The 55,806-nt window shown below is 70.6% G+C and carries 53 protein-coding genes, 1 tRNA gene and 1 pseudogene (1 of these 55 only partly in view); 23 read left to right on the forward strand and 32 right to left on the reverse strand.

Features of this window, described 5'->3' with window-relative positions:
- Window positions 1-456: 456 nt before the first annotated feature.
- From ACWEGE_RS11080 to ACWEGE_RS11090, 3 genes are all read right to left on the reverse strand, one after another.
- Complete coding sequence (locus tag ACWEGE_RS11080; protein WP_449660277.1) at window positions 457-2,223, reverse strand: gamma-glutamyltransferase family protein; 1,767 nt, start codon at window positions 2,221-2,223, stop codon at window positions 457-459.
- Window positions 2,224-2,250: 27 nt separating this feature from the next.
- Window positions 2,251-2,664 carry a VOC family protein gene (locus tag ACWEGE_RS11085; protein ID WP_449660278.1) on the reverse strand — a complete coding sequence of 138 codons (414 nt, stop codon included), beginning with the start codon at window positions 2,662-2,664 and terminating at the stop codon, window positions 2,251-2,253.
- A 100-nt stretch (window positions 2,665-2,764) separates the two neighbouring features.
- The gene (locus tag ACWEGE_RS11090) at window positions 2,765-4,069 is read right to left on the reverse strand and encodes a UDP-glucose dehydrogenase family protein (protein ID WP_449660279.1); all 1,305 of its coding nucleotides are present in this window, start codon (window positions 4,067-4,069) and stop codon (window positions 2,765-2,767) included.
- 144 nt (window positions 4,070-4,213) lie between these two features.
- Between ACWEGE_RS11090 and ACWEGE_RS11095 the strand changes: the two genes are divergently transcribed.
- Entirely contained in the window at window positions 4,214-4,972 is a 759-nt protein-coding gene (locus tag ACWEGE_RS11095; RefSeq protein WP_449660280.1) for an SDR family NAD(P)-dependent oxidoreductase, read from the forward strand.
- 42 nt (window positions 4,973-5,014) lie between these two features.
- On the opposite strand, the gene ACWEGE_RS11100 is transcribed toward ACWEGE_RS11095, so the two are convergent.
- The 3 genes from ACWEGE_RS11100 to ACWEGE_RS11110 all read right to left on the reverse strand — a co-directional run bounded on the left by ACWEGE_RS11100 (window position 5,015) and on the right by ACWEGE_RS11110 (window position 8,025).
- Window positions 5,015-5,668, reverse strand: a complete 654-nt coding sequence (locus ACWEGE_RS11100) for a class I SAM-dependent methyltransferase (protein WP_449660281.1) — start codon at window positions 5,666-5,668, stop codon at window positions 5,015-5,017.
- Between the two features lie 6 nt (window positions 5,669-5,674).
- Complete coding sequence (locus tag ACWEGE_RS11105) at window positions 5,675-6,304, reverse strand: PadR family transcriptional regulator (RefSeq protein WP_449660282.1); 630 nt, start codon at window positions 6,302-6,304, stop codon at window positions 5,675-5,677.
- An 80-nt stretch (window positions 6,305-6,384) separates the two neighbouring features.
- Window positions 6,385-8,025, reverse strand: coding sequence for a TM0106 family RecB-like putative nuclease (locus ACWEGE_RS11110; RefSeq protein ID WP_449660283.1), 1,641 nt, complete (start codon window positions 8,023-8,025; stop codon window positions 6,385-6,387).
- Window positions 8,026-8,115: 90 nt separating this feature from the next.
- Here ACWEGE_RS11110 and ACWEGE_RS11115 point away from each other — a divergent pair, with 90 nt between their 5' ends.
- A complete protein-coding gene (locus ACWEGE_RS11115) occupies window positions 8,116-8,577 on the forward strand; it encodes a DUF6474 family protein (RefSeq protein ID WP_449660284.1) in 462 nt (153 codons plus the stop codon).
- Window positions 8,578-9,051: 474 nt separating this feature from the next.
- Here the strand turns inward: ACWEGE_RS11115 and ACWEGE_RS11120 are convergent, their stop codons facing one another.
- From ACWEGE_RS11120 to ACWEGE_RS11135, 4 genes are read right to left on the reverse strand one after another with little or no spacing between them, the layout of a single operon-like run.
- Window positions 9,052-10,011, reverse strand: a complete 960-nt coding sequence (locus ACWEGE_RS11120; RefSeq protein ID WP_449660285.1) for a glycine betaine ABC transporter substrate-binding protein — start codon at window positions 10,009-10,011, stop codon at window positions 9,052-9,054.
- A complete protein-coding gene (locus ACWEGE_RS11125) occupies window positions 10,008-10,790 on the reverse strand; it encodes an ABC transporter permease (RefSeq protein WP_449660286.1) in 783 nt (260 codons plus the stop codon). The genes ACWEGE_RS11120 and ACWEGE_RS11125 overlap by 4 nt, the downstream gene beginning before the upstream one ends.
- Window positions 10,787-11,956, reverse strand: coding sequence for an ATP-binding cassette domain-containing protein (locus ACWEGE_RS11130; RefSeq protein ID WP_449660287.1), 1,170 nt, complete (start codon window positions 11,954-11,956; stop codon window positions 10,787-10,789). The genes ACWEGE_RS11125 and ACWEGE_RS11130 overlap by 4 nt, the downstream gene beginning before the upstream one ends.
- Entirely contained in the window at window positions 11,949-12,596 is a 648-nt protein-coding gene (locus ACWEGE_RS11135) for an ABC transporter permease (RefSeq protein WP_449660288.1), read from the reverse strand. The genes ACWEGE_RS11130 and ACWEGE_RS11135 overlap by 8 nt, the downstream gene beginning before the upstream one ends.
- A 292-nt stretch (window positions 12,597-12,888) precedes the next feature.
- Here ACWEGE_RS11135 and ACWEGE_RS11140 point away from each other — a divergent pair, with 292 nt between their 5' ends.
- The 4 genes from ACWEGE_RS11140 to ACWEGE_RS11155 all read left to right on the forward strand — a co-directional run bounded on the left by ACWEGE_RS11140 (window position 12,889) and on the right by ACWEGE_RS11155 (window position 15,802).
- Window positions 12,889-13,389: a hypothetical protein gene (locus ACWEGE_RS11140; protein ID WP_449660597.1), complete on the forward strand. Its 501-nt coding sequence runs from the start codon at window positions 12,889-12,891 to the stop codon at window positions 13,387-13,389.
- A gap of 77 nt (window positions 13,390-13,466) precedes the next feature.
- Window positions 13,467-14,225, forward strand: a complete 759-nt coding sequence (locus ACWEGE_RS11145) for a YcnI family copper-binding membrane protein (RefSeq protein WP_449660289.1) — start codon at window positions 13,467-13,469, stop codon at window positions 14,223-14,225.
- Window positions 14,226-14,774, forward strand: a complete 549-nt coding sequence (locus ACWEGE_RS11150; RefSeq protein WP_449660290.1) for a copper resistance CopC family protein — start codon at window positions 14,226-14,228, stop codon at window positions 14,772-14,774.
- The gene (locus ACWEGE_RS11155) at window positions 14,774-15,802 is read left to right on the forward strand and encodes a copper resistance D family protein (protein WP_449660291.1); all 1,029 of its coding nucleotides are present in this window, start codon (window positions 14,774-14,776) and stop codon (window positions 15,800-15,802) included. The genes ACWEGE_RS11150 and ACWEGE_RS11155 overlap by 1 nt, the downstream gene beginning before the upstream one ends.
- 210 nt (window positions 15,803-16,012) lie before the next feature.
- On the opposite strand, the gene ACWEGE_RS11160 is transcribed toward ACWEGE_RS11155, so the two are convergent.
- Entirely contained in the window at window positions 16,013-16,900 is an 888-nt protein-coding gene (locus ACWEGE_RS11160; RefSeq protein WP_449660598.1) for a phosphotransferase family protein, read from the reverse strand.
- Window positions 16,901-16,922: 22 nt separating this feature from the next.
- Entirely contained in the window at window positions 16,923-18,308 is a 1,386-nt protein-coding gene (locus ACWEGE_RS11165; RefSeq protein WP_033261021.1) for a helix-turn-helix transcriptional regulator, read from the reverse strand.
- Window positions 18,309-18,627: 319 nt separating this feature from the next.
- Between ACWEGE_RS11165 and ACWEGE_RS11170 the strand changes: the two genes are divergently transcribed.
- Window positions 18,628-18,966 (forward strand): hypothetical protein, encoded by a 339-nt coding sequence (locus ACWEGE_RS11170; protein WP_103342174.1) that lies wholly within the window; start codon window positions 18,628-18,630, stop codon window positions 18,964-18,966.
- Window positions 18,967-18,978: 12 nt separating this feature from the next.
- Window positions 18,979-19,395 (forward strand): hypothetical protein, encoded by a 417-nt coding sequence (locus tag ACWEGE_RS11175; protein ID WP_449660292.1) that lies wholly within the window; start codon window positions 18,979-18,981, stop codon window positions 19,393-19,395.
- A 381-nt stretch (window positions 19,396-19,776) separates the two neighbouring features.
- On the opposite strand, the gene ACWEGE_RS11180 is transcribed toward ACWEGE_RS11175, so the two are convergent.
- Together ACWEGE_RS11180 and ACWEGE_RS11185 are read right to left on the reverse strand one after the other, a co-directional pair.
- The gene (locus ACWEGE_RS11180; protein WP_449660293.1) at window positions 19,777-21,036 is read right to left on the reverse strand and encodes an MFS transporter; all 1,260 of its coding nucleotides are present in this window, start codon (window positions 21,034-21,036) and stop codon (window positions 19,777-19,779) included.
- 25 nt (window positions 21,037-21,061) lie between these two features.
- A complete protein-coding gene (locus tag ACWEGE_RS11185) occupies window positions 21,062-22,378 on the reverse strand; it encodes a GH1 family beta-glucosidase (RefSeq protein WP_449660294.1) in 1,317 nt (438 codons plus the stop codon).
- A gap of 130 nt (window positions 22,379-22,508) precedes the next feature.
- Here ACWEGE_RS11185 and ACWEGE_RS11190 point away from each other — a divergent pair, with 130 nt between their 5' ends.
- Together ACWEGE_RS11190 and ACWEGE_RS11195 are read left to right on the forward strand one after the other, a co-directional pair.
- Window positions 22,509-23,156, forward strand: coding sequence for a TetR family transcriptional regulator (locus tag ACWEGE_RS11190; RefSeq protein ID WP_449660295.1), 648 nt, complete (start codon window positions 22,509-22,511; stop codon window positions 23,154-23,156).
- Between the two features lie 515 nt (window positions 23,157-23,671).
- A pseudogene (locus ACWEGE_RS11195) lies at window positions 23,672-23,844 on the forward strand (IS30 family transposase); the annotation flags it as partial.
- A 378-nt stretch (window positions 23,845-24,222) separates the two neighbouring features.
- Here ACWEGE_RS11195 and ACWEGE_RS11200 read toward each other — a convergent pair.
- Window positions 24,223-25,407: an amino acid deaminase/aldolase gene (locus ACWEGE_RS11200; RefSeq protein ID WP_449660296.1), complete on the reverse strand. Its 1,185-nt coding sequence runs from the start codon at window positions 25,405-25,407 to the stop codon at window positions 24,223-24,225.
- Window positions 25,408-25,493: 86 nt separating this feature from the next.
- On the opposite strand from ACWEGE_RS11200, the gene ACWEGE_RS11205 reads away from it, so the two are divergent.
- Window positions 25,494-26,789, forward strand: coding sequence for a D-arabinono-1,4-lactone oxidase (locus ACWEGE_RS11205; protein WP_449660297.1), 1,296 nt, complete (start codon window positions 25,494-25,496; stop codon window positions 26,787-26,789).
- Here the strand turns inward: ACWEGE_RS11205 and ACWEGE_RS11210 are convergent.
- The 3 genes from ACWEGE_RS11210 to ACWEGE_RS11220 are packed head-to-tail and all read right to left on the reverse strand — an operon-like array spanning window position 26,786 to window position 29,044.
- Window positions 26,786-27,736, reverse strand: coding sequence for a ribose-phosphate diphosphokinase (locus tag ACWEGE_RS11210; protein WP_003069034.1), 951 nt, complete (start codon window positions 27,734-27,736; stop codon window positions 26,786-26,788). The two genes, ACWEGE_RS11205 and ACWEGE_RS11210, sit on opposite strands and share 4 nt — an antisense overlap.
- Entirely contained in the window at window positions 27,733-28,383 is a 651-nt protein-coding gene (locus ACWEGE_RS11215) for an SDR family oxidoreductase (protein ID WP_449660298.1), read from the reverse strand. Before ACWEGE_RS11215 ends, ACWEGE_RS11210 begins: the two co-directional genes overlap by 4 nt.
- A gap of 10 nt (window positions 28,384-28,393) precedes the next feature.
- Window positions 28,394-29,044: a hypothetical protein gene (locus tag ACWEGE_RS11220; RefSeq protein WP_072475270.1), complete on the reverse strand. Its 651-nt coding sequence runs from the start codon at window positions 29,042-29,044 to the stop codon at window positions 28,394-28,396.
- Window positions 29,045-29,467: 423 nt separating this feature from the next.
- On the opposite strand from ACWEGE_RS11220, the gene ACWEGE_RS11225 reads away from it, so the two are divergent.
- Window positions 29,468-30,538, forward strand: coding sequence for an HpcH/HpaI aldolase/citrate lyase family protein (locus tag ACWEGE_RS11225; RefSeq protein ID WP_449660299.1), 1,071 nt, complete (start codon window positions 29,468-29,470; stop codon window positions 30,536-30,538).
- On the forward strand, window positions 30,535-31,386 hold the full coding sequence (locus ACWEGE_RS11230) for an HpcH/HpaI aldolase/citrate lyase family protein (protein ID WP_449660300.1): 852 nt from the start codon (window positions 30,535-30,537) through the stop codon (window positions 31,384-31,386). Before ACWEGE_RS11225 ends, ACWEGE_RS11230 begins: the two co-directional genes overlap by 4 nt.
- A 40-nt stretch (window positions 31,387-31,426) precedes the next feature.
- Here the strand turns inward: ACWEGE_RS11230 and ACWEGE_RS11235 are convergent, their stop codons facing one another.
- From ACWEGE_RS11235 to ACWEGE_RS11275, 9 genes are all read right to left on the reverse strand, one after another.
- Entirely contained in the window at window positions 31,427-32,296 is an 870-nt protein-coding gene (locus ACWEGE_RS11235) for a CU044_5270 family protein (RefSeq protein WP_449660301.1), read from the reverse strand.
- On the reverse strand, window positions 32,289-32,810 hold the full coding sequence (locus ACWEGE_RS11240) for an RNA polymerase sigma factor (protein ID WP_449660302.1): 522 nt from the start codon (window positions 32,808-32,810) through the stop codon (window positions 32,289-32,291). Before ACWEGE_RS11240 ends, ACWEGE_RS11235 begins: the two co-directional genes overlap by 8 nt.
- Before the next feature lie 79 nt (window positions 32,811-32,889).
- Window positions 32,890-34,275, reverse strand: coding sequence for an amidase (locus ACWEGE_RS11245; RefSeq protein ID WP_449660303.1), 1,386 nt, complete (start codon window positions 34,273-34,275; stop codon window positions 32,890-32,892).
- A gap of 9 nt (window positions 34,276-34,284) precedes the next feature.
- Window positions 34,285-35,046, reverse strand: coding sequence for an SDR family NAD(P)-dependent oxidoreductase (locus tag ACWEGE_RS11250; RefSeq protein WP_449660304.1), 762 nt, complete (start codon window positions 35,044-35,046; stop codon window positions 34,285-34,287).
- Window positions 35,039-35,809, reverse strand: coding sequence for an ABC transporter ATP-binding protein (locus tag ACWEGE_RS11255; protein ID WP_449660305.1), 771 nt, complete (start codon window positions 35,807-35,809; stop codon window positions 35,039-35,041). Before ACWEGE_RS11255 ends, ACWEGE_RS11250 begins: the two co-directional genes overlap by 8 nt.
- Entirely contained in the window at window positions 35,806-36,537 is a 732-nt protein-coding gene (locus ACWEGE_RS11260) for an ABC transporter ATP-binding protein (RefSeq protein WP_449660306.1), read from the reverse strand. Before ACWEGE_RS11260 ends, ACWEGE_RS11255 begins: the two co-directional genes overlap by 4 nt.
- Entirely contained in the window at window positions 36,534-37,340 is an 807-nt protein-coding gene (locus ACWEGE_RS11265; protein ID WP_449660307.1) for an ABC transporter permease, read from the reverse strand. The genes ACWEGE_RS11260 and ACWEGE_RS11265 overlap by 4 nt, the downstream gene beginning before the upstream one ends.
- On the reverse strand, window positions 37,340-38,284 hold the full coding sequence (locus tag ACWEGE_RS11270) for an ABC transporter permease (protein ID WP_449660308.1): 945 nt from the start codon (window positions 38,282-38,284) through the stop codon (window positions 37,340-37,342). Before ACWEGE_RS11270 ends, ACWEGE_RS11265 begins: the two co-directional genes overlap by 1 nt.
- Window positions 38,281-39,771: an ABC transporter substrate-binding protein gene (locus ACWEGE_RS11275; protein ID WP_449660309.1), complete on the reverse strand. Its 1,491-nt coding sequence runs from the start codon at window positions 39,769-39,771 to the stop codon at window positions 38,281-38,283. Before ACWEGE_RS11275 ends, ACWEGE_RS11270 begins: the two co-directional genes overlap by 4 nt.
- A gap of 67 nt (window positions 39,772-39,838) precedes the next feature.
- Here ACWEGE_RS11275 and ACWEGE_RS11280 point away from each other — a divergent pair, with 67 nt between their 5' ends.
- Both ACWEGE_RS11280 and ACWEGE_RS11285 read left to right on the forward strand, forming a co-directional pair.
- Window positions 39,839-40,585, forward strand: a complete 747-nt coding sequence (locus tag ACWEGE_RS11280) for a FadR/GntR family transcriptional regulator (protein ID WP_449660310.1) — start codon at window positions 39,839-39,841, stop codon at window positions 40,583-40,585.
- Between the two features lie 10 nt (window positions 40,586-40,595).
- Window positions 40,596-41,636: a patatin-like phospholipase family protein gene (locus ACWEGE_RS11285; protein WP_449660311.1), complete on the forward strand. Its 1,041-nt coding sequence runs from the start codon at window positions 40,596-40,598 to the stop codon at window positions 41,634-41,636.
- Here the strand turns inward: ACWEGE_RS11285 and ACWEGE_RS11290 are convergent.
- The 4 genes from ACWEGE_RS11290 to ACWEGE_RS11305 form a co-directional block, all read right to left on the reverse strand.
- Complete coding sequence (locus tag ACWEGE_RS11290) at window positions 41,622-42,206, reverse strand: class F sortase (RefSeq protein WP_449660312.1); 585 nt, start codon at window positions 42,204-42,206, stop codon at window positions 41,622-41,624. The two genes, ACWEGE_RS11285 and ACWEGE_RS11290, sit on opposite strands and share 15 nt — an antisense overlap.
- Entirely contained in the window at window positions 42,203-43,000 is a 798-nt protein-coding gene (locus ACWEGE_RS11295; RefSeq protein ID WP_449660313.1) for a hypothetical protein, read from the reverse strand. The genes ACWEGE_RS11290 and ACWEGE_RS11295 overlap by 4 nt, the downstream gene beginning before the upstream one ends.
- A gap of 60 nt (window positions 43,001-43,060) precedes the next feature.
- Window positions 43,061-44,101: a trans-sulfuration enzyme family protein gene (locus ACWEGE_RS11300; RefSeq protein WP_449660314.1), complete on the reverse strand. Its 1,041-nt coding sequence runs from the start codon at window positions 44,099-44,101 to the stop codon at window positions 43,061-43,063.
- Window positions 44,102-44,163: 62 nt separating this feature from the next.
- Entirely contained in the window at window positions 44,164-47,382 is a 3,219-nt protein-coding gene (locus tag ACWEGE_RS11305) for a penicillin acylase family protein (RefSeq protein WP_449660315.1), read from the reverse strand.
- Window positions 47,383-47,523: 141 nt separating this feature from the next.
- Here ACWEGE_RS11305 and ACWEGE_RS11310 point away from each other — a divergent pair, with 141 nt between their 5' ends.
- From ACWEGE_RS11310 to ACWEGE_RS11320, 3 genes are all read left to right on the forward strand, one after another.
- Complete coding sequence (locus tag ACWEGE_RS11310) at window positions 47,524-47,898, forward strand: FKBP-type peptidyl-prolyl cis-trans isomerase (RefSeq protein WP_449660316.1); 375 nt, start codon at window positions 47,524-47,526, stop codon at window positions 47,896-47,898.
- 151 nt (window positions 47,899-48,049) lie between these two features.
- The gene (locus ACWEGE_RS11315; protein ID WP_449660317.1) at window positions 48,050-48,802 is read left to right on the forward strand and encodes a S1 family peptidase; all 753 of its coding nucleotides are present in this window, start codon (window positions 48,050-48,052) and stop codon (window positions 48,800-48,802) included.
- 116 nt (window positions 48,803-48,918) lie between these two features.
- The gene (locus tag ACWEGE_RS11320) at window positions 48,919-49,650 is read left to right on the forward strand and encodes a S1 family peptidase (protein ID WP_449660318.1); all 732 of its coding nucleotides are present in this window, start codon (window positions 48,919-48,921) and stop codon (window positions 49,648-49,650) included.
- 97 nt (window positions 49,651-49,747) lie between these two features.
- Here ACWEGE_RS11320 and ACWEGE_RS11325 read toward each other — a convergent pair.
- Window positions 49,748-49,830, reverse strand: a tRNA-Leu gene (locus ACWEGE_RS11325).
- Between the two features lie 130 nt (window positions 49,831-49,960).
- Here ACWEGE_RS11325 and ACWEGE_RS11330 point away from each other — a divergent pair.
- From ACWEGE_RS11330 to ACWEGE_RS11350, 5 genes are all read left to right on the forward strand, one after another.
- On the forward strand, window positions 49,961-51,193 hold the full coding sequence (locus ACWEGE_RS11330) for a DUF3662 and FHA domain-containing protein (protein ID WP_449660319.1): 1,233 nt from the start codon (window positions 49,961-49,963) through the stop codon (window positions 51,191-51,193).
- Window positions 51,194-51,293: 100 nt separating this feature from the next.
- A complete protein-coding gene (locus ACWEGE_RS11335) occupies window positions 51,294-51,755 on the forward strand; it encodes an FHA domain-containing protein FhaB/FipA (protein ID WP_003079002.1) in 462 nt (153 codons plus the stop codon).
- Window positions 51,752-53,149, forward strand: coding sequence for a PP2C family protein-serine/threonine phosphatase (locus tag ACWEGE_RS11340; protein ID WP_449660320.1), 1,398 nt, complete (start codon window positions 51,752-51,754; stop codon window positions 53,147-53,149). Before ACWEGE_RS11335 ends, ACWEGE_RS11340 begins: the two co-directional genes overlap by 4 nt.
- A complete protein-coding gene (locus ACWEGE_RS11345; protein WP_449660321.1) occupies window positions 53,149-54,636 on the forward strand; it encodes an FtsW/RodA/SpoVE family cell cycle protein in 1,488 nt (495 codons plus the stop codon). Before ACWEGE_RS11340 ends, ACWEGE_RS11345 begins: the two co-directional genes overlap by 1 nt.
- Window positions 54,633-55,806: the 5' portion of a peptidoglycan D,D-transpeptidase FtsI family protein gene (locus tag ACWEGE_RS11350; RefSeq protein ID WP_449660322.1), read on the forward strand. The gene runs 296 nt beyond the window's last position; only the first 1,174 of its 1,470 coding nucleotides appear in the window; it begins with the start codon at window positions 54,633-54,635; its stop codon lies off the right edge, out of view. The genes ACWEGE_RS11345 and ACWEGE_RS11350 overlap by 4 nt, the downstream gene beginning before the upstream one ends.

The raw sequence follows: 55,806 nt of genomic DNA on the forward strand, positions 1-55,806 counted from the left end.
CAAAGCCCTACGCCACACCGCCCGCAACACCACCCGAGCCCTCACCCTGCTCGGAATACCCACCTGACCAGCACAACGACTTTGCCGGAACCCTGACCCTCTCCGGGGGGCGTCCCCAGTCCAGCGTATCGGGAGTGGGCGGCGCAAAGGGGTGATGCTGCGAATCTGTGGACAAGCGGAGTGGTTGTGGACAACTCGGCTGTTTCGGCGGTGAGGGTGTTGACAACCGATCTTCGCCGATTACCCGGCCGTCGTTGAGGCTGCCGAGGCGGGCATCGCTCGGCTCGTCCGATCCCTGTACCCGGCCGCCGGGTGGATTCGCGAGCTTTGGTCGAGTGACAGCAATCCGCTCGACGAGGAACGGCTGCTGCACGGGGATCTCGCCGGGTTCGCCGAGCACGCCCTCGGTGTGCGGACCTTGCTCGCCGAGGGCGGGGGCTGGGCCTCGCTGATGCGCTAACGGCCCGCCGCGTAGCCCTGCATGCCGCGGGCGTTGGCCGCCGCTCGGAGCAGGCCGCCGGACCGGGAGACCGCGGAGAGGCGGCCCAATGCCCAGTCCCCGGCGTCCACCAGTGCGTGGCCGCGGGCTCGTAGTGCGTCCAATGTGGACTTCCCCAGCCGGGATTCCACCACCAGCTCGCGCGGGTTCCACGAGCGCGGGTAGAACGAGCTCGGGAACGCCGTCGTGTGCCAGGCCGGCGAATCGATCGACTCCTGGAGGTTCAGCCCGCCGTAGACGTGGGCCAGCCAGAAGCACAGCTGCCACTGGTCCTGCTGGTCGCCGCCCGGGGTGCCGAAAGCCAGTGTCGGGACGCCGTCGCGCAGGGCCAGTGACGGCGACAGCGTGATGCGCGGGCGCTTGCGCGGGGCCAGGGAGTTCGGCAGGCCCTGCTCCAGCCAGAACATCTGGCCGCGGGAATCCAGGCAGAACCCCAGCGACGGGATCGTCGGGCTCGACTGCAGCCAGCCGCCCGACGGGGTCAACGAGACCAGGTTGCCCGCCGCGTCGACGACGTCGAGGTGGACCGTGTCGCCGCGGGTCTGGCCCTGGGGACCGACCGTCGGCTCGCCCGTGGCACCGCCGGCCGCCTCGATGCCCTGCAACGAGTCCAGGATCGCCGGGAGGCGGGCCGGGCCGCGCGCGGCTCCCGGGCGCAGCTCAGCCGAAGCGGATTCACCGATCAGGGCACGCCGGGCATCGGTGTAGGACGGCGAAAGCAGCACGTCCAGGGGCACATCGGTGTCGCCGTACCAGGCCTCGCGGTCCGCGAAAGCCAGCTTCGCCGCCTCGGTCGCCAGGTGCACCGTGCGCTCCGACGGCACTCCATCCACATAGGACAGTTCGTCGCGGAAGCCGTGCAGGAGCAGCGCCTGCTGCAGCAACGCCGGGCCCTGCGTCCAGCCGCCCATCTTGACCAGGCGCCAGTCGCCGACGTCCACGGACGCCGGCTCCTCGTACGACGCCGACCACGACGCCAGGTCTTCGCCGGTCAGCAGGCCCGCGTGGTCGCGGCCCGAGTCGTCGCGGAACGCCGTCCGGCAGAACGACTCGATCTCTTCCGCGAGAAAGCCCTGCGACCAGGCCCGACGTGCCGCGTCGAGCTGCGCCTCACGACCGGTGACGGACTCCGCCTCCCGCAGCAGCCGCTCCCAGGTGTCCGCCAGCGCCGGGTTCCGGTGCAGGCCGGACGCCGGCTTGCCGTCCGGCAGCCACAGCGCCGCCGACGTCGGCCAGTGCTCGGCGAACAGGCGGGACACCGCCCCGATCGTGTCGCCGACCCGCGACACCAGCGGGACGCCGCCCCGCGCGTAGCCGATCGCGTACGACAGCACCTCGCGAAGCGGCTTCGTGCCGTAGTCGCGAAGCAGCAGGAGCCACGCGTCCCACGCGCCCGGGACGGTCGCCGGGAGCAGGCCGCTGCCCGGGATCAGGTCCAGCCCCAGCGACGCGAAGTGCTCGGGCGTCGCCCCCGCGGGCGACGGGCCTTGGCCGGCCAGTGCCCGCGGGGTCGGGTCGTCCGCCGTCACGAAGAGGCCGGGCACCTGGCCCGCCGGGCCGCACAGGTGCGGCTCGGCGACCTGGAGGACGAAGCCGGCGGCGACCGCCGCGTCGAACGCGTTGCCGCCGTCTTCCAGCACCGCCATCCCGGTGGCCGAGGCCAGCCAGTGCGTCGATGCCACCATCCCGAAGGTGCCGGTCAGCTCCGGCCTCGTCGTGAACATGCCTCGATAGTACGCAACGCTAACGAATTACCAAGCCGTCGGACGACGTCGCTCCGGCTCGTACGGCTGCGTGATGATTTCCATCCCGTTGCCGCCGGGATCGAGGAAGTAGACGCCACGGCCGCCGTGGTTGTGGTTGATTTCGCCGACCTGCTTCCCCATCGGATCGGCGTGGTAGGTCACGCCGGTTTCGACGAGCCGCGCGAAGACGGCGTCGAAGTCTTCCTCCGGGATCAGGAAGCAGTAGTGCTGCAGGCGCAGGTCCTCTTCGGGGACGCTCGCGAAGTCCAGCCGGACGCCGTTGCGGGTCTCGACGGGGATGAACGGGCCCCATTCCTCCCCGACTTCGAGGCCGAGCAGGTTCGCCAGGAATTCGGCGGATTCCCGGTTGTTCCGGGACGGGACGATCAGATGGTTCAGTTCAACGGAAACGGATACCACGGTTGAAATGCCTCCAGGGCACTCCCGCCACCTCCATGTCTCACCCAGCCGGTGACCGACACGCGATGCCGTGCCGATCACCCTAGCCAAGAAGACGCGGTCAGGAAACCTTGATCCGCGCCGCCGCCCGCGGCCGCCCCACCCCCTGCCAGGACAGCCCGGCGTCCACGATCACCCGCGGGTCGAGCAGGTTGCGCGTGTCGACGACGTCGATGCCGTCCATGAGCTCGGCCATCGCGGCCCAGTCCAGGTGCTTGAACTCGGCCCACTCGGTCAGCACGACGACCACGTCCGCGTCCTTCGCGACCTGGTAGGCGTCGTCGACGACGGTCATCCCGGCGATCTCGCCGTCGATCGCCGGGTCGTAGGCGATCAGCTCGGCGCCCAATGCGCACAGCACCGACGAGACGGCGAGCGCAGGCGAGTCGCGCAGGTCGTTGGTGCCGGCCTTGAACGCCAGGCCCAGCACGCCGATCCGGGCGCCGGCCAGTGTCCCGCCGACCGCGCCGGCGATCTTCGCGACGATCCGGTCGCGCTGGGCGAGGTTCTCGTCGATGGCCGAGGTCAGCATCGTGAAGTCGTAGTTCACCGACTCGGCCACCTTGACCAGCGCGCTGGTGTCCTTCGGCAGGCAGGAGCCACCCCAGCCGGGGCCGGGCTTGAGGAACGTCCGCCCGATCCGGCGGTCGTACCCCATTCCCTCGGTGACGAGGTCGATGTCGGCGCCGAGGCGTTCGCACAGCTCGGCGATCGAGTTGACGTAGGACAGCTTCAGCGCGAGGTAGCAGTTCGCGGCGTACTTGACCAGTTCGGCGCTGGCCGCGTCGGCGACGACGACCGGCGCGTCGAGCTCGGCGTACAGCTCGCCGACCCAGCGCGCGGCGGCGAGGTCGGCCGAACCGACGACGATCCGGTCCGGGCCCAGGAAGTCCGCGACCGCGGTGCCCTCGCGGAGGAACTCGGGGTTCGACACCACCGGGACGTCGGTGCGGCCGACCAGCTCCTGGATGCGCTTCGAGGTGCCGACCGGCACGGTCGACTTGGTGACCAGCGCGCAGCCGGGCAGCAGGACGTCGCCGATCTCGGCGGTCACCGCCTCGACCGCGCGCAGGTCGGCGGAGCCACCGGCACCCATCGGCGTCGGCACGCAGAGGAACACCGCCTGGGCGTCGCGGACGGCCTCCCGCGCGCCGACGACGAACCGGAGGCGCCCGGCTGCGAGACCGCGGTTCACCAGGTGGTCGAGCCCGGGTTCGAGGATGTCGACGCGGCCGGCGGCCAGCCGGGACACCTTTGCGCGGTCGACGTCCACGCAGGTGACGAAATGCCCGAGACTGGCGAGGCAGGCCCCCGTGGTCAAGCCGACGTATCCGGTTCCTACCACCACGATGCGAGCTGGCGTCATGGTGCTGAAGGTGACAGCCGGAGTTGACCACCGCGCTAACGGAACCGGTCGGGCCCGGGAGCGGTGAGCGAAGACACGAACGCCGTCCATGCGAACGAGCGTTAACCTGTCTCCGCGAACGTGAAGACGAAGGGAACCGCAAAGATGCAGATCACCGACACCGCGGCGCTCGTCACCGGGGGCGCGTCCGGCCTCGGCGGCGCGACGGCGAAGGCCCTCGCGGCCAAGGGCGCGCGGGTGTTCGCGCTGGACCTGGCCTCGTCCATCGAGAAGGCCGAGCAGGTCGACGGGATCACCTACGTCGAGGCCGACGTCACCGACGTCGAGCAGGTCGAGGCGGCCGTCGCGACCGCGGCCGGCTCCGGCGTGCCGCTGCGGACCGTGGTGAACTGCGCCGGCATCGGGCCGTCCGCGCGGATCCTGTCCAAGAAGGGCCGCCACGACCTGGCGCTGTACGCGAAGGTCATCCAGATCAACCTCGTCGGCACCTTCAACGTGCTGACCGTCGCGTCCGAGGCGATCGCCAAGACCGAGCCGCTCGAGGACGACGCCCGCGGCGTCATCATCAACACCGCGTCGATCGCCGCGTTCGACGGCCAGATCGGGCAGGTCGCCTACTCGTCGTCCAAGGGCGGCGTCGTCGGCATGACCCTCCCCGCGGCCCGCGACCTGGCCTCGCACGGCATCCGCGTGCTGACCATCGCGCCCGGCATCGTCGACACCCCGATGCTCGCCACGGTCAGCGACGAGTTCCGCGCGTCGCTCGCCGCCGGCGTGCCGTTCCCGAAGCGCCTCGCGCGGCCGGACGAGTACGCGCAGCTCGCGCTGTCGCTGATCGACCACGACTACCTGAACGGCGAGGTCGTCCGGATGGACGGCTCGCTCCGGATGGCCCCACGCTGATGCCGTCCCGCCGGGGCACTTCCCGTGCCCCGGCGGGCTTGCTCAGCGGGTGAGGCGGATCTCCAGGCCGATGCCGTCCGTCGTCACCGAGCAGCCGCCGAACGCGCTTTCCGCGGCCAGCGCCTCGAACTGCTCGCGGGTGAACGCCCGGCGCCGCAGCCACGCGAGTGTCTGCCGGACGGTGAACCCGGCGACCGCGCCGACGTTCATCGAGTCGACTTCGCGGCTGATGTCCGCGGCGGTGGCCTCGTGGTTGAGGTCGTGGATCACCGCGAACCCGCCCGGGCGCAGCACGCGGTGCATCTCGTTCAGCGCCGTCACCGGCTGCCGGAAGTTCTTGAACGCGGCCTGGCAGACGAGGAAGTCGAACGACTCGTCCGCGAACGGCGCGTGCGTGATGTCGCCTTGGCGGAAGTCGATGTCCAGGCCCGCGCCGTTTTCCCGGGCGATTTCCACCATCGTGTGGCTGATGTCGAGCCCGGTGACGCGGTAGCCGCGCTTCGCCAGCTCCACGGCGAAGAAGCCGGGCCCGGGCGCCACCTCCAGGATTTCGGCGCCTTCGGGCAGCCCCGCCGTGATCTCGGCCGCCTGCCGGCGGTACTGCGCGAGCTGCGCTTCCGTGCCCCGGTTCTTCGCGTACCAGCGGGCCTGGAAGCCCTCCATCTCGGGCACCCGGTGCTTGCGGGTCGTCTCCATCGGTTCCTACCTCTCCACGAACTCCCCCAGGTCGTCCGGGAATTCGCCGGTTTCGTGGTATCGGCGCCACGCCTCGATGCCGGGCAGCGCGCCGGTGGTCAGTTCTTCGAGGAAGCCGCGCACCCAGCGCCCCTCGGCCTCCGTCATCGCGAGGTCGTACTCGACCTCCACCAGGAACAGCCGCGGCATCAGCGGCCGCAGCTGTTCCAGCGCCGCCCGCTGTGCTCCGGCGTGCTCCTCGAGCCGGGCGAGCCGCTCCCGCAGCCGGCCGATCGACTGGTCCGGACCCAGGACGCCGATCATCGACAGCCCGGCCTTGAACCGCGGCGGTTCCCGGTCGACCGTGCCCACGAGCTCGCGGACCCAGTCCTCGAACTCCGCCCGGCCGGCCGGGGTGATCCGGTAGACGGTCCGTTCGGGCCGCCCGCCGTCCTTGACGCTCTCGACGGCCTCCAGGAAGCCGTGTTTCTCCAGGTTCGCGACGACCGTGTAGAGCGAGCCCCACTTGATCGGCATGTCGGCGTCCTTGCCGCGTTCCTTCAGCACGGCCGCCATTTCGTACGGGTGCATCGCGCGTTCCAGCGCGACGGACAGCACGGCGAGGCCGAGCATGCTGCCGACCTTCCGCTTCTTCACGCGACTCCTCGTTCACGAGTACTCGCAGACGAGTATACGCAAGACGTGTCAGTAATCAAGTGTCTTAGTCGGTGAACTACTCAGAGATCGAACATGTACGGCACTTCGGCCTGCGCCCGGGCGTCGATCCACTCTCGCAACGCCCTGGTGGCGAGGACGTCGTCCTCGTTGTAGCGCAGGAGCCGTTCGCGCTGGTCGTCGTCCGGCTTCTCGCCGTCCATGCCGACGGCGTCGCGGTACCAGCGCATCGACGCCTCGCCGCCCGCCTCGGGGTCGCGCCACGAGAAGCCGGCCACCGGCGCGATCACCTTCAGGCCCTTGCCGTGGGAGCACAGGAACTGGTCGGTGACGCTGCGGAAGAGGTCCACCCACTGCTCGGAATCCACAAAGGACTGGACGGCCTTTTTCGACGGGACACCGGGGTGGTCGCCGAAGCGCTCGACCGAGCCGAAGAGCCAGCGGTTCTCGGCCAGCGCGTTGTAGCAGTAGGCGCGGAAGGTGAGACCGGCCGCTTCGGTGCGCTCGCGGACGTCGGTGAGCCAAGCCCAGAACTCGGCGAAGGACCGGGCCTCGTCGTCGGTGGGCAGCGGGTCCCAGGTCGCGAAGGCGCGGTAGCCCTGCGGGACACCGATGTCGGCGCCGCTGAGCAGGCAGCCCCAGAGGTACGCGCCGGCGTCGCCGAAGCTCTCCATGTCGACGTCGACCTCGACGTCGGCGCGCGGCACCTCGACCCGGCCGACGCGGCGCACCAGCGTCAGGTCGGCCAGCCAGGCGCGGGCGAGCACGACGGCGTCCGGGAAGGTGACGCCGGTCCAGTTCACCTCCGGCGATTCGCCCGCCGGGTCGAGCGCGGCCAGCTTGTCCACAGTGGACACACCGGCCCGGCGCAGCTCGACGGCGTCCTCGCCGCGCACGACGAGGCTGACGTCACGGGTTTCGGTGAGCACGACCTCGCACGTCGGCCACCACGGGCAGCGACGGCACTCGAGCACGCGCGACGGCTCGGCGAGTGGCTCCTCGCCGTTCGCCGCGGCGGTGGCGATGGCCAGCCGGTCGGCGAACCGGGCCTGGTATTCGGTGAGCGCGTTGCGGCCGCCCGGCCAGGTGCCCGCGGTGAGGTCGTGCCAGACGACGACGTCGGCGTCGAGGCCGATGACGCCGCCGAGGGTGAGGCTCTCGTCGGCCTGCCCGAGCGTCTGCAGCATGCGGCGGATGTGCACGAGCCGGAGCTGGTCGCGCGGCTGCGAGCGGACCTTGCGGCCCTCGTCGGCCGCGCGGTGCGCCGGGTCGAGGTCGGTCAGCTCGGTGACGACCGCGCCGGTGCCGCGGTCGGTGATCCGGTGCCGCACGACGAGCACCGGGACGTAGCCGCGACCGGTGCGGACGAGCAGGTCGATGCCGCCCCGCCGGTGCCCGGCCGCGTCGACCGGCAGCAGCGCACCCCAGATGTAGCGCGCCCCGTCGGCGAAGGCCTGCAGCGTCTGCTCGACGCGCTCCTGGGCGGGCAGGTCGCGCCCGACCTTCACCCAGTGGTCGTCGTTGGCGGCCATCAGCCGGGCGACGATGTCCTCGCGGTGGGCGGTGGCGTCGGCGATCCGCTGCTGCGCGGTGGGGTCGGGCGGGGAGAGCGGTACCTCGCGCATGGCGGGATCGTGTTCGAGGTGCACCCGCCGACGGCAGCGGCTGACCGCGCCCGCGTCGAGTACCACCTCGGTGTTCATGGAGATCACTCTAGATTCCCACCGCCGAGCCGACATGCCCGCCACCCAGGCGACCAGTAAGTTCGACCTCGACACGTCGCAGGAGGTGCCATGGCGCGCAAGGCCAAGGTCGAGGGTGAAGCCAGGTTCACCCCTAAGAGGGCGAAGAACGCGGTCGCGGTGGCGAAGGTGCTCGGCCCGGCGGTGATCCCGGTGGTGGCGCCGCTGGCGGTGCGCGCGGCAGGCGCGGCCCGGGAGGCGTACGACCGCTACCAGGCGCGCAAGCTGGGGGTTTCGGTCGACAAGCTGGGCGAGTACACCGGCCGGGGCGCGGCCCTGCACGCCCGGATCGCGGGGGTGGCCGAGGGCTGCCAGGACCTGCGGAAGTCGGAGAAGGCTTCGGACGCGGACCGGGAGTTCGCGGCGGGCGCGCTGGGGACACTGGAGCAGCTGTCGGCTTCGGTGCGGGCGGCGGAGCGGATGCCGGCGGCGCGGCGGAAGTCGGTGCACCGGGCGGTGGCGGGCGAGCTGGAACGGCTCGAGGGTCAGCTGCTGAACCGGCTCGGCCTCTGACGGCTGCTTCGAGCACCTGCTCCGGCGCTCGGGTCGTGGCCTCGAGTTGGAGCGGCTGCAGAGCCGGCTGCCTTCAGCCGGCCTGACCGGCACTCCCACCCAGACCTCCCCGCCCACCCCGATACGAAGCCGAAACACGGACGGTGGTGCCGGGTCAAGGCACGCTTTGCCGCCTTGACGCGGTACCACCGTCCGTCGTCACGATCGGGCTACGGGGTAGAAGTTTTGATCGGCGCTTTGCGCGGCGGGCCTGCATTTTGGCCGACGAGCTGGAACGGCTCGAGGGTCAGCTGCTGAACCGGCTCGGCCTCTGACCGGCAGCCCCCGCCCTGTCCCCGGGGGGCGTCCCCTGGTCCATTCTATCGGCGGCAGGGGGCAAAAACGGGTGCCGCGGAAATCTGTGGACAACTCCGCGCCTGTGGATGGCTGATTTGACAACCGGCCGGGCGGCGTGCTTGCCGCCCGGCCGGTCGGCTACTGGATGAAGCCCTTCTTGACCATCCAGTCGTGGGCCACCTTGCCCGCGTCCTGGCCGTCGACGTCGACCTGCTTGCAGAGCTCGACCATCTGCTCGTTGTCGATCGCCGCGCTGATCTTCTCCAGCGGTCCGCGGACCTCCGGGTGCTGCTTCAGCCACTCGGTGCGCAGCGTTGCCACCGCGTTGTACTGGGGGAACGCCTTCTTGTCGTCCTCCAGCACCCGCAGGTTGAGCCCCGAAATGCGACCGTCGGTCGTGAAGACCTCGCCCACCGGGCAGGTTCCGCTCGCCACCGCCGAATAGATCGTGCCGATGCCGAAGTTCTTCACCGTCGGGTTCTGGAAGCCGTACGCCTTCACCGCTGCCGGGAAGCCGTCCTGGCGGCTGGTGAACTCCGTCTCCAGGCAGAACACCGCCTGGTCCGGCTTCTGCTTGATGAACGCCGCCAGGTCGGACGTCGTCTTCAGGTTGTTCTGCGCGCCGTACGCCTCCGTCACCGCGAACGCGTACTGGTCGTTCAGCGGCGAATAGTTGAGCCACGTGACGCCGAACTTCTCCTCGTCCGCCTTGGCCGTCGCCTCGTACTGGGCCTTCTCGCCTCCGGGCACCGGGAGCTCGTTGCCCTGGTAGTTGATCCAGCCCGTGCCCGTGTACTCCCAGGTCACGTCCGTCTGGCCGGACAGCAGCGCCTGGCGCGAGGAGTTCGACCCCTTGATGTCCGACAGGTCGACGACGTCCGCGCCCGCGGCCGTCAGGGCCATCTCCGCCATGTACGCCAGGATGATGTTCTCGGTGAAGTCCTTCGACCCCACCGTCACCTTCACCCCCTGCAGCGCGGGGATCGGCTGGATCGAGCCGGGCTTGATGTCGTACGGCACCGCCTGGTTGACCGTCAGCCCGCAGGACGACAGCGTCACCCCCAGCAGCGCCACGACGGCCAGTCGCCGGAGTTTCATCGCAGCCCCTTCGGTCCGAAGTACTGTTCGGCGACCGCGCCCAGCCAGTCCACCAGCAGCGCCAGCGCGACGGCCAGCACCGAGCCGGTCACCAGCACCGAGGTCAGGTTCAGCTTGTAGCCGGTGTCGATGAGCAGCCCGAAGCCACCGGCGTTGACGAACATGCCGAACGTCGCCGTGCCCACCGCCAGCACCAGCGACGTGCGCAGGCCGGCCAGGATGAGCGGGACGGCCAGCGGGAGCTCGACGCGCCAGAGCACCGCGCCCGCCGACATCCCGATGCCGCGGCCCGCGTCGATCAGGGCCGGGTCGACCTGCTGGATGCCGACCATCGTGTTCCGCAGCACCGGCAGCAGCGAGTAGAACGCCAGCGGCAGCGCCGCCACCCAGATCCCGCCGGTCGCGCCGGTGACGATGAACCACAGCACCAGCACACCCAGCGCGGGCGCCGCCTGGCCGATGTTCGCGACGGCCAGGAAGACCGGGGCCAGGAAGCGCGCCCACGGCCGGGTCACGATCACCCCGAGCGGCACCGCGACCAGCACGACGATCGCGGTCACCACGAGCGTCATCAGCACGTGGTCCCACAACGCCGTGAGCAAGGTGGTCGCGTTGAGCGTCTCCTTCTCCGTCGCGTTCAGGCCGCTGGAGAACACCGCGACCAGCGTCACCGCGACGATCACCAGCACCGCGACCGGCTGGGCGAACAGCCGGACGCGTTCCGCGCGTTTCGAGCCGGACTCGGTGCTGAAGCCGGTGTCGACGGCGGCCGTCGTCATGCCGGCACCTCTTCTTCACCGTTGGTGTGTTCCTCGCGCAGCTGCTGGATGGTCGCGACCACGGTGTCCAGCTGGATGGTGCCCGCGTACTCGCCGCGCGCGCCGGTCACCGGCACCGACCCGCCCTCGGCGAGCATCGCCTCGAGCGCGTCCTGCAGCGTCGACTGCAGGCTGACGACGTCCCGCAGCGGCTTGCCGAGGTTGGTCAGCGACGTCGCCGACGTGAGCTCGCGGACGTGCACCCACCGCGTCGGACGGCGGCGCGCGTCCAGCACGAGCGCGAAGTGCTTGCGCGAAGCCTGGAGCTTCTCCCGGACCGAGGCCGGGGTTTCGTCGACGGTCACGGTGAGCGCGTCCTGCTGGAGTTCGACGTCGCGGACGCGCAGCAGCGTCAGCTGCTTCAGGGACGCGCCCGCGCCCACGAAACCGGCGACCGTGTCGTCCGCCGGGTTCGCCAGGATCGCTTCGGGGGTGTCGTACTGCAGGATCGACGACTGGTTGCCGAGCACCGCGATCTTGTCGCCCAGCTTGACGGCCTCGTCGAAGTCGTGGGTGACGAACACGATCGTCTTCTTCAGCTCGCTCTGCAGGCGCAGCAGCTCGTCCTGCAGGTTGCCGCGGGTGATCGGGTCGACCGCGCCGAACGGCTCGTCCATCAGCAGCACCGGCGGGTCCGCGGCGAGCGCCCTGGCCACGCCGACGCGCTGCTGCTGCCCGCCCGAAAGCTGGCGCGGGAAGCGGTCCCGGAAGTCGGCCGGGTCGAGCCCGACCAGGTCCATCATCTCCTCGACCCGGTCGTTGACCTTCTTCTTGTCCCAGCCGAGCAGGCCCGGCACCACCGCGATGTTCTGCGCGACGGTGAAGTGCGGGAACAGCCCGGCCTGCTGGATGGCGTAGCCGATCCGGCGGCGCAGCGTGTCGACTTCGAGCTTGAGCGCGTCCTCGCCGCCGATGGTGATCTTGCCCGACGTCGGCTGGACGAGGCGGTTGATCATCCGCATGGTCGTGGTCTTGCCGCAGCCGGACGGGCCGACGAAGACGACGATCTTGCCCGCGGGCACGACCATCGAGAAGTCGTCGACGGCCGCTTCGCGGGTGCCGGGGTACCGCTTGGTGACGTGCTCCAGCTCGATCTCGACGCCGGAGACTTCCTCGTTCTCAGCCACGGACACCCCTAGAAACGGTGAAGCGCTTGATCAGGACGTAGACGCCGTCGAGCAGCAGGGCGAGGATGACCACCCCGACCGTGCCGGTGACGGCTTGGTTGAGGGAGTTCGTGCTCCCCGCGTTCGTGAGCCCGGAGAAGACCTCGGCACCGAAGCCGGGCCCCTTCGCGTAGGCGGCGATCACCGCGATGCCCATCAGCATCTGGGTCGCGACCCGCATGCCGGTGAGGATCGCCGGCCAGGCCAGCCGCAGCTCGACCCGGGTGAGCACGCCGAAGCGGCTCATCCCGATGCCGCGGGCGGCGTCGGTGATCGCCGGGTCGACGCCGTCGAGCCCGACGATGGTGTTGCGGACGATCGGCAGCAGGCCGTAGAGCACCAGCGCGATCACGGCGGTCGTCGGACCGAGCCCCGAGATGGGGATCAGCAGGCCCAGGAGGGCGAACGACGGGACCGTCAGGATCGTGCTCGCCAGCGCCGTGGCCACCGCCGAGCCGATCGGGCTGCGGTACACCGCGACCCCGATCAGCACGCCGAGGACCGCGGCGATGATCGTGCACTGCACCACCATGCTGGTGTGCAGGTAGGCCTCCAGCCAGAGCTTGCTCGCCCGGTCGGAGATGTAGTCGAAGAGGTTCATCCGTGTCGCTCTCCCGCCCTTCGCGCCGGCCCTTCACCCGAACGGGCTAGTTCCTGACCGACGGCTCAGTACCCACGACACAGCCGGCCCAAACCCCCGTGTTCGGCCCACCGTGGCCCAGCTCGCGGAGATCGGCAACAGATTCCCTGAACCGCGGCGCCGCGCCGGCCGTGAACTCGGTGTGTGCTCACTTCACGGGATCACACGCTCACGGCGAAGCAGCTCCCTTAGGCTGCTCTTCATGAGCGATCCGGCACGGCGCCCCGCCGTGCTCGGAGCTACCCGCGGAGTGTTGCTCGCCGTGAGCTCGGGAGCACTTTCCGTCACCGCGCACCGGTTCGCCGACGGCGGTGTGCCGGATCCGGCGATGACCGTCCTGCTCGCCGGCCTGTTCGGCTGGACCGCGGCCGCGCTCGCCCGCAAGGCGCGCGGGCCGGTCGCCACCGTCGCCCTGCTCGGCGCCGCCCAGCTGGTGATGCACCTGCTGCTCACCACGCTCGCCGGCCACCGCGCGCACGAAATGGCCGCGACGCCCAGCCGCGCCGGGCTCGGCATGACCGTCGCGCACGCCGTCGCGACCCTGCTCACCGCCCTGCTGCTCGCCCGCGCGGACGCGATGCTGCTCACCGTGCTGGCCGTGCTGCGGGCGATCCTGCCGCGGCTGCTCACCCCGCTGCCGGTGCCGTCCGCGGCGCCCGCGCTCGTCCCGGCCCGCGTGGCCGGGCCGGACCACCTCGTCGGCGTCGACCTGCGCCGGATCCGCGGGCGGCGCGGCCCGCCCGCTCACTCCTGAACCCCAGCTCAGCCCCGAAAACGGCCGGTCACCGAACCGAGCCGTCCCCTTTGCTTGAGTTCATCAGGAGTGAACCCATGTCCCAGCACGTCTTCAAGCGCGCCGGTTTCCTCGCCGCCACCGTCGGTGTCGCCGGCCTCCTCGGCACCGGTGTGGCCGCCGCCCACGTCACGGCCAACGTCTACGGCCCGCAGCCCACGAAGGGCGGTTACGCGGCGATCGTCTTCCGCGTGCCGAGCGAGGAGAAGGACCCCGTCACCACCACGAAGGTCGCCGTCGACTTCAAGGCGGACTACGGCATCGGCTCGGTGCGCACCAAGCCGGTCCCCGGCTGGACCGCCGAGGTGACGAAGTCGAAGCTGCCCGCCCCGATCACCAAGGACAACGGCACGCAGATCACCGAAGCCGTCACCGCGGTGACCTGGACCGCGCAGCCGGGCAGCGAGCTCAAGGCCACCGACTACCAGGAGTTCTCGGTCTCCTTCGGCCCGCTGCCGACCAACGTGGACCAGGTGGAGTTCCCGGCGCACCAGACCTACAGCGACGGCAAGGTCGTCGACTGGAACCAGCCGACCCCGGCGAACGGCGAAGAGCCGGAGCACCCGGCCCCGGCCGTGAAGCTGGCCGCCAAGTCCGAGGGCGACGCGCACGGGATGGCCGCGAACACCGCGGCCACCACCGGGGAGCACACTGAAGCCGCGGCGTCGTCGTCCGACAGCACGGCCCGCTGGCTCGGCGGGGCCGGCCTGCTCGTCGGCGCCATCGGTCTCGGTGTCGGGGCCGGCGCGACCATCCGGGCCCGCAAGGCCACGGCCAAGCCGGGAGGCAACAGCTAAATGCGTAAGGCGCTCGTCGCGCTGGCGTTGACCGGGGTGGCCGTGCTCGGCACGGCCACCCCGGCGCTGGCGCACAACGTGCTGATCTCCTCGGACCCGGCGAACGGCTCGTCCGTCGCCACCGGCCCGGCGAAGCTCAGCCTGACGTTCGACCAGTACGTGCAGGGCGCGGACGTCAACCAGATCGCGGTGACCGGACCCGGCGGCGGCCAGTGGGCCGAGGGGCCGATCACCGTGGTGAACAACGTCATCAGCGCGCCGCTGCGGCCGCTCGGGCCGGCCGGGAAGTACACCGTCGGCTACCGCGTGCTGTCCGCGGACGGGCACCCGGTGACCGGTGAGCTCAGCTTCACCCTGACGACCGCGGGCACCGGCACGCCAGCGACCGTCGACGCGGCCAGGTCGCCGGGCGGCTCCGCCGAGGCGGCCCCGCAGTCGTCGTCGACGGGCGTGCCGATCTGGGTCTGGATCGCCGGTGCGGTCGTGCTGCTGGCGATCGGGCTGACCGTGGCCCTGCGCTCCGGCGGCAAGATCGAAGAGAAGAACTGATGACCCAGGCCGAGACCACCGCGAAACCCCGCTATTCGACGCTGCTCTGCGTCGTGACGGCGGGCCTGCTCGGCGCCCTGATCGGCGTCGCGCTCCTCTCCACCGCCCCGGTACCCGGGGTGGTCGAGCCCAGCGCGGTGGTCTCGGCCGGGATCCCGGTCGTCCGGGTCCTGCTCGACCTCGCCGCGGTCACCACCATCGGGCTCGCGCTGCTTTCCGTGCTGGTCGGTTACGACCGGCCGAAGCTCACCGAGCCGATCATGCGGTTGGCCCGCCCGGCCGGCGTCGCGGCCGCGCTCGTCTGGGCCACCGCCGCGGTCGTCGCGCTGATCCTGCAGACCGCGGAGTTCAAGCCGGGCTCGTCGACGCTCTCGCCGTCCGACCTCGGCCGGTACATCGCCGACGTCGGCGCCGGGAAGGCGCTCGTCATCGTGGCCGTGCTCGCCCTCGTGCACGCCGGGATCGGCGCGCTGGCGCTGCGCTTCGGCGAGAAGGTGCCCGCCGAGGTCCGCGTCGGGCTCGGCCTGTTCGCGCTGCTGCCGCTGCCGGTCACCGGGCACGCGTCGAACTGGAACTACCACGACTACACGATGATCTCGATGGAGCTGCACGTGATGAGCGCCGTCGCCTGGACCGGCGGCCTCGGCGCGATGACCGTGCTCCTCGTGGCGAACCGGACGCTGCTGGCGCACGCGCTGCCGCGGTTCTCGAAGCTCGCGACGCTCTGCCTGGCCATCTCGGCCGCGACCGGGCTGTTCAACGGCCTGGTGGAGATCTCGCTCAACCCGACCATCGGGTTCTGGGCGGCGATCTTCACGACGCCGTACGGGCAGCTGCTCGTCCTGAAGCTCGTGTGCACCGGCGTCATCGCGCTGCTGGGCGCGAACGTCCGCTGGCGCCTGATGCCGCGGATCATCCGGCACGACCGGACGGCGCTCGCCGGCTGGGCGACGCTCGAGCTGACCGTGATGGGCCTGGCGTTCGGGTTCGCCGTCGTGCTGACGCGGGCGCCCGTCGTCGCCTCCTGATCGTCGTCGCCGCAGGTAGGAGCAGGTGGAAGTCACCGCGAGTAGCTGCAAGTTGCGCATTGGGATGATCCGGCATCCATTGGGGGTGACCGGTCGGGCAGAACTTTCTACCCAGAGCGGACCGCCTTTTGGATGCGACGAACGGTCATTTGCAGTCGGCGAATGCACGTGCAGAATGTGCTTTCGATCACACCAAGTGACAGATGACGGTCAGCGGTAACGCGTCCAGCGTGCGTCCGTCCGGCCGTTCCGAAGATCGTCCAGACGGCGGAAGAGCTCGGGCCGCACCTGCGGACGGCTCCGCAGGATGGGCAGCACGCTCGTCGTGAGCTTCAGCTCCCGGATGCCGCGGAGCACGGCGAAGCCGGACCACGACGTCACGTCGAAGCCGTACGCCGCGGCAAAGGTCCGGTACGCCACCTGCGGGTCGCCGAACCGCTCGCGGCCGACCGCCAGCGGCGTCAGGTCCCACTCCGGCGGGCCGACGCACGAGGAATCGAAGTCGCAGAGCACCGGGCCGTCCGGGCCCGGGATGACGTTGCCGGGGTACGCGTCGCCGTGGACCAGGCCACGGGGCAGCGGGAACTCCAGCGCGCCGAGCTGGGCTTCGAGTTCGGCGCAGCGCTCGAGCAGGAACTCCCGGTCGGCGTCGCCGAGCTCTTCGGCGTCGGACACCCGGGCCCGCACCGCGGCGAACGGTGCCCACTCGGCGAGGCCGGGTGGTGCGGGCAGCGCGTGCACCTGGCGCAGCAGCCGGGCCAGGTCGACGGACGTCGCCGGCCGGCCGATGCTCGGCACCTGGTGCCACACGGTCACCAGGTGCCCGCCCACCTCCAGCGGCTGCTCGACGTCGCCGAAGAGCCGGATCGCGGGCACGCCGTGGTGCTCGAAGTGCCGGGCCACGCGCACGACCGTGCCGACCCGGTGCCGCAGCCGCGTCGAGCCGACGATCCGGATCACGAACGGGGCCTTGACCAGCGCGTACACCGCGTTGTTGGTGAACCGCAGCAGCCGCGCGCCGGCCGGGTCGAAGCCCAGCAGCGCGCAGGTCGCGGTCAGGACGTCACGGAGCTTTTCCGCGGTGAACCGGCCGTCCAAAACCGCGCCGGCGCCTTCGGCGTCAGGCGGCGTAGAAAGCGTGGAGGCGGTCGGCGAGGTCACGGGCGTCGGCGTTGTTGCGGCGGCGCTCGGCCTCTTCCTGCAGGGGCCGCATGCGGTCCTTGACCCGCTCGGACTTGATGCCCTCGGCGCAGTCGATGGCCTTGCCACCGACCTTGGCGCCGTGGTCGAGGTCGCCGTCCAGCAGGTGGTTGGTGGCGAGCGCGCTCAGCATGAACGTCTTGGAGCGGGCCATTTCGTCGTCGTAGGACTCGACGGCCTTGGTCAGCGCGGGGATCGCGTACTTCGTGTGCTCGGCGTTCTTCTGCGCGAGCACCGTGTGGACGGTGCCGACCATGGCGTAGACGTCGGTCTCGGTGAAGAACTTGACCCACGACTCGGCTTCGGCCAGGTTGGCGCGCTCGAACTCGTCCTTGCTCCGGCCGAGCAGCTTCACGGCCTGCTCTTCGTTGCCCATCATCGCGTAGGCCCAGGCCTCGTTCGCGCACAGCACGGAGACGGCCAGCTCGGAACCGCTTTCCTGAGCCGCGATCTGGCCCAGCTGGAACAGCTTCAGCGCGTCGTTCGGGGCGTCCTGGTGCAGGTAGACGCGGCCCATGCGGTAGAGCACGTTGGCCACCAGCGGGTGGTTTTCGCCCTGCTTGGCCAGGTCCAGCGCGTTCGCGAAGTGGCCGCGGGCGGAGTCCATCAGGCCGGTGTCGAAGGAGGTCCAGCCGGCCAGCGAGTGGAGGTCGGCGAGCGCCACGTACAGCCGGTTCTTGACGATCTCGGTGCCGTGCGCCTCGAGCATCTGCTGCCCCCAGGACAGCTGCGCCACCACGGCGTCGCGGCAGAACCCGCCGCCGTACTGGTAGTCGAGCGCCCGCAGGGCCCGCGTCGCGGCTTCCACCTGGCGGACGTCGGTCATGCCGATGCGCCCGGGCGCCGGCGTCCTGGCCGGCCCGGCCGACCAGGTGCCCGATTCCGGACCGAACACTGCCGCACCCATCGTGACCTGGGCAGCGTGCGCGAGGAACCTCCGTCGCTTCACGGACTCGTCCTCCTCAGCCTGCTGGCCGTCGGCGGAGCCGACGACCCGTATCGCCGTGGCCTCGTCGTAGGCGAGGCCCATGTACCCACGGGGGACGCCCAGGCCATCGGCGATCCTCGTGAGCACGTCGTAGGCCATGACCTGGCGACCCTTGAGGATCTCCGACACCTCGGACTGGGATTGGCCGGTCATCGCGGCGATCTGGCGCTGCGAGACACCGTGCTTGCGCAGGAGCCGGTACACGGCGCTGATCTCGCGAGACGCGAGAGCCGATCTCATCTCCGGCTGCTCCCACGCGTCAGCGGGAACTGCGTGGCTCTGCCGGGCTTCGGCACTGCCACCGTTACTGGCGTCCATCGCGCCCCCTCCACTGTCCGGTCGGGCGTCTGTGAAACAGCGTAGGCAAACCTGGGGAACCGTGTGAACAGCCGAACTGGTGCCCTGATCGGTCCGGGCGAAGTCCGCTGACCGCTTACCGTGGAACCGAGTCCAGTCACCGCTATGACGCCGATTCCACCTTCTATCGCACTCGGTTTCACCTCACTGTAGTTGTCAGATCTCCGTCACCGGCCGCACACCGGTAGCGATCACGGAGAGCTACGAAAACCGCAGCGTCGTACCAAGTGCGATGTTGCAAACGGCATCTTCGGACACTTTCGACAGAGCGGAGAAGGGCGTGGAGTTCGTGGACTCGTTCGCAGGGGGACATGCCGGCACGGCCACCCGCGCCGTGCGGCCGGCGACGGTCCCTCCCGTCTCCGCCGTCCGCCCCGTCACCCCCGCCGCCGCGGTGGACCCCCGCACCGCGAGCGTCCGCCACTACGAGGGCGGTCAGCTGGTGTGGCGCGTGCAGTGCGGCGACCTCATCAGCCGCGAGCGGGCGGTGACGGTGTTCGTCGAGGACAACCAGGTGGTACTGGTCTCGCCTCCCGGTGAGACCGCGCGGCTGACGTCCGGCCAGCTCGGACAGCTGCGCGCCGCGCTCAACGAAGCCGCCAAGATGGCGGAAAGGTAACGGTGAGCTGACATGGATCAGGTACTCGGGCAGGTCCTCCGCAACGCGGTCTGGGAGCGCCTCGACATGCTGACCGACCTGGCGAACCGCGCCGACGCCCAGTCGCTCGTCTCGGTCGCGCGCTCCGAACTGCCCCGGTTGACCGAGGCGTGGCGCGCAATGCTGAAGATGCACGAGCCGGACGAGCGCGGCGACTGCCCGACCTGCTCGACCCGGTGGCACCGCTGCAAGGCGCCGTGCTCGGTCTGGCAGGTCGCGCACGAACACCTGGTGGCCGGCGGCTTGGCCCCGCAGCAACAGTCCGCAGCCGACAGCCGGCTGCAGGGCCGCCGCAAGAGCCCCGTCCCGACCCACCCCGCGCCGCCGACGGCGGCCGAGACCACCGGTCGCCACGCGCTCGTGAATCCGCGCCGAGCGGTCACGGCCTGACCCCCTGGACAGGCGAGCCGCGGCCGGCCGATCGCCCCATCGGACCCGCGTCTGCACTCGCCCCGGCCGAGGACTGTTTCGCCCGCACCCCCGAGCAGCGCGAACCAGTCCTCGGCCAACACCCGGTCCCCACCGCGATTAATCGAAAAAAATACGCGTTAGGCCTAGCCCACGCGGTAATCCCCCGCTAGATTGATCAACACACGCAGCAGTGATCATGTAGGTGATCGCGCTCGTGACCCGCCCTGAGCGGCCCTCGAATTCCGCGGGCCGGTGCCGTTGCACTCCCCTCCCCCGACCGGCACCGGCCCGCGGTTCCAAACCCGCACAACACAGTGAAGGCCGCACTCCCCGAGTGCGGCCTTCACTGTCGTAGTCGGCTTAGCGGACTGCCTTCACGCGCAACACCAGCACCGCGGCCAGGAGCGTCGCGACGGCGGAAGCCGCGAACAGCCCGGGGTAGCCGCCGACGTGGGCCAGCAGCAGCGGCGTCAGCAGCGGAGCGACCACCTGGGGCAGCGAGTTCGCGATGTTGATGATGCCGAAGTCCTTGGCCCGGTTCTGCGCCGCGGGGAGCACCTGCGTCAGCATCGCCAGCGCGACCGCCATGTACGCCCCGAAACCGACGCCGAGCAGCGGGGACGCGGCGAGCGCGACCGGCCAGCTCTGCCAGCCGACCAGCAGCAGGGCGGCCAGTGCCATCACCGCGGAGGCCGCCAGGACGTAGGGCTTGCGCCGTCCGGACTTGTCGGAGAAGTGCCCGGCGAGCGCCGCGCCGGCGACCAACGCGACGCCGTACAGCGCCATCATGATCAGCAGCCCGGTCTCCGGATCCGGGTAGTGCACCGCGTCCTGGAGGAAGAACAACAGGTAGAGCGTGCCGAACGCGTTGCCGAGGTTGATCATGAAGTGGCAGCTCCAGGCCCACGCGAAGTCGGGGTGCTTCCGGGGCGAAACCCAGAAGTCCCGGAGCACCTGGCGCAGCACCCACGGCGGGCGGAACTCGACCGGCAACCGTGCGTCAGGCGTCCGGAGAACGAAGAGCACCGCGCCGATCAGCACGATCCCGGCACAGACCGCGTAGGCCAACGGCAACCCGGCGATGCCGAGCACGATGACGACCACGACCGCGCCCAGGACCGTCCCGAGCATCTGCGCGATGCCGACCAGGCCGCCGACCACGGCCAGCTGCTTCACCGGAACGCGGTCGGGCAAGGCGGCCATGAGCGCGGCGAGCATTCCGTTGAGGCCCCCCTGCACGAGGCACCAGCCGACGATCATCACGGCGACCGTCGGGGCCAGGGCCAGCACGACCAGCCCGACGGCGGCGACGACCGCCCCGGCCACGGTCCACGGGTGCCGCCGGCCGAACCGGGAGCAGGTGCGGTCGGACAGCAGCCCGATCGCCGGGTTGGCGACCAGCGCCACCGCCGCGCCGAAGCCCATCACCAGCCCGAGAACGGCTTCCTTGTTCGCCGCGTCGAGCAGCTCGGCCTGCTTCGGCAGCAGCACCTGGATCGGCGCGTAGACGCCCAGCCACAGCGCGATGTTCGCGAAGAAGAGCAGGCTCATCCAGCCGGGCCGCACCCGCACGGTGGGTTCGGCGAGCGCTTCCGGGAGCGCCGGGGTCGATTCACTCATGCGCCGACCTGATTCGTTCGCGAGCTCACTCATGCCGCACCAGCTTCCGGTACCAGTGGAACGAGTCCTTGGGCGTCCGCCGCAGGGTCTCGTAGTCGACGTGCACCAGGCCGAAGCGCGGCGCGTAACCCTTGGACCACTCGAAATTGTCCATCAGGGACCAGCAGAAGTAGCCACGGACGTCGACGCCGGCGTCCATCGCCTCGCGCAGCGCGACGAGGTGGCTGTGCAGGAAGTCGATGCGTTCGGGATCGTGGACACCGCCGTCTTCGGCGACTTCGTCGGCGAAGCTGCAGCCGTTCTCGGTGATCTGGATCGGCGGCAGCTTGTCCTGGTAGCGGTGGTGGAAGTCGAGCAGCAGCTCACGCAGGGCGTGCGGGACGATCGGCGAAGCGTTCGTCGTCATCGGGTAGCCCTCGATGTCCCGCAGCTCGAAGGGCAGCGGGTTGCCGGGGCCGGGCATCGCGACCCCTTGCGGCTCGTAGTAGTTGACGCCGTAGAAGTCGAGCGGCTGCGCGATGGTGGGCAGGTCGTCGGCGAACCCGGCGGGCAGGTGCGCGTGCAGCTCTTCGGGGTAGGTGCCGAGCAGCATGGGGTCGGCGTAGAGCCGGTTGAGCAGGGCGTCCAGGTAGTTCGCGGCGTCGTGGGCGTCGTCGTCCGCTGGCCAGACGGGCGAGTGGTTGTTGGCCGTGCCGATGTTCGTCGCGCCCGCCGCGCGCAGCGCCTGGACGGCGAGGCCGTGCGCGAGGTTCTGGTGGTGCGCGGTGGGGATGGCGTCCAGCAGGAGGACCTTGCCGGGCGCGTACTCGCCGATGCCGTAGCCGAAGATGGACATGACCATCGGCTCGTTGAGCGGAATCCACAGTTTCACCCGATCGGCGAAGCGATCTCCGAGGATGTGGGCGTACTCGGCGAAGCGCTCAGCGGTCGCCCGGGAGAGCCAGCCGCCCTCGTCTTCGATCGCTTGAGGGGTGTCCCAGTGGTAAAGCGTGACGGCGGGAGCGATGCCGGCTTCGCAGACGGCGTCGATGAGCTTGTCGTAGAAGCCGAGGCCTTCGGGGTTCGGCGCGCCCTTGCCGTCGGGCTGGATGCGGGGCCAGGCGATGGACATCCGGTAGGCACCGACGCCGAGTTCCGCCATCAGCGCGATGTCTTCGGGGTAGCGGTGGTAGTGGTCGGCGGCTACGTTTGCTTGTTCACCGCGCGCGATCTTGCCCTCGGTCGCGGTGAACGTGTCCCAGATGGACGGTCCGCGCCCACCTTCGCTGGTGGCGCCCTCGATCTGGAACGCCGATGTCGAAACACCCCAGAGGAAGTCGGGCGGGAAGATCGGGTTCTGCACCGGCTGCTGACCCCTTCGTCAGGGCACCCCTACGGGTGAACATGAAAAGTTCTCATATACTAGGTCTTCACTCGTCCGTGGGGAAGCCCGTCGGCACGATAAAGTCCCAGATCAGACGAGGAGGAGCGCCGTGTCCGACATCCAGGCCGCGAAGGTGCCGGCAGAAGCCACCCCCTTACGCCGTCAACCGGTCCAGCAGAGAAGCGCAAAGCGGGTCGAGCAGATGCTCGACGCGAGCGCGGCGTTGATCGACGAGCTCGGTTACGACGCGCTGACGACGACGTTGATCGCCAAGCGAGCCGGCGTCGCGGTCGGCTCGCTGTACCAGTTCTTCCCGGACAAGCGAGCGGTGGTCCAGGCTTTGACGGCCCGGAACCTCGAGCGCTTCGTGGGCGCGGTGAACGAGCGGCTCAAGCAGCTGGGGCCGGAGCACTGGTGGGACGTCGTGGACTCGATCCTCGACATCTACCTGGAGATGCACCGAACGGTGCCCGGGTTCTCGAAGGTCCACTTCGGCGACATCATCGACCGGCAGCTGCTCGACGAGACACGCGACAACAACGCGGTGATCGTGGATTCGCTGACGGACCTGGTGGCGACGCAGGTCAATCGGCCGGTGGAGGATTTGAGGTTTGCGATCACGATCGCGAACGAGGTCGCTGACGCGCTGATGAAGCTGGCGTTCCGGCGGGAGCCGAGCGGGGACGAGAAGATCGTCGCCGAGGCGAAGTACGTGGTGAAGGGGTACTTGGCGGCTCGGTTCGGGGAGCAGTCTTAGGTATCCACAGAAGTTGTCCACAGGTATGCACAGCTGTGGACAACGTGGCGGTTTCGGGGTGGGTTGTCGGTGGGGGCCGATAGACTGGACTTGGGGACGCCCCCCGGGAGGGCGGTTGCAACACCTGAGTGATCAGGAGTTGCGGATGCCAGACCGGATCGAGATCGGGCCCGGCCCGTCTGTCGGGATCCTGGCCGGTTTAGCCGGGGGTTGATTGCGGAGCGGGCGGCTTACTTTGCCTGGTGGGTGACGGGTGCCGGGAGGCGGCCCGGCGGGTCGGGGTCAACTTCCCGACCGCGAAGCGCTGACGCGCCGAGGCAGCCCAACCCGCGACGACAGCGGCGGTGCCGGTCGAGGTGTCGTCGCGGTTTTTGAGCCTGGCCGAGCGGATCCGGCTCGCTGACCAGGTCCGCGAGCCCGGGGTGTCGTTGCGGGCGATCGTGCAGGATGGGCTGGATGTCCGACGGAGCCCGCAGCAGATCACCTCGCCGGCTCCGCCGCGACCACCCTGACCGCTGACCTGGGACCAGGGCAGCGAGATGCACCTGCACGCCCAGTTCACCGCGGCCACGGACATGCCGGTCTACTTCGGCGACCCACACGCTCCCTGGCAACGCGGGAGCAACGAAACACCAACAGACTGCTCCGCCAGTATTTCCCTAAAGGCACCGACCTGAGCGTCCACACCGCCGGGTGGAGGAGTCTTTCGGGGCCGGGGACGGGCAGGGCTCCGACAAAGTCGGAGTGCCCTTTCAGCTGCCCCACCGGCCCAAACGGCACGCGGAGGCCCGAACCCGCACCCCAGCCAGACCTCCCCACCGCCCCGATCCGAAGCCCCCACACGGCCGGTGGTGCCGGGTCAAGGCACGCTTTCCCGCCTTGACGCGGTACCACCGGCCGTGGTGACAATCAGACTTCGGGGTGGTGGGCACCGCAACCCCGCCCGCGCTCCCGGACGAAAGCCGACAGGCGCCCGCGAAAAGCCGCCCGCGAAAAGCGCAGAGCACCAAGCCACCCGCCCGCCCGCGGCCGGGAGAGGGAAGAGTTCCCCCGAGAGCACAGGCCCTCAGCCGAAGTTCTGATTCTCCCCGCGGTACGTCGGAACCGTCCGCTCCACCCGATCCCCCAAAACCAGGTGGTAGTGGGTGAACCGCTCCGCCAGCTCACCGGCCTTGGCATGCCGCAACCACACCCGGTCACCCAGCTTCAGATGGCGAACCGCCCGCCCCGTCACCGGAGTCTGAACCTCGCCCGCCCCCTCGAAGCCGAGGAACTTCAGTCCCTCCGGCAGGTACGGCGTCGGCTGGCGGGAAGGGCCCGTCGGGCCCGAGGCGATGTATCCACCCGAGAAGAGGGTGGCGATTTTGCGGGTCGGCCGGCGGACCACCGGCAGAGCGAACAACGCCGCCGGGCGGGGCCTGAACCGGGTGTAGCCGTCGAACAGGGTTGGGCCGATCAAGCCCGAGCCCGCCGCGATCTCGGTGACCACCGCGTCCGCGCCCGTCGATTCCAGGCTGCCCGTTCCGCCTCCGTTGACGAACTCCAGCGGCGTCACCGCCTCGACCGCCCGTACCGCTTCACCGCGGCGGCGGGCCAGCTCGGCCGCCGATCGGCGCTGCATCCAGCCCACCACCGCCTGCTTCGCGCGGTTGCCGGACGCGTCGCCGAGGCCCGCTATCTGGCCTTCGTACGCCATCACGCCCACCAGGCGGAAGCCCGGGCGGGCGACGATCTGGCGGGCGAACGTCTCGGCCTGCTTCGCGGTGAACACCGGCGAGCGCCGGGTGCCGACGTGGATGCCCGGCAAGGGGCGCCAGGAGGCGTCCAGCTCCAGGCAGACGCGGATCTCCGGGTGGCCGTGGCCGAGAGCGGCGTCCACCAGGTCGAGGTGCGCCGGGGAATCCACCATGATCGCGATCGCCGCGCGGGCGCGCTCGGAGGCGGCCAGGCGGCGGAGGGCCTCGTGGTCCGCCGTCGGGTAGGCGACGACGATGTCATCGGTCGTGCCCTGCTCGACGTGCCAGACCGCTTCCGCCAGCGAGTAGCACATCAGGCCCTCGAAGCCCGGCATCGTCAGCGCGCGCTCCAGCAGCGCCCGGCAGCGGACCGACTTGCTGACGACGCGGATCGGCTTGCCTGCCGCGCGGCGGCGGAGGTCGGCGGCGTTCGCGTCGAACGCCGCCAGGTCGACCACAGCCAAGGGTGGATCGAGGTCCTTGGTCGCCAAGTCGTACTCCGTCGCACTGGTCACGAGGTCTAAAGTACGACACGAAGGCTTGAAACGCGAATACTATTCACTTACTGTTTCGAGCACTCACGGACGAAGGGTGCGCGCGCATGACCCGGTGGACCAACTGGGCGGGCACGGCGTCCGCCTCGCCGCGGCACGTTCACCAGCCGCGCAACCCGGCGGAGCTCGCAGCGACGGTGGAGCGCATCGCCGCGGCCGGCCGCACCGTGCGGCCATGGGGCAGCGGGCACTCCTTCACCGCCATCGCCGCCGCCGACTCCGACGCGCTCGACCTGCGGCACTGGACCGGGGTGGAGAAAGCCGACCTCCAGACCGGGCACGTCACGGTCCGGTCGGGCACCACGCTGCGGGAGCTCAACGCCGCCCTCGACGCGGTCGGGCTGGCCATGACCAACCTCGGTGACATCGACGCGCAGACCGTCGCCGGCGCGATTTCCACCGGCACCCACGGCACCGGCGCGAAGCTCGGCGGTCTCGCCACCCAGGTCGTCGCGCTGGAGCTCGTCCTCGCGGACGGCTCGGTCGTCGCCTGTTCGGCCGACGAGAAGCCCGACCTCTTCGCCGCCGCTCGCGTCGGGCTCGGCGCGCTCGGCGTGATCACCACGGTGACGCTCAAGTGCGAACCGTCCTTCGTCCTGCGCGCACAGGAACGGCCGGAGCCGCTGGAACAGGTCCTCGAGGGCTTCCACGACTTCGCCGACGAGAACGAGCACTTCGAGTTCTACTGGTTCCCCTACGGCAAGAACGCCCTGGTCAAGCGCAACAACCGGACCGAGACGGCGCAGCCGCTGAGCAAGGTCCGCGAGTTCGTCGACTACCGCATCATGGAGAACGTCGCCTTCGGCGGGCTCTGCCGGACCGGACGGCTGATGCCCCGGCTCGTGCCGTCCCTGGGCAGCTTCGCCTCCAACGTGCTGAGCGCGCGCGAGTACAGCGACGTCTCGCACCGCGTCTTCGTCACCGCGCGCAACGTCCGCTTCACCGAAACGGAATACGCTGTTCCACGTGAATCAGTGCTGGACGTGCTCGCCGAACTACGGGCCGTAGTACCGACGCTCAAGGACCCGGTGATGTTCCCGGTCGAGGTGCGAGTCGCCGCGGCCGACGACATCTGGCTGTCGACCGCGCAGGGCCGCGACTCCGCCTACATCGCGATCCACCAGTTCGTCGGCATGCCCTACCGCGAGTACTTCAGCGCGTTCGAAAAGATCGCCGGCGCCGTCGGCGGCCGCCCGCACTGGGGCAAGATGCACGACCTCGACGCCGGCGTCCTCCGCACGCGCTACCCGCACTTCGACGACTTCCTGCGCGTGCGCAAGGAAACCGACCCCAACGGCGTCTTCACGAACACCTACCTGGACCGCGTGCTCGGACCGGCTTAAAAGAGCGCCGACACCGATTCGCCGTTGTGGATCCGGCGGATCGCCTCGGCCATTGCCGGCGCGATCGAGAGGATCTTCAGCTTCTCGGTGCGTTCCTCCTCGGGCACCGGGACCGTGTTCGTGCAGACGATCTCCAGCACCTCGGGCCGGCTGCCGATGCGCTCGATGGCCTTCGCCGCGAACAGCCCGTGCGTGCAGGCGACCCGGATCGAGCGCGGCTGCAGCTCGGCCAGCCTGTCCAGCAGTTCGAGCACCGTGCTGCCTTTGGCGATCTCGTCGTCGAGGACGATCACGTCCCGGCCGGTGATCTCGCCGATCACCGAGGTGATCTGGACGCGGTCGTCGGGGAAGCGTTCCTTGGCACCCGCGGCGACCTGGACGCCGAGCAGCCGCGCGAAGTGCGACGCCTCCTTCGCGTTGCCCAGGTCGGGCGAGACGACGGTGGCGCGCGAAAGGTCGTACTGCCGGAAGTGCTTGGCCAGCTCCTGCAGCGCGTGCAGGTGATCCACCGGGACGCTGAAGAAGCCGTGGACCTGCGGCGAGTGCAGGGTCATCGCGAGCACGCGGCTGGCCCCGGCCGTCACCAGCAGGTCGGCGACCAGCCGGCCGCCGATGGAGATGCGCGGCGCGTCCTTCTTGTCCGAACGCGCGTACGAGTAGTGCGGGATCACCGCGGTGATGCGGGACGCCGACGCGCCGCGCGCCGCGTCGAGCATCAGCAGCAGCTCGACGAGGTGCTCCTGCACCGGCTTCACCAGCGGCTGGATGATGAACACGTCCCGCTCGCGGCAGTTGGACTGCAGCTGCACTTCGAGGCAGTCGTTGGCGAACCGCTGGATCTCGACCGGCCGCAGCGGCACGCCGAGGTGCTCGCAGATCTCTTCGGCCAGTTCGGGGTGCGCGCTGCCGCTGAAGACGGCGATTTCCCGGGAAGCCTGGGTGATCACAGCGCAGAGATCGCTTCGGCGATGGCGTCCTCACCCGAGATGAGTGTCAGCGTGCGGTGGATCGAAGCGGGCGCGTCGAGCAGGGCGACGAGCACCGCGGCGACGTCGTCGCGCGGGATCGGGCCGCGGGGGGTCTGCTCGGCCAGCAGGACCAGGCCGGTGCCGGGGTCGTTGGTGAGCGACCCGGGCCGGAGGATCGTCCAGTCGAGGTCGCGCGCCTTGAGGTCGTCCTCGGCCGCGCGCTTGGCACGCAGGTAGTGCCGGAATTCTTCGGTGACGTCGGGGTTCTCCGGGTTGTCGGCGCCGATGGAGCCGACCTGGATGTGCCGCCGGACCCCGGCTCGTTCGGCCGCTTCGGCGAACAGCGCCGCGGCGCCCCGGTCCACAGTGTCCTTGCGGGCGGTGCCACTGCCCGGGCCCGCGCCCGCCGAGAAGATCGCCGCGTCCGCGCCCTTCAGGACGTCGGCGACGGCGTCCACATCGGAGTTCTCCAGGTCGAGGACGACGGCCTGGGCGCCGGCGGCTTCGAGGTCCGCCGTGTGGGCGGGATTCCGGATGATCCCGACCCCTTCGTCACCGCGCGCGGCGAGCAGCCGCTCCAGCCGCAGCGCGATCTGACCGTGTCCACCAGCAATGACGACTCGCATGGAGCCGACCTTAGTGCGAAGCGGGCGCCTCTGCGGTGCGCAGGAGGTGGTCGTAGACCAGCTCGTTGACCAGGCGGGAGACCGGGTCCTCGGCCAGCACGACGCGCTCGGTGCGGCCCTCGAGGTCGAGGTCGACGACCGCGTTCGGGTCGGCGGTCACGACGGCGAGGCCGTACGCGCGGGCGCGCGGCAGGCAGTTGCCGACGTAGTCCTCGGTGAGCACGGCCGGGGACGGGAGGACCATCGCGGCCTCGCCGTAGCGGGCGAACGGAACCGCGGAGGCCATCGCGGTGCGCCAGTGGCGCGCGACGGCCAGGACGCCGACGATCTCGGCGGCCGGGGCGGGGGCGGTTCCGGCCAGCTCCGGCCAGGTCCAGGTGTCGACGGTGGCGCGGTCGGCCACCGGGCCGGCACCCATCGCGATGCGTTCGGCGTGCACTTCGGTGCGGAGCTTGGCGACCACGCAGACCTTGCGGCCGAGGATCGTGGTCTCGGGGAGGACGATGCCGTTCCAGCCGAGCTGGGCGGCGGCGGCGCGGGCGAGCTCGTCGACGCTCGCGGGGAGCTCGATCGGCGGCACCACGCGGCTCGGCATCGACCGGCTGCGCTTCGCGCCACCGGCGACCGTCGAGCGCTCGGTGTTCTGAGGTGTAGCCGCCACGAGTCCGCCTCCTTCTAACCCTGCACCGCTTCGTGACCGGGGGAAACCGGCACCTCACTTGTCTAACAGCGCGGCGGCGCGACGTCGCCGGGTAGTGCGAGTGGCTGCGATCGGCGGCGCCCAGCGGTCGATGACCGGTCGGTAGGCGGTCATCGGACTTCGGTCGAACGGTGCGGCCAACCGAGTGATCGCGGGGTGAGTGGCATTACGGTCCGGCTACGGGTGATTACCCGGGGCAGGACCGGTCAAACCGGGTTCCACTAGCCCAGATGGCGCAACAACGGCAGAATCCACTGTGGACGCGGGTCGCTGAGCTGCGGTTGTCCGCCGTCACCCACATGGCGGTGACTTGCACCGCAGCGGTCCCGCGCGCGCGGGACTAAAGTTACCCACCAGTCACTTAGCCGCCGCCGTGGAGGACCGATGCGCTCCCCGAAGGACTTCTTCGCCCCGCTCGCCCTGGGCGCGCCCGCCCCGGTGCGCGAGATCCCGGTGACGCCGTCCCGGATGATCCACTTCTTCGACCCCGGCAACGAGAAGATGGCGGCGAAGGTGCCGGACATCGCGAAGAAGGTCGACGTCCTGCTCGGGAACCTCGAGGACGCCGTCCGCGCCGACCGCAAGGAGGCCGCGCGCGCCGGCCTGGTCGCGATCGCCAAGGCGAACGACTTCGGGAAGACGCAGCTGTGGACCCGCGTCAACAGCCTGGACTCGCCGTGGGTGCTCGACGACCTGGTCACGCTGGTCACCGAGATCGGCGACAAGCTCGACGTGATCATGGTGCCGAAGGTCGAGGGCGCGCAGGACATCCACTACGTCGACCGGCTGCTGGCCCAGCTCGAGGCGCGCGCCGGGCTGACGAAGCCGTTGCTGGTGCACGCCATCCTCGAGACGGCGAGCGGCGTGGCCAATGTGGAGGAGATCGCCGGCGCGAGCCCGCGCATGCAGGGCATCTCGCTCGGCCCGGCCGACCTGGCCGCCAGCCGCCGGATGAAGACGACCCGCGTCGGCGGCGGGCACCCCGGCTACCTGGTGCGCACCGACCCGGTCGGTGACGACCTGAACGAGGGCCGCACGACCTACCAGCAGGACCTCTGGCACTACACGGTCGCGCGGATGGTCGACGCCTGCGCGATGCACGGGATCCTGCCGTACTACGGGCCGTTCGGGGACATCCGCGACGTCGTGGCCTGTGAGGACCAGTTCCGCAACGCGTTCCTGCTCGGCTGCGTCGGCGCGTGGAGCCTGCACCCGGTGCAGATCGACATCGCGAAGAAGGTGTTCTCGCCTTCGCCGTCCGATGTGGCCTGGGCGCGCCGGGTGATCGCCGAGATGGGTGACGGCACGGGCGCGGTGATGATCGACGGGAAGATGCAGGACGACGCGTCGGTGAAGCAGTGCCGCGTGGTCGCCGAACTGGCCGACGCCCTCGCGGCGGACGACCCCGAACTCGCCGCGGCCTACGACGCCGCCACCAAGGAGGCCCTCGGATGACCACGCCCCGGCGCTCTGTCCTCTACATGCCCGGCGCGAACGAGCGCGCGCTGGAGAAGGCCAAGACGATCCCGGCGGACGCGCTGATCCTCGACCTCGAGGACGCCGTCTCCCCCGACGCCAAGGAAGCCGCGCGCGAGCGGGTCTGCGCGGCCGTGGGCAACTACGGTTCCCGCGAGGTGACCATCCGCGTCAACGGACTGGACACCGAGTGGCACGACGCCGACCTGCGCGCGGCCGCATCGGCCGGGCCGGCCGCGGTGGTCGTGCCGAAGGTGAACTCGGCGGCCGAGGTGCACAACATCGAGCGGGCGCTGGAGCTCGGCGGGGCACCGGAGCACACGAAGATCTGGGCGATGGTCGAGACACCGGTCGCGATGCTGCACGCCGAGGAGATCGCGGCGGCGTCGGAGCGGCTGACCGTGCTGGTGATGGGCACGAACGACCTGGCCAAGGAGCTGCACGCGGAGTTCGTCCCCGGCCGCGGCCCGCTGCTCGGCGGGCTCTCGCTGTGCCTGCTGGCCGCGCGGGCGACCGGCAAGGTGATCCTCGACGGCGTCTACAACGACGTGAAGGACCTCGAGGGGTTCGAGGCCGAGTGCGAGCAGGGCCGTCAGTACGGGTTCGACGGGAAGACGCTGATCCACCCGGCGCAGGTGGAGCCGTGCAACCGGATCTTCGCGCCGTCCGAGCAGGAGATCGACCGGTCGCGGCGGATCATCGAGGCGTTCGACGAGGCGAAGGCGTCCGGCAAGGGCGTGGTCACGGTGGACGGCCGGATGATCGAGAACCTGCACGTCGACAACGCGCGGCGGGTGCTGGCGCTCGCCGAGGCGGTCAAGGGCTGAACCCCGGTGGCCGGGCGGGTCGCCCGGTCACCGGGGTGGCTCACTTCGGCAGGGAGTCCGTCCACTCGGCACCAACCTCCGCGCCTTGCGGGTTGGCGACCTTGTAGATGGCGCCGTCCGCTGTCACGAACATCGAGGTGTGGCTGATGCGTGCCGTCGCCGGGTCGACGACCAGGCGGTACTCCCCCGGCAGCAGGAAACCGCGGCCGCCCGGGACGGGGCCGAGGTCCTGGACGCCCGGGTACGCCGCGATCGAGCGGAAGGCCGCCGCTCGGACAGCCGGGGGCGCAGGCAGGGTCGAGACCAGCGAAACCATCGACAGCAGCAGCTCCCGCTCCCGGTCCTCCGCGGTGAACGGGCCCGCGCTCGTCCGGGCGCCGCTGTGCGCGATCGCGTTCACGAGCCAGTCCCGCAGCGCCGCCGGGTCGGTGGGCAGAGTCCGGAGCTGCTCGAACGTCACGTCGGTGGCCCCCAGCTGCAGCGGGTTCGACCCCAGTGAGATGACCCGGCCACCGGACTTTGCGCCCCGGAACCACCGGTGGCCGTCGGTCGTGTACCAGTCTTCGTAGACCAGGTTGTCCAACGCGGTCTTGACGTGCCAGTACTTGCCGGTGGCGGCCGGGGTGCGCTCGGCCACCGTGGCCGCCGCCAGCAGGACCTGGGTGCCGGTGAGGACCGGGGCCACGGCCTGCGGCTGCGGAGCGGGTGCCGGGGTGCCGGGCAGGGTCGCCACCACGACGGCCGCCGCGGCTGCGGCGGCTACCAAGCCGGCGCCGATCGCGAGCGGGCGGACCCGGCGGCGGGGCGCGCCCTGCATCCGGTTCAGCAGCCGGTGGCGGCTGCGGTCGACGACGTCCTCGGCGGGCGGGGACGTCACCAGCACGGCCCGCACGGCCTGCAGGTCATTCATCGGAAACCTCCGGGGAAAGCACGGAATTGAGCTTCTTGCGGGCGCGGTTCAGCCGGGAGCCGACGGTGCCGGGGGAAATGCCGAGCGCCTCGCCGACCTCCGCGTAGCCGAGGTCGGCGAGCGCGACGAGCAGGAGGACGTCGCGTTCCCCGGCGGACAGCCGGGACAACGCCTTCCCCACCCGGGTGGCCACGACCGCATCGACAACGCGGTCTTCGTGGCCTTCGGCGGCTTCGCGTGAGTCAAGCCGCGAAAGCGCGCGGTAATGCCGGGCCTCCTTGCGGCGGTGCCGGGACACCAGGTTCGTCGCGATGCCGAACAGCCACGCCCGCAGGTCGCCGCGGTCGGCGTCGAACGTCTTCCGGCGGTCGAAGGCGACCAGGAACGTCTCGGCGGCGACGTCCTCCGCGGTCTGGGCGCCGAGACGGCCGGCGACGTACCGGAAGATGTCCCCGAAGTAGCGGTCGTGCACCTCGGTGAACCGCTCGATGCCGAGCACCGGGGCCGCCGTCATGGGGCTGCCTCTGTCATGGGGTTCCTTCCCGTCGGCGACAGTCACACCACCACTTCGCCGCTGGGGTGGAACTTCTTCCCTATCCGATCGGCCAGGGCCGCTGCGGCGGGCGAAGCCGCTCGTAGGCGGCCGCGACGCGGAGGACGCCGAGGTCGTCGAAGCGGCGGCCGGCGAGCTGGAGGCCGATCGGGCGCCCGTCGTCGGTGTAGCCGCAGTTGACCGACGCCGCGGGCTGGCCGGACATGTTGTACGGCACGGTGAACGCGATGTGCTCGAACGGCCGGGCCGGGTCGTTCGTCGGGGACGCCCACTCCGCCGGCGGCGCCGCGACCGGGCAGGTCGGGGACAGCACGACGTCGAACGCCGAGGTCGCGCGCAGGGCCGCGACGCTGATCTCGTCGATCCGCGCGAAGCCGCGGTAGACGTCCACCCCGGACGCCTCGGCACCGCCCGCCGCCCAGTCCGCGATGTACGGCAGGACCTTGGCGCGGCGGTCGGACGGCAGGGCCGTCATGTCCGACCACGCCCGCGTGCGCCAGAAGGTGTCGAGCCCGTCCAGCATGTCGCGGGTGAGGAACGGCTCGACCGGCTCGACGACCGCGCCCGCGGCCTCGAACGCACGGGCCGCCGCGGTGACGGCGTCGCGGATCGCCGGGTCCACCGGGAGACCGGGACCGGACTCGAGCTGCAGTCCGACGCGCAAGCCGGTCACCTCGACCTCGAGCGACGACCAGTCGAACTCCGACGGCGGCAGGCACAGGTGGTCACGCGGGTCCGGGCGCGAGAGCACGCTCATCAGCAACGCCGTGTCGGCGACCGTCCGGGTCATCGGGCCGGCGACGCGGCCGAGGAACGGCGGGACGACCGGCACCCGGCCGAAGCTCGGCTTGAGCCCGGTCAGGCCGCACCAGCCCGCGGGCAGCCGGATCGAGCCGCCGATGTCCGTGCCGACGTGCAGCGGGCCGTACCCCGCGGCGGCCGCGGCGCCGGCGCCCGCGCTGGACCCGCCGGGGGTGGCCGAGAGCTGCCACGGGTTGCGGGCCGTGGGGTGGAAGCTCGACCGCCCGGACGTCAGCATCCCGTAGTCCGGCATGGTCGTCTTGGCCAGCAGGACGGCGCCGGACTCGCGGACCCGCGCGGCCGCCGGGGCGTCCTCGGTGGCCGGGACCGGTTCCGTCGCCGCCGTGCCCAGCGGCACCGGCGTGCCGCGGGTCGCGATGTTCTCCTTGAGCGTGAGCGGGACGCCGTCGATCGGGCCCAGCGGTTCGCCGGTCGCCCAGCGCGCTTCGGACGCCTTCGCGTCTTCGCGGGCGCCTGATGGGTCGTACGCGTACAACGCGTGCAGCTCCGGCTCTCGCGCTTCGATGCGCGCGAGAACGGCTTCGGTCACCTCGACCGGCGAGAGCGTCTTCGCGCGGTACTGGGCGACGAGCTCGACGGCGGTCAGGTCAGGCAGCTCGGTCATGCGCGCTCCTCACGAGGCTGGCGGGTCGAAGCGGCCGTCGACGGCGGTCCAGCCACCGTCCACAGCCAGGACAGAGCCGGTCACGAACGACGAAGCGTCCGAAGCGAGGTACACGACAGCTCCGGCGATTTCGTCCGGACGCGCCCAACGGCCCAACGCGCCCTTCGCCGCGTATGCCTCGTACCACTCGGGGTTCGCCTTGATCTGCGCGGTCAGCGGGGTCTCGACGACACCGGGCGCAATCGCGTTGACCCGGACACCGGACGGCCCGAACTCCGCGGCGGCCGTGCGGAACAGCTGGACGAGGCCGGCCTTCGTCGCCGCGTACGGGCCCTGGCCGGGCTCGACGGTCGTCCCGCGGATCGACGAGAAGCCGATGATGCTGCCCCGGCCGCGCGCGACCATGCCGGCGCCGAAGGCGCGGACGACCTCGAACGCCACCCCGAGGTTCAGCGCGACGACGCGGTCGAACTCTTCGCGGTGGTAGTCGAGCAAGCGTTTGCGGACGTTCGCCCCCGCGGTCAGCACCACGACGTCCGGCGGCCCGAGGTCGGTCGCCGCGCGCTCGACGGCGCCGGGTTCGAGGAGGTCGAGCTCGTACGGCTCGCCCACCCCAGCCGCCCGCGCGGCTTCGAGGTCGACGTCCGCGCACACCACCGAAGCGCCGTGCGCGGCCAGCGCCCGCGCGGCTTCGCGGCCGATGCCGCCCGCGCCGAGCACGACGGCCCGCCGTCCGTCGAGCCGGAACAGCGTCGAGTAGTCCTCAGCCATCGGCACCTCCGCGCAGCCGGGCCAGCTCCGCGCGCAGGTTCGGTGCGGCGGCCAGCAGTTCCCGCGTGTACTCGTGCTTCGGCGCGTCGTAGACCTGCGCCACGTCACCGAGTTCGACGATCTCGCCCCGGCGCATCACCGCGACGCGGTCGCAGACGTGCCGGACGACGCCGAGGTCGTGGGAAACGAAGACCAGCGTCAGCGCGAACTGGTCCACCAGCGACGCGAGGAGGTCGAGGATCTGGCCGCGCACGGAGACGTCGAGCGCGCTGACCGGTTCGTCGGCGATCAGCACGCTCGGGTTCGGCGCCAGCGCGCGGGCGATCGAGATCCGCTGCCGCTGGCCGCCGGAGAACTGGTGCGGGTAGCGCCCTGCCGCGTCCGCGGGCAGGCCGACGGCGGCGAGCAGCTCGGCGACGCGGTCGGGCTCCCGGCGGCCGAGCGGCTCGGAAACGATGTCCAGCACGCGCATCCGCGGGTCGAGCGAGCCCATCGGGTCCTGGAAGACGATCTGCAGTTCCGACCGCAGGAAGCCGAGGCGGCGTTCGGGCAGGTTGTCGATGCGCCTGCCCTGGAAGGACACCGTGCCCGCGGTCGGCTTGTCGAGCGCGGCCAGCAGCCGGACCAGCGTGGACTTCCCGGAGCCGGACTCGCCGACGATGCCGAACCGCTGCCCGGCCTCGACGTCGAAGCTGACGCCACGCAGGGCGTGCACGTCCCGGCGGGCGTACCGGCGTTCGAGGTCGCGGACTTCGATGATCATCGCCGGGTCTCCAGGTCCGAGGCGTCGAGAAGCTTCCGGGTGTAGGCGTGCGAAGGCGAGGTCAGGACTTCGCGCGTCGAGCCCGCTTCGACGATCTCGCCGTCCAGCATCACCAGCACGCGCTCGCACACCGAAGCCACGACGGCGAGGTCGTGCGTGATGAACAGCAACGCGCTCTCGGCGGGCAACGACGTCTTGATCAGGGAAAGGATCTGGGCCTGCACGGTGACGTCGAGCGCGGTGGTCGGCTCGTCGCAGATCAGCAGCGACGGCTCGTTGGCCAGCGCCATCGCCAGCACGACCCGCTGCCGCTGCCCGCCGGAGAGCTGGTGCGGGTACGCGCGGGCGGTGCCCGGCAGACCCACCGCGGCGAGGAGGTCTTCCGCGCGGTGACGGCGGCCGTGGATCCGCCCGGGTTCGGTGACCTGCCGCCCGACGCGCATGGCCGGGTTCAACGCCGTCATCGGCTCCTGGAACACCATGGCCAGCTCGTCGCCACGCAGCCGCGAAAGGTCCTTTTCGGACATTCCCAGCAGCTCGCGGCCGTGCAGCGAAACCGAACCCCACGCCCGCAGCTCCTCGGGCAGCAGGCCCATGATCGCCAGCGCCGTCAGCGACTTCCCGGACCCGGATTCGCCGATCAGGCCGACGCGCTCGCCGGCACCGATCTCGAAGGAGACGTCCCGGACCAGGTCGCCGACCCGGAGCCCCGCCACCGAAAGCGTCATACGCGCGCCGCCAATCGGGGGTCGAGGCGGTCGCGGAGGCCGTCGCCGAGGAGGTTGAAGCCGAGGACGGCGACGGCGATCGCGATCCCGGGCACCAGCGCCAGCCGCGGCTGCACGGTCAGCAGCTCTTGGGACTCCTGCAGCATCCGGCCCCACGACGGCGTCGGCGGCCGCGTGCCGAAGCCGAGGAACGACAACGCCGCCTCGGCGAGCACGGCGATCGCGAACGAGACCGACGCCTGCACGATCAGCAGGCCGGAGATGTTCGGCAGCACGTGCCGCACCGCGATGTTCAGCCGCGACCGGCCACCCGCGCGGGCCGCGAGCACGAACTCGGTGCTCATCACCTGCAGCGTCCCGGACCGGGCGAGCCGCGCGAACGACGGGATCGTCGCGATGCCGATCGCGACCATCGCGGTCAGCGTGTCCGCGCCGAAGACGGCGCCGAACATGATGGCCAGCAGCAGCGCGGGGAAGGCGAGCACGAGGTCGTTGACGCGCATGACGAACTCGCCGAGCCACCGCGGCGACATCCCGGCGAGGACGCCCAGCGGCGTACCGATCACCGCGGCGATGCCGACGGCGACGACCCCGACGTACAGCGTCGTCCGCGCGCCGACCATGAGCTGGCTGAGCAGGTCGCGGCCGAACTTGTCGGTGCCGAACCAGTGGGAGCCGGTGAAGCCGAGCAGCCGGTGGGTCGCGTCGACCTTCACCGGGTCGAACGGCGTCCACGCGAACGACAGCAGCGCGGCCAGCACGACCAAGCCGACGAGCACCCCGCCGAGCAGGAGATTGCGCATCACGAACCCCGCAATCGCGGATCGAGCACGGTGTAGAGGACGTCGACGACGAAGTTGACCAGCAGCACGCCGACCACCAGCACGAGCACGATCCCCTGCACGGTCAGCAGGTCGCGGGAACCGACGGCGTCCAGCAGCATCGAACCCAGGCCGGGCAGCACGAACACGCGCTCGACGACGACCGCGCCGATCAGCAGCGTCGCCAGCTGCAGGCCCAAGACCGTCACCACCGGCACCGAAGCATTGCGCAAGCCGTGCCGCACCAACGCCTGTCCCGGCCGCAGCCCCTTCGAACGCGCGGTGCGCAGGTAGTCCTGCCCGAGCGTGTCGAGCACCGCCGACCGGACGTACCGGGTGAGCACCGCGCCCTGGACCAGGCCGAGCGACAGCGCGGGCAGGATCAGCCCGCGGAAGAACTCGCCGAAGTCCTGGTCCGGCGGTGTCCACCCGCCGGACGGCAGCCAGCGCAGCTGCACGGCGAAGATCTGCACCAGGATGATGCCGGCGAGGAACGCCGGGATCGCGACGCCGATCTGCGACAGGCCCGAAACCCCCGCGCCGGACGCCTTCCGGTGCTTCACCGCGGCGAACGTGCCCGCCGGAACCGCAATCACCAGCGCCACCAGCACGCCCGCGCCGACCAGCCACAGCGTGACGCCGAGGCGGTCGAGCAGCTGCGGGCCGATCGCGTCCCGCGTCACGTAGGAGCGGCCGAAGTCGCCGTGCAGGACACCGCCGATCCAGTCGAAGTACTGCGTGACCAGCGGCCGGTCGATGCCGAACTCCGCGCGGGTCTTGGCGAGCAGCTCCGGCGTCGCGCTGACACCGAGCGCGACCTGCGCCGGGTCCCCGGGCAGCACGGCCATGAACAGGAACACGACGATCGACGCGACCAGCACGCTGACCACGAAGATCGCCGCCCGGCGCAGCACCCTGGCCGTCATCGCGGCGCCAGCCCGGTCAGGTCGAACGACTCGCTCACCTGGTTCTGCACGAACCCGCCGACCTTCGCCTTCGCGACGATCACGTTGGGGAACAGGAACAGCCAGTCCGCGGCCGCGTCGGCGTTCAGCTGCCGCGCGACCTCCTTCATGTCCGCGACCTGCTGCTCCGGCGTCCCGCTGTCGGCCTCGGCGAGCAGCTGCTGGACACGCTTGCCGTCGTAGCCCCAGTAGTACTTCGGCTTCCCGAACGTCGTGATGTCCCGCGCCTCGACGTGCTGGATGATCGACAGGTCGTAGTCGTGGTCGGTGAACACCTGCTTCAGCCACACCGCCGGGAAGTCGAGCGGCTCGATCGTGGTCCGCACGCCGACGTCGGCGAGCTGCGACTGGACGACCTGCGCGGCCGAAACCGCGTACGGCAGGTTCGGGATCCGCAGCCGCAGGTTCAGGTTCGTCGCGCCGGCCTCGGACAGCAGCGCCTTGGCTCGTGCGGGGTCGAAGCGGTAGACGTCCGCCAGGTCCTCGTACCAGGGGTCGGTCGGCGGGACCATGCTGCCGATCAGCGTGCCGCGGCCGGCCCACGCCGTGTCCAGCAACGCTTTCCGGTCGATCGCGTACGTCAGCGCCTGGCGCACGCGCAGGTCGTTCAGCGGCGGCCGCGCGTTGTTCATGGCCAGTGTGACTTCGGAGTTCGTCGTGCCCTGGACGACCTGGAACCGGTCGTCGGACTGGAACTGCGGGACCGAGTCGGGCGCGGTGACCGCGGAGATGACGTCGATGCCGTTGCTGAACAGCGCGTTGTTCAGCGCGGTCGGGTCCTTGATGTACTTGAGGACCACCGTCGAGTACGCCGGTTTCCGGCCCCAGTACCCGGGATTCGCCTTCAGCACCACCGAGTCGCCGCGCTTGCGCGCCGCGACGCCGTACGGCCCGGTGCCGACCGGCTTGTTCGCCAGGTCGCCGACGCCGGTCGGGCTGAACATCGCGCCGAGCCGGCTGGTGAGGCTGAACAGCCAGCCGTTGGACGGCTTCGACAGCACCACCCGCGCGTGGTCCGGCGCCACGACGTCGACGTGGTCGACGACGTCCATTGTGGACTTGATCGAGATCGTCCAGTCCTTCTTCACCCGCAGGAGCGAGAACTTGACGTCCTCGGCGGTGAAGGGCGCGCCGTTGCTGAACTTGACGCCGTCGCGGAGCCGGAAGTCGTAGGTCTTGCGGTCCGGGCTGATCGTCCACGACTGCGCCAGCAGCGGCACGATCCGGCCCTGCGCGTCGAGCTTCACCAGGCCTTCGTAGACGTTGTACAGCAAGGCTTGCGGAATGGCGGCGCCGTCGGTGCGGGTGAAGTCGAAGTTCGCCGGCTCCGCCGTGAAGCCGACGGAAAGCGTGTCCGGACCAGCGGAAACACTGGCCGACGAGCCAGCCGAGCAGCCGGACACCACGAGCAGCAGCACCGCTGCCACCAGGGGAATCCGGGCTTTCATTCGGCCTCCAGGTAAGTACACTGGTCTGACCAGTAGCCTGCACCGACCCGGACGGCGAGGTCAAGGGATGCGGTTCGAACCGGTGGCTCCCGTGCGCGCGTACGAGCGGGTCGTGGAGCAGATCGAGCGGGCTGTGATCGGCGGCGAGCTCCAGCCGGGCGAACGCCTGCCCAGCGAGCGCGAGCTGATGACGCAGTTCGGCGTCGGCCGCTCGACGATCCGCGAGGCCCTGCGTGTGCTGCAGGCGGCCGAGCTGATCCGGTCACGGCCCGGCGACCCGCGCGGCCCGGAGGTGCTGGCCGCCTCCCCCGCCGCGCTGCACCGGTCGATGCGCCGGCTCGCGCGCGCCGACCACGTCGGGCTCGCCGAGCTGCTGCAGTTCCGGATGATCCTCGACGGCTCGGCCCACCTGCTCGCGGCCGGGCTGCGCACCGAAGAAGACCTGACCGGCCTCGACGCGGCCCTGCAGTCGATGCGCGAAGGCGTCTCTCGCGGGTACGCGGAGTTCAGCCGCGCCGACGTCGCCTTCCACGAGGTCATCGCGCGCATCTCCGGCAATCCCCTGCTGGTGGTCAGCGAAGAGGTCGTGCGGGGGGTCGTGCTGGAACTGATCGAGGACAAGCTCGCGCACGCCAGCAACCGGACGTCGCTGATGCGCAGCTGGCTCGCCCACCACGCCGAAGTGCTCGACGCGATCCGCGCGGCCGACGGCACGGCCGCGGCACAGCTGGCCAAACGGGCGTTGTACGACAACTACGCCGAATACGTCCCGGCCGCGCAACGGCCGCTGCTCGCCCCGTTGCTGGAGTCCTAAACTCGGCCGCGTGGACTCGGCGAAACGGGACGGCGTCGGCCTCGCGCTCTCGGGCGGCGGCTACCGCGCAATGCTCTTCCACGCCGGCGCGCTCTGGCGGCTCAACGAGCTCGGCTGGCTGCCGAAGCTGACCACCGTCTCCAGCGTCTCCGGCGGTTCGATCGCGGCGGGCGTGCTGGCGCACGCGTGGAACAAGCTGTGGTTCGGCGAAGACGGCGTCGCGGAGAACTTCGGCAAGGAGGTCGTGCAGCCGATCCGGAAGCTCGCCCGGACGAACCTCGACGTTCCGGTCACGCTCAAGGCGATGGCGATGCCGTGGCGCAGTGCCGGCGAGGAACTCGCACGCCGCTACGCGAAGCACCTCTTCGGGGACTGCTGCCTCGCGGACCTCGACCCGGCCGGGCCGAACTTCGTGTTCACCGCGACCAGCCTGCAGGACGGCTCGCTGTGGTGGTTCTTCCGGCAGCCGGGCCCGCACGGGCAGATCCCGCTGGCCACCGCCGTAGCGGCGTCGTCGGCCTTCCCGCCGATGCTCTCGCCGGTGGTGATCCCGGACCCGCACCAGCCCGGCCGCAAGATCGTGCTGAGCGACGCCGGCGTGTACGACAACCTCGGCCTCGACCCGATCGAGAACCAGCGGGCCACCGTCCTGGTCAGCGACGCGGGCAAGAAGATGAAGCACGAGGCCAAGCCGAGGCACAACTGGCCGATGCAGCTGCTGCGCGTGCTGACCGTGATGGACAACCAGGTCCGCGAGCTGCGCACCGGCTCGCTGCTGAAGTCCTACGAGGACAAGACCTACGCCGGGACGTACTGGGCGACCTACAGCAACATCGAGAACTTCGAACTGCCGGACGCCCTGCCCGCCCCCGTCGAGCTGACCAGGAAACTCGCCGAGACGAAGACCCGGCTGACCCGGATGTCGGAGACGACGCAGGACCAGCTGATCAACTGGGGTTACGCGGTCTGCGACGCGGGCATGCGGCGCTGGGTGTGCCCCGGGACGTCGTTGAAGCCGAAGTTCCCGTACCCCGGCTCAGGCGTTGGCTAGCTTCGCGTAGACGACGATGTTGTCCCGGTAGCTGTGCTCGGCGTGGTCGAACGCGCCACCGCAGGTGATCAGCCGCAGCTCCGGGTCGTCGCTGTTGCCGTAGACGGCGTCGCGCGGGAACGTCTCCTTCGGGACCTGCGTGACCCGGTCGACGACGAACTTCAGCTTCCTGCCGTCGCTGCGGTCGATGTCGACCTCGTCGCCGGGCGCGAGGTCCTTGAGCTTGGAGAAGATGCCCGGCTTCTTGTCGCCGTCGACGTGCCCGAGCACGATCGCCGGGCCGACGTCGCCGGGCACCGGCGACAGCTTGTACCAGGCCGCCTGCATCGGCGTGTGCACCGAAGGGACGGAGATCGAACCGTCGGGCTTCACGGCGACGGCCAGCAGGCTGGACTCCGCGCCGATCTTCGGGATCTTCACCGATGTCGGGCGCAGTCCCTTGAACGGCACGGTCACCGGCACCGAGGACGGCACTGGAGCGGGTGGCGCGGCCTTCGGCGGTTCGGCGGTGCCGCACCCGGCCAGCGCCAGTGCCAGTGCGAGCGCCGCGGCCGCCCGGCGGACCGTCACCAGGCCGTGCCGCCGAAGCCGGTCTCGACCCCGCCCTTGGGCGCGACCTTGACCTGGGCCTTCGGAGCGGCGTTGCCGGCGGGCGTGGAGCTGGTCGCGGTGGTGACCGGCGCGGTGGTGACGGACGCGGTGGTGACCGGCGCGGTGCTCGATGCGGGCGCGCTGGATGTCACCGTGCTCGTCGCGGTGACGGTCGAGGTCGGCGGCTGCTGCTTCTGCTCGAACTCCACGATGCCGTTGCCCTCGACACCCCCGCAGGTCCAGCTGAACTTCGCGGTGGTGGTGCCGGCCGGGGCGTCGACGACGCGCACCGAGTAGTTCCACAGGCGGCCGTCGGCCTCGTCCTGGTCCGGGCCACCGGTGACGCTCAGGTACTGGGTCGCGACTCCGCTGGGCTTCCCGGCCGCGCAGGCGATGACCAGGACTCCTTCGCCGCCGAGGCCGACAAACCCGTGGCCGGTGTTGTCCTGGTAGTCGTCGCCCTTCGGCGGCTCCTGGGTCTCGCCCTTGAGCTCGGGCTGTGCCTTGGGCGCGATCATCCGATCGGTCGACTTGACGTCACCGTTCGTGCGCTGCGAAGGGGTTGTCGCCGAGGTGGGGGACGAAGGCGCCGTGGTGCTCGCCGGGCTGCTCGATGTCGAAGTTTCCGAAGTGGAAGTCTCCGAAGTGGACGTGGTGGTTTCCGTGGGTGACGTGCTGGTTTCCGTCTGCGCCAGCGCGGCGGGCGTGGCGGCGAAGGTGGCGAGCGCACCCGCGAAAACAACCCCGGCGACCCTGCTCAGCGTTCTGCCCACGATGCACTCCCAACGCGTTGACCTGCGATGTCGCGACTATCGGCGATTCGGCGGGACGCGTTACTCCGGTAGGGCGATCACCAAGTCGTCCCACAGGTCGTCAGGGTCTTCCAGGCCGACGCTGAACCGGACCAGCCCGGGCGGGACGCGCTCCTCGCCCGGCAGCCACGCCCGCCGCTCGACCAGGCTCTCGACGCCGCCGAGGCTGGTCGCCGACCGGATCAGCCGGACCGACGCGCAGAAGCGGTCCGCCGTCTCGGCGTCGGCGAGGTCGAAGGAGACCATCATCCCGAAGCCCGGGTAGCGCACGCGCCGCACCGCGGGGTGCTCGGCGAGCCGCGCAGCCAGCAGTGCGGCGGTGCGGGACTGCTCCGCGAGCCGCACGGGCATGGTCCGCAGGCCCCGGAGGGCGAGCCAGGCTTCGAGGGCCCCCGGCGTCGACCCGACCCGCGTCCGCGCGCCGCGCAGCTCGGCCGCGACGGCCGGGTCCTTGGCCACGGTGATGCCGAGCAGCAGGTCGCTGTGGCCGCCGATGAGCTTGGTCGCGCTGTGCACGACGACGTCCGCGCCCAGTTCGAGCGGCCGCTGCTGCAACGGCGTCGCGAAGGTGTTGTCGACGACGACCCGGCCGCGCGCGGCCGCCGCGATGGTCTCGATGGCCATCACGTCGAGGGTCGGGTTGGTCGGCGACTCCAGCCAGATCAGGTCCGACGTCGCGGCCTCGGCGACCCAGGCGTCGGTGTCGGCCGGGTCGAGCTCCGTGACGGCGAGCTTGCCGAGCTGCTGCGCGTGGGCCAGCACCCCGCGCGTCACGGCGTAGCTGAACGTCGGCACGACCACCCGCGAACCGACCGGCAGCAGGTCCAGCACCGCGGAGAGGGTGGCGACGCCGGACGCGAACGCCGTCGCGTGCCCGCCCTCCAGCGCCCCGACGGCTTCCTCGAGCGCGTGCCAGGTCGGCGTCCCGTCGCCGCGGGCGTACACGAAATCGCCACCGGCCTGGTAGGTGCTGGTGGCGACGAGCGGGGTGTTCAGCGGCTCGCCGGGACCGTGCGGCCGGCCGGCGGCGATGGCCTTGGTGCGAGGCGTCCAGTCGTCCATGCGCCTCACGGTAATGGGAGGCCGGGGCACCCACGCGTCCGCGAGTGCCCCGGCCGGGCTTCTCAGTGCGCGTAGACCTCGAACTCGTACAGCGAGTAGCCGTACTTCGTGCCGCGCTGGACGCCCTGCATCTTGACGAACCGGGCCGGGGTGGCGGCGAAGGCGAGGTTGTCCTGCCCGCCGTCCCCGTCGGTGACCACGGCCGCGTCCGTCCAGTTCACCGTGTCCGGCGAGAGCTGGATCCGGTAGCTCTTGCCGTACGCGGCTTCCCAGCTGAGCAGCACCCGCGAGACCTGCTGGACCGAACCGAGGTCGACGGTGATCGCCTGGTCGTCGCTCCAGTCGCTGGCCCAGCGGGTCGAGGCGTTGCCGTCGATCGCGTTCGACGCCGGCGAGTTGTAGAAGCCGGTCTCCGCGCTCGTAGCGCTGACCGTCTTCGTCGCCGCCAGGTTGGCGATGTTGTCGCCGCGGTGTGCCGCGTACTCGACGACCTGCTGGAACGTCGGCCGGTTCTGCCAGCTGATCTTGTCCTGCGTGATGCCGCCGAGCGGGTTGTGGACGATCGTGTCGGCACACCACTGGTCACCGGCCGAGCAGGACGCGTCACCGGGGTAGACGGTGTTCGCGGCCTGGCCGGCGGCGGTGGTCAGCGAGTCGACGAGCGCCTGGCGGCACGCGGTGACGTCGCCGCCGCCGCAGAACGTCTGGGCGAGCGGGCCCGCCACCGGCTGGCCGAGCACCTGCCGGATGTCCTTGCTGACGTAACCCCACCAGCCGTACTGGAACGACGAGCCCTTGTGCGGCTGGCCGGTGTGCTGGCCGTTGCCGTTCTGGAAGCCGGACGGGCTTTCGTTGATGCCCAGCACGTTCGTCATCGCCGTGTAGGCGGCGTCGCCCATGCCCGGCTTGAACTCGGCCTGGACCAGCAGCGGCCACCACGCGTCGAAGATGCGGATCGCGTCCGCGTCCGCGTAGGTCTTGCTGCCGGGCGAAGTCTCGGTGCGCAGCTGGCCGTGGGAGAGCCACGTCTTGAGCTTCGCCTCCGCGTCCGCCGCCGCGCCGGTGGCCGGCGTCTTGTCGAGCACCTGCAGCAGCAGCGGCAGGACACGCTCGGCCCGCAGGTCGGCCAGCGCGGCGTCCGCCATCGCCTGGGTCAGGTTGACCCGGGTGACCTTGGTGCCGCTGGTGATCAGCTTCTTGACCCGGGAGTCGAGCAGGTCGACGCGGTGCACGGCGGACTTGTCCGCGCCGGCCGCGGCGTAGCCGTTGGCCTGCGCGTTGTTCCAGCTGACGTAGTAGTCCTGGTTGACCGACTGCGGGTGCTGCGACGCCGGCGTGTAGGTCGCGAGGTTGCCCGCCGGGTTCCAGCCGATCCAGTCGTGGCCCTGGTCGCCCCAGACCGGCATGTTCGGGTCCACATCGGACTGCCGGGCCGGGTTGGCCCCGGAGTTGAAGTAGGCGATGTCACGGGAGTCGGCGTAGAACCAGTTGAAGGTGAAGTTGATGTCGGCCGCGGCCTTCTGGAAGTCCGCCGCGGACTTGACGAAGGTCGGGTCGTTCAGCTCCTGGAAGCCGATCAGTGAATCGACCTCGTGGAAGTAGGACGACCGCAGCGCCGCGTACGCCACCGGCTTGCCGCCGACGGTCGCCCGGCTCTGCACCGGCCCGTACTTGGTCCGGTAGCTGCGCAGTGTGTAGGACCCGGCCGCGGTGCCGTCGGCGACCGTCGGCTTCCAGGCGTTCTTGACCTCCACGGTCTCCATCGGGACGCACTTGCCCTGGTAGGTGTAGTAGTTCGAGTCCTTCGTCGGCGTGCCGCCGTTCGGGTCGCACAGCTGCAGCGCGTAGGTGTCGATGATGTCCTGCGCCGACGTCGTCGCGCTCCACGAGTAGTCCTGGCCGCGGCCGAGGAGCGTGTACATGCTCAGCCCGGCGAAGGCCGCACCGCGCGAGCTGATGCCCGGGCCCTGCAGTTCCTGCAGGAGCAGCAGCTGCGGCGCGAAGTAGCCGGTCTGCGGGCCGAACACGGCGACCGGGTGGCCGCTGGCGGTCTTCGCGCCGGACACGAGCAGCGCGTTCGACATGCCGTGCTTCTCGCTCAGCATGTTCGCCGGCAGCACGCCGTTCTCGAACATCCCGCGGGCGGGCTCCAGCTCCGCGGGCGTGGCGACGTCCACAGTGGACGGCGTCGCGGTGGCGGCCGAGCCGGTCTGGTCGAACACCAGGGGCTGCGGAGTCACCGAGTTCTTGTCCGGCATGGCCCGGCCGGCCGCGTTGGCCGGGGTCTTGCCGTACGGGAAGGTCTGGCCGTCGTGCAGCGTCTTGACCGTCTCCGGGTCGTCCTCGGACCGCAGGCTCTGCCACACCTTTTCGCCCTGCACGACGCCGTACTTCTCCTGCATCGCCAGCTTCGCGATGGCGTTCTGGACCTCACCGCCGCCGCCCGCGCCGAACTCGGCGCCGATCAGCGAGGCGAGCGCGACCAGGTCGGTCAGCTTGAACGGTTCGATCGACCCCGCGTTGGTGATCGAGTCGACGTGCCCGGTCAGCACGTACTCGCCGGGGAAGTACCGGCCGTTGTAGGACTCGGAGATGTACTGGTTGATGCCGGCCACGTAGGCCTGCGCGTCGGCGAGCCCCTGCGCGCCGCGCGGGCCGCTGGCGGCCGTCCGGTCGATCTGCTGCTGCAGCTCGGCTTCGGTGTACGGCGCGTTCGCGAAGAACTGCTGCTCGAGTTCGCGGTTGGCCGGTGCGCCACCGGCGAACGAGGTGACCTGGCCGCGGGCGGCGTGCCGCAGCACGTCCATCAGCCACAGCCGGTCCTGCGCGGCCGCGTACCCGGCGCCGAACTCGGTGCCGGCGCGGGTGGTGCCGGTGATGTGCGGGACGCCCAGGGCCTTGTCCCGCACGATCGTGACGTCGGAGCGTGGCTTCGTCGTGCTCGCCACCTGGTCGGCCGGGACGCCGAACGAGGAGTCGTTGAAGTACTGGTTGATCGCGCCCGTGGTCAGCGTCTTGTAGCCGCCGGCCAGCGAGGCGTACTTCCCGAGCTGGTCGGAGGCGTGCGCTGGGCGAGTGCCGAGCAGCTTGTGCGCCAGGATGTCGGCGAGGGTGGCGTTGCCGTTTTCGCCGGGCGGGAGGATGTCGCTGCACTGCCCGCCGCAGTAGTCGTCGGGGGACAGGGCCGCCTGCGCGGCCGGCGGGGTGAGGACAACCTGGGTAAGCCCGGCCACGAGGGCCCCCAGTGCCGTGATGGTCAGGGCTCGGATGCGTCGTCGCATGCCGGGGCTCCCCTCAGTCAGAAGAGTGACGAAGCGCACGCTACCGAGCAGTAGGCTAAGTGTGAAGACTTTTCGCGTTTCTCCCCTCTTTGGGCGTAGTCCGATCGGCGCAGCGTCCGGGGCGTGGGTACGGTAAGGCCCATGACCTTGGAAAAGCCCCTCATCGACCGCCCGGACGGACCAGCTCCGGCCGACCTGGAGATCACCGACCTCACCGTCGGTGACGGCGCGGAGGCCACGGCGGGCAAGACCGTCACCGTGCACTACGTCGGTGTCTCGCACTCGACCGGCGAGCAGTTCGACGCGTCCTGGGACCGCGGCGAGCCGCTGCGCTTCGGCCTCGGTGCCGGCCAGGTCATCTCCGGCTGGGACCAGGGTGTCGCCGGGATGAAGATCGGCGGCCGCCGCAAGCTGGTGATCCCGCCGCACCTGGCCTACGGCGACCGCGGCGCGGGCGGAGTGATCAAGCCGGGCGAGACGCTCGTCTTCGTCGTCGACCTGGTCGGCGTGCACTGACTTTTCTTCCCTTTTCCGGCAAACCGGTCCCGGCGTCCGCGCCGGGGCCGGTTTTTGCTCCATGCAGCGCCTTTCCGGCCCCCGCGCCGTCGCTACCCTCGCTGGTGATCACCGGCAACCGTCGCCGGTGCACGACAAGGGGGATCCACCGATGCGCGTTCGCGCAGTGCTTTCCGCCGCTCTCCTGACCTTGGCCGCCGGGCTCGCCACCGCCGGACCGGCATCGGCCGTGGCCAACGGCGCCGACGTCCCGGCGGGCCAGTTCGCCTTCGCCGCGAAACTCACCATGACGGACATCCCGAGGCCCAACGGCACGAAGTACAACAGCGCGTGCTCCGGCGCGCTGATCGCGGCCAGGTGGATCATCACCGCCGGCCACTGCTTCCACGACGCCAACCGCAACCGGGTCTCCGGGCCGGTGCCGTACCCGACGTCCGTGCTGCTCGGCACCGTCGACCAGAGCACGCCCGGGGTGACGCGCAACGTCGTCACCGTCTACCAGGCGAGCGCCAACGACATCGCGATCGCCACCCTCGACGAGGACGTCACCGACATCACGCCGCTGACGGTCAACCGCGTCACGCCGTCGGTGGGCCAGCTGCTGACCCTGGCCGGCTGGGGCAGCCTCACCTCGGTCAACCCGGCGCCTTCGACCAAGCTGCAGCAGGGCACCGTGCAGGTCGGGCAGGTCGCGAGCGCGACGCTCGCGGTCCGCGGCGTCGCCCCGACGTCGACGACGAGCGCCTGCGTCTACGACTCGGGCGCCCCGTACTTCGTGGCGGCCGGCTCCGGCGGGCAGCTGGTGTCGATCGAGTCGTCCGGGCCGGACTGCCCGCACAACCAGCTCGAGACCACGTCGCGCGTGGACGTGATCGCGGACTGGATCGCCGCGCACACCGGCTGACCCCGTCGCCGGGCGTCACCCGATGGACCACCGGGTGACGCCCGGCCAGGGAATTCCCCGCCCGCGGCGGCGGCCCTAACGTCGAACGTCGACCACCGACTCGACGAAGGGGAAGAATGCGCCTGCGCGCCCTGCTCGCCGCTGCCGTTTTGACCGTCTCCACCGCTCCCGCCGCCTGGGCCGTCGCCCACGGTTCCGACGTCCCGCCGGGCCAGTACGGGTTCGTCGCGAAGCTCGCGATGACGAAGATCCCGCGCCCGGACGGCTCGACGTACAGCAGCTACTGCACGGGCGCGCTCATCGCGCCCGCCTGGGTCGTGACGACCGGCCACTGCTTCCACGACGCCCACCGCGACCGGGTCTCGGGCAAGATCCCGTACCCGACGACGGTGACGCTGGGCCTGACCGACGAAGCCACGGAATCCGGCATCGCCCGCAAGGCGACCGAGGTCCTCCAGGCCGACGCGAACGACGTCGCCCTGATCCGCCTCGACTCCCCGGTGACCGCGGTGACGCCCCTGACGGTGAGCCGCGCGGCCCCGAAGGTCGGCCAGCAGCTGACCCTGGCGGGCTGGGGCAGCCTCACGGCCGACAACCCCAAGCCGGCCACCCGCCTCCAGCAGGGAACGGTGGCGGTGGCCAAGGTGGACCCGACCACCCTGGGTGTCCGCGGCGCGGCCCCGGAGATCACGACGAGCGCCTGCACGTACGACTCCGGAGCCCCCTACTTCATCGGGGACCAGCTGGTCTCCCTGGAGGCAACAGGCCCCAACTGCCCCCACGCGGGCATCGAGACGACGAGCCGCGCGGACGTCATCGCGGACTGGATCACCACCCACACGGCGTAACTTCGCCCAGGGCGAACAGGCGACTCGTGACATACCCCACGACCTGGTCCAAGCCGTGAAAAAGGGCCCCCGGCCGATAGCCGGGGGCCCTTTTCGGTGGGCGAGGAGGGAGTTGAACCCTCACGTCCTTTCGGACACACGGACCTGAACCGTGCGCGTCTGCCATTCCGCCACTCGCCCGAGTGCTTCCTTGCGGCAGCGAAGAGAAGACTAGCAGGTCGTTTTAACGGCTTTCACCGGGGGCCGTGTAGAGGCTGGCTCACCCGGATAGGATCGATGCGGAAGCACGAGCGTGAGGAGGTTTTCCCCGGTGGGCCGCGCCGAACGATTCGACAGGCGACTCGAGAACCTGGTGGGGAACACTTTCGCGCGCATGTTCGGTGGCAACGTCGTCACGCAGGAAGTGGCGATCGCCCTGGAGCGGGAGAGTGAGGAGAACGTTCGTGAGCTGGCAGGCGGTCGGCAGCTCGCCCCGAATCACTACATCGTGTCCCTGGGGGCGGCTGACCACGAGCGCATGGCCGGCGACGAGCACCGCGTCACCCAGGTGCTGGCCAAGGCGGTGGCGGAACACCTCGCCGCCGAGGGCCTGGACACCTATGGTGACGTCGTCGTGTCACTCGAGCGCAACGAGGCGCTGCATACTGGACAGTTCAAGACCCGTTCGTCCGTCGATCCCGACGCCCGCCCCTCAGGCGCCGGTTCACCGCGGTCGGCCAGACCCAGCAACGCAGGAGACCCAGCAATGAGCCAGCCCCCCGGCTACGGCCAATACGACCAGGGTGACCCGTACGGCCAGCAGGGCCAGTACGGCTACGGACAGCAGGGTGGCCAGCAGCCCGGGTACGACCAGGGTTACGGCCAGCAGCAGGGTGGATACGACCAGTACGGCGGCCAGCAGCCCCAAGGCGGCGGTTACGACCAGTACGGCCAGCCCCAGCAGGGCGGCGGCTACGACCAGTACGGTGGCCAGCAGCAGGGCGGGTACGACCAGGGTTACGGCCAGCCCCAAGGCGGTTACGACCAGGGCGGCTACGGCCAGCCTCAAGGCGGCGGCTACGACCAGGGCGGCTACGGCCAGCCCCAGGGCGGCGGCTACGACCAGGGCGGCTACCAGCAGGGTGGGTACGACCAGTACGGCGGCCAGCAGCAGGGCGGCTACGACCAGTACGGCCAGCAGCAGGCGTACGGCCAGCCGGCCGGCGACCCGTACGGCCAGCAGGGCGGCTACGCCCCGCCGGCGCCGGGCCGCCAGCTCGCGGCGAGCCTGCAGCTCGACGACGGCTCGAACCGCACGTACTCGCTGAAGCAGGGCGGGAACGTCGTGGGCCGCGGCCAGGACGCGGACTTCCGCCTCCCGGACACCGGGGTCTCGCGCCGCCACCTGGAGATCACCTGGGACGGCCAGAGCGCCACGCTCGCCGACATCGGTTCGACGAACGGCACGACCGTGAACGGCACCCCGGTCCAGACCTGGCAGCTCGCCGACGGCGACGTCATCCGGGTGGGTCATTCGTCCCTCGTGTTCCGTACACAGGGCTGACTCGGGACCCGGAATACTGTTCCCGCAGAATTGACGTGCGGGGGGACCGCGGCGTACCCGCGTCGCGGCTGCACGGACGAGTCGGGAGCGGACACACCAAGTGCCAGAGCTGGTCGTACAACTCACCAGGGTGGGCTTCCTCGTGCTGCTCTGGCTCTTCGTGTTCGCCGCGCTCAGAGTGGTCCGCTCGGACCTCTACGCGGCATCGGGCATGCGCGTGCAGGTGCCGACCTTCGGGCGCAAGAAGGAGAAGAAGCCGCGCAACAGCAAGTCCCCGCAGCAGCTGCTGGTCACCCACGGCGCACTGGCGGGGACGCGCATCGCGCTGGACGGACGGCCGATCCTGATCGGCCGGGCCGACGACTCCACGTTGGTGCTCGACGACGACTACGCGTCGACCCGGCACGCCCGGATCGCCCAGCGCGGTGAGGACTGGTACGTGGAAGATCTGGGCTCGACGAACGGGACGTATCTCGACCGGGCTAAGGTCACTGCACCCCTCCGGGTCCCGCTCGGAGTCCCCATCCGGATCGGCAAGACGGTGATCGAGCTTCGCCCATGACTCTCGTCCTCCGCTACGCAGCCCGCAGCGACCGGGGCCTGGTGCGTTCGAGCAACCAGGACTCCGTGTACGCCGGCCCTCGCCTGCTCGCGCTCGCCGACGGCATGGGTGGGCACGCGGCGGGTGAAGTCGCCAGCAAGGTCGTCATCGCCTCCCTCGCCCCGCTCGACGACGACGAGCCGGGCGACGACCTCCTCGCCCAGCTGCGCGAGGCGGTGGCGAACGGCAACGCCGCGATCGCCGAACTCGTCTCGCAGGACCCCGACCTGGACGGCATGGGCACCACGCTCACCGCCGTCCTGTTCGCCGGCACCCGGCTGGGCCTGGTGCACGTCGGCGACTCGCGGGCGTACCTGCTGCGCGGCGGCCAGTTCGCGCAGATCACGCGCGACGACAGCTTCGTCAACGAGCTGCTCGAACAGGGCCGGATCACGCCCGAAGAGGCGGCGGTGCACCCGCAGCGGTCGCTGCTGCTCAAGGCGCTCACCGGCCACGAGGTCGAGCCCAGCCTGACCGTGCGCGAAGCCCGCTCCGGCGACCGGTACCTGATCTGCTCGGACGGCCTGTCCGGCATGGTCAGCGACGAGACGCTGGCCGAGGCCGTGCAGATCCCGGACCCGCAGCAGTGCGCGGACCGGATGATCGAGCTGGCGCTCAAGGGCGGCGGCACCGACAACGTCACGGTGATCATCGCCGACGTGGTCGACGTCGACTTCGGCGAGGACGCGCCCATCGTGGGCGGCGCCGCCGGTGACGGCAGCGACGAACGGCACCAGGGCGACTCGCCCGCGGCGCGGGCCAGGGCGCTCACCCAGCCGCCCCCGCCGCCGCGCCAGGAGCTGCCGCAACCCCAGGAAGACCCGAAGGCCCGGCGCCGGAAGCGGTTCCGGTGGCTGGCCGGCGCGCTGGTCGTCCTCGTGGTGCTCGCCGCGGCGGCCATCGCGACCCGCTACTTCGTGCTGAGTCAGTACTATGTCGGCGAGGGATCGGACGGCGAGGTCGTGATCTACCGCGGCGTCCCCGGCAGCATTCTCGGCATCGACCTGCACGCCTACGAGCAGGGGTCCTGCCCGCCGAGCCAGGTGTGCACGGACAAGCTGCGCGTCACCCAGCTCCAGGAGGACGCGCGGCTGGCGGTGCAGAACGGCGTCAAGAAGGACAGCCTCGACGAAGCGCGGAAGTACATCGACGACTTCCTGCAGCTGCGCAAGCGCCTGAACAACTGCGCGCCGGCGGGCGGTCAGCCGTCCCCGACGCCGACCCCTCCGGTCACGCCGACGACGACTCCGTCGGCTCCGGCCGGCTCCACCGCTCCGTCGTCGGCGAACCAGCCAGCGGGGAGGGACTGCTCGACGCCGAGTTCGACGGCACCGACGACGGGAGGCGGTAACTGATGAGCCAGCCCGTCGCGCGCGCCGCCGAACCGCTCGCCGCGCAGTTCCAGACGAACCCGCCGCGCGAGGTCCCGACCCGCCGCAACACCGAGCTGGTGCTGCTGGGGTTCGCGACGTTCATCGTCACCATCGCGCTGGTGATCGTCGAGGCGAACCAGGAGCAGGAGCTCACCGCGTCGATCATCTGGCTCGGCCTGGCCTACCTCGGCGTGCTGACCGGCGCGCACCTGGCCGTCCGCAAGTGGGCGCCGTACGCCGACCCGGTGCTGCTCCCCTGCGTCGCGCTGCTGAACGGCATCGGGCTGGTGATGATCCACCGGATCGACCTGGCCCTGGCCGAGCGCGCCACGCAGCAGAGCAGGGACTACACGCCGGCGGTCACCGCACAGGTGCTGTTCACGGTGATCTCTCTGGTGTTTTTCGTCGTGGTACTGATCGTGGTGAACGACCATCGCACGCTGACCCGCTACGGCTACACCGCCGGCCTGATCGGCATCGTCGCACTGGCGCTGCCCGCGCTGCTGCCGTCGAGCCTGTCCGAGGTCAACGGCGCCAAGGTGTGGCTGAAGCTGCCGTTCTTCTCGATCCAGCCGGGCGAGTTCGCGAAGATCCTGCTGATGATCTTCTTCGCTTCGTTCCTGGTGTCGAAGCGGGACCTGTTCATGGTGGCGGGCAAGAAGCTCGTCGGCGTCGAGCTGCCGCGCGCCCGCGACCTCGGCCCGATCCTGATCGCCGCGTTCGTCTGCATCGGCATCCTGGTGTTCGAGAAGGACCTCGGCACGTCGCTGCTGTTCTTCAGCGTCATCCTGGTGATGCTGTACGTCGCGACCGAGCGGGTCATCTGGGTCGTCCTCGGCATGAGCTTCTTCGCGGTCGGCTGCATCATCGCCTACAACCTCTTCAAGCACGTCCAGCAGCGCGTGGCGAACTGGCTGGACCCGCTGGCCACCTACGACCAGGCCGGCGGCGGCTACCAGCTCGCGCAGGGCCTGTTCGGGCTGGGCACCGGCGGGGTCGGCGGCACCGGGCTCGGCGCCGGCCGTCCGGACATGGTGCCCGAGGCCAACACCGACTTCATCACCGCGTCGATCGGCGAAGAGCTCGGCTTCATCGGCCTGGCCGCGGTGCTGATGCTGTACTTGCTGGTCGCGATGCGCGGCATGCGCAGCGCGCTGGCCGTGCGCGACACGTTCGGCAAGCTGCTGGGCGGCGGGCTCGCGTTCACCATGGTCATGCAGATCTTCGTCGTCGTCGGCGGGGTCACGAAACTCATCCCGGAGACCGGTATCACCGCCCCGTTCCTGTCGAAGGGTGGTTCGTCGCTGCTCGCGAACTACATCCTGGTCGCGCTGCTGCTCCGCATCTCCGACGCGGCCCGCAAGCCGGCCGCCCGCCCGAAGCCGCAGCAGCAGCCGCAGGCCCCGATCGCGGAGGCGCACACCGTGCTCGTGCAGCGCCCGCCGGCCGAGGGGGGCGCGCAGGCATGAACACCCCGCTCCGCAAGGTGGGCATGGCGATGCTCGTGATGGTCGTCCTACTGCTGGCGAACGCCACCTACATCCAGGTGGTGAAGGCCGACGACTACCGCAACGACTCGCGCAACGCCCGGGTGCTCTACGACGAGTTCGCCCGCCAGCGCGGCAAGATCGTGTCGCAGGCCAACGGCGAGGTGCTGGCCAGCATCAACCCGTCGAACGACAAGTACAAGTACATCCGGACCTACGCCGACGGCCCGATGTACGCGCCGGTCACCGGCTACTACTCGATCAACTACGGCGCCGGCGGCCTGGAGCGCGCCGAGGACGACGTCCTCAACGGCTCCGACCCGCGGCTGTTCGTGCGGCGGCTGTCGGACATGGTCACCGGCCGGGACCCCAGCGGCGGCAACGTCCGGCTGACCATCGACCCGGCCGTGCAGAAGGCCGCGTACGACCTGATGACGCAGAAGGGCTACACCGGCGCCGTCGTCGCGATGGAGCCGAGCACCGGGCGGATCCTGGCGATGGTCTCGACGCCGTCGTACGACCCGAACCAGCTCGCTCAGCACACGTCGAAGGCCCAGACCGACGCCTGGAACGCGAACAACAAGGACCCGAAGAAGCCGATGCTGAACCGGGCGATCTCCGAGACCTACCCGCCGGGGTCGACGATGAAGCTCGTCACCGCGGCGGCCGTGCTCGAAGACGGCAAGGGCCCGGACACCCAGGTCAGCACCGCACCGAACACCAAGCTGCCGAACACGAACGTCACGCTGGAGAACTACGGCGGCGAAACCTGCCCTGGCAACACGTTCAAGGACGCGCTCGCGCACTCCTGCAACGTGCCGTTCGCGGAGTTCGCCGGCCAGCTCGGCGCGGACAAGATCAAGAAGACGGCGGCCAACTTCGGCATCGGGCAGACCGACCTGACCGTGCCGATGAAGGTCGCCCCGTCGACGGTCGGCCCGCTCGACTCGCAGGGCGCGCTCTACCAGAGCGGCATCGGCCAGCGGGACGTCCGGCTGACGCCACTGCAGGACTGCCTTCTCGCGGCCACCGTGGCCAACGGCGGGATGGCGATGAAGCCGCAGCTGGTGCAGTCGGTGCTGGCCCCCGACCTGTCGACGATCGAGGACTACAGCCCCACCGAACTCACCGGCACCGCGGCGCTGTCGTCGT

The organism is Amycolatopsis sp. NPDC004747 (genome assembly GCF_053601335.1).

Bases quoted from the DNA above. Each gene is read 5' to 3' on its own strand.
- ACWEGE_RS11080 (WP_449660277.1), bottom strand. From the start codon at position 2,223: ATGTTCACGACGAGGCCGGAGCTGACCGGCACCTTCGGGATGGTGGCA.
- ACWEGE_RS11090 (WP_449660279.1), bottom strand. From the start codon at position 4,069: ATGACGCCAGCTCGCATCGTGGTGGTAGGAACCGGATACGTCGGCTTG.
- ACWEGE_RS11095 (WP_449660280.1), top strand. From the start codon at position 4,214: ATGCAGATCACCGACACCGCGGCGCTCGTCACCGGGGGCGCGTCCGGC.
- ACWEGE_RS11100 (WP_449660281.1), bottom strand. From the start codon at position 5,668: ATGGAGACGACCCGCAAGCACCGGGTGCCCGAGATGGAGGGCTTCCAG.
- ACWEGE_RS11110 (WP_449660283.1), bottom strand. From the start codon at position 8,025: ATGAACACCGAGGTGGTACTCGACGCGGGCGCGGTCAGCCGCTGCCGT.
- ACWEGE_RS11115 (WP_449660284.1), top strand. From the start codon at position 8,116: ATGGCGCGCAAGGCCAAGGTCGAGGGTGAAGCCAGGTTCACCCCTAAG.
- ACWEGE_RS11120 (WP_449660285.1), bottom strand. From the start codon at position 10,011: ATGAAACTCCGGCGACTGGCCGTCGTGGCGCTGCTGGGGGTGACGCTG.
- ACWEGE_RS11125 (WP_449660286.1), bottom strand. From the start codon at position 10,790: ATGACGACGGCCGCCGTCGACACCGGCTTCAGCACCGAGTCCGGCTCG.
- ACWEGE_RS11135 (WP_449660288.1), bottom strand. From the start codon at position 12,596: ATGAACCTCTTCGACTACATCTCCGACCGGGCGAGCAAGCTCTGGCTG.
- ACWEGE_RS11145 (WP_449660289.1), top strand. From the start codon at position 13,467: ATGTCCCAGCACGTCTTCAAGCGCGCCGGTTTCCTCGCCGCCACCGTC.
- ACWEGE_RS11150 (WP_449660290.1), top strand. From the start codon at position 14,226: ATGCGTAAGGCGCTCGTCGCGCTGGCGTTGACCGGGGTGGCCGTGCTC.
- ACWEGE_RS11155 (WP_449660291.1), top strand. From the start codon at position 14,774: ATGACCCAGGCCGAGACCACCGCGAAACCCCGCTATTCGACGCTGCTC.
- ACWEGE_RS11165 (WP_033261021.1), bottom strand. From the start codon at position 18,308: ATGGACGCCAGTAACGGTGGCAGTGCCGAAGCCCGGCAGAGCCACGCA.
- ACWEGE_RS11175 (WP_449660292.1), top strand. From the start codon at position 18,979: ATGGATCAGGTACTCGGGCAGGTCCTCCGCAACGCGGTCTGGGAGCGC.
- ACWEGE_RS11180 (WP_449660293.1), bottom strand. From the start codon at position 21,036: ATGAGTGAATCGACCCCGGCGCTCCCGGAAGCGCTCGCCGAACCCACC.
- ACWEGE_RS11205 (WP_449660297.1), top strand. From the start codon at position 25,494: ATGACCCGGTGGACCAACTGGGCGGGCACGGCGTCCGCCTCGCCGCGG.
- ACWEGE_RS11215 (WP_449660298.1), bottom strand. From the start codon at position 28,383: ATGCGAGTCGTCATTGCTGGTGGACACGGTCAGATCGCGCTGCGGCTG.
- ACWEGE_RS11225 (WP_449660299.1), top strand. From the start codon at position 29,468: ATGCGCTCCCCGAAGGACTTCTTCGCCCCGCTCGCCCTGGGCGCGCCC.
- ACWEGE_RS11230 (WP_449660300.1), top strand. From the start codon at position 30,535: ATGACCACGCCCCGGCGCTCTGTCCTCTACATGCCCGGCGCGAACGAG.
- ACWEGE_RS11235 (WP_449660301.1), bottom strand. From the start codon at position 32,296: ATGAATGACCTGCAGGCCGTGCGGGCCGTGCTGGTGACGTCCCCGCCC.
- ACWEGE_RS11240 (WP_449660302.1), bottom strand. From the start codon at position 32,810: ATGACGGCGGCCCCGGTGCTCGGCATCGAGCGGTTCACCGAGGTGCAC.
- ACWEGE_RS11245 (WP_449660303.1), bottom strand. From the start codon at position 34,275: ATGACCGAGCTGCCTGACCTGACCGCCGTCGAGCTCGTCGCCCAGTAC.
- ACWEGE_RS11250 (WP_449660304.1), bottom strand. From the start codon at position 35,046: ATGGCTGAGGACTACTCGACGCTGTTCCGGCTCGACGGACGGCGGGCC.
- ACWEGE_RS11255 (WP_449660305.1), bottom strand. From the start codon at position 35,809: ATGATCATCGAAGTCCGCGACCTCGAACGCCGGTACGCCCGCCGGGAC.
- ACWEGE_RS11260 (WP_449660306.1), bottom strand. From the start codon at position 36,537: ATGACGCTTTCGGTGGCGGGGCTCCGGGTCGGCGACCTGGTCCGGGAC.
- ACWEGE_RS11265 (WP_449660307.1), bottom strand. From the start codon at position 37,340: ATGCGCAATCTCCTGCTCGGCGGGGTGCTCGTCGGCTTGGTCGTGCTG.
- ACWEGE_RS11270 (WP_449660308.1), bottom strand. From the start codon at position 38,284: ATGACGGCCAGGGTGCTGCGCCGGGCGGCGATCTTCGTGGTCAGCGTG.
- ACWEGE_RS11275 (WP_449660309.1), bottom strand. From the start codon at position 39,771: ATGAAAGCCCGGATTCCCCTGGTGGCAGCGGTGCTGCTGCTCGTGGTG.
- ACWEGE_RS11280 (WP_449660310.1), top strand. From the start codon at position 39,839: ATGCGGTTCGAACCGGTGGCTCCCGTGCGCGCGTACGAGCGGGTCGTG.
- ACWEGE_RS11300 (WP_449660314.1), bottom strand. From the start codon at position 44,101: ATGGACGACTGGACGCCTCGCACCAAGGCCATCGCCGCCGGCCGGCCG.
- ACWEGE_RS11305 (WP_449660315.1), bottom strand. From the start codon at position 47,382: ATGCGACGACGCATCCGAGCCCTGACCATCACGGCACTGGGGGCCCTC.
- ACWEGE_RS11310 (WP_449660316.1), top strand. From the start codon at position 47,524: ATGACCTTGGAAAAGCCCCTCATCGACCGCCCGGACGGACCAGCTCCG.
- ACWEGE_RS11315 (WP_449660317.1), top strand. From the start codon at position 48,050: ATGCGCGTTCGCGCAGTGCTTTCCGCCGCTCTCCTGACCTTGGCCGCC.
- ACWEGE_RS11320 (WP_449660318.1), top strand. From the start codon at position 48,919: ATGCGCCTGCGCGCCCTGCTCGCCGCTGCCGTTTTGACCGTCTCCACC.
- ACWEGE_RS11340 (WP_449660320.1), top strand. From the start codon at position 51,752: ATGACTCTCGTCCTCCGCTACGCAGCCCGCAGCGACCGGGGCCTGGTG.
- ACWEGE_RS11345 (WP_449660321.1), top strand. From the start codon at position 53,149: ATGAGCCAGCCCGTCGCGCGCGCCGCCGAACCGCTCGCCGCGCAGTTC.